Raw genomic sequence first — 55,950 nt, 5'->3', positions numbered from 1 at the left:
TCCATACCGGTATCGACCTTTTGCTTTTTCGCAACACCATTAGCAGATACCCAGACAAAGGTACTGCCGTCAGCATCTTGCTGCACAGCTTCGATGGGCACTTGCATGGCATTATCGATTTTTTCGACGGAGATGTTGATGTCCACATGGAAGCCAGGCTTCAAAGCAGATACATCTCCAGATGGCTTGAGGGTGACTTTGACGCGTGTTTTTTCACCTTGCCCCGACTTGGTGGCAGTAGTGGTCGCGGTTGGAGAGATGCGAGCTACTTCCGCATTCAGCTTTTTCTTTCCGAGCGTCACGCCTTCAATCGTGGCAGATTGACCGATTTTGAGCTTGTTGACATCGGATTCGTTGATATCTGCTTCAATCAACAGATTGTTCAGATTGGCAAGGGTCAAAATTTCTGTTCCCTTGTTGACGTATTGACCGTTATCCGCTGCAACGCCAATGACGGTTCCATCCATAGGTGCTACGACGACGCTTTGGACACGTTCTTTATTCAGCTGTGCTTTTTCTACATTCAGCTTGTTGATTTGGGCTTGCTGAGCAGCAATGTCTTCCTTGCGTGGCCCCTTTTGCTTGAGAGCGAGCTGTTGCTTGGCGACATTTAGCGTAGATAGAGCGCTATCCATTTGTGATTTCAACTTGTCCAGTTCTTGCTGAGTAGAAGCGCCAGAAGTGAATAATTGATTCATTCGATCATATTCTCGCTTTGCCGCATCGTATTCACGCTGGGCTTGGGAGACACGTTCTTGGTCTTGTGCGACTTCTTCGGGCTCGTTGCCGATTTGTGCCTTGGCGAGGTTGGCTTTGGCCAATTCCATTTGCGCTTCCAGCTCGAGGATTCGGCTATCGACATCGGACGTGTCGATTTTCGCAATCACTTGTCCCTTTTTCACCTTGTCGCCTTCCTTGACGACAAACTCGCGTAAGGTTCCTGTGACGTTGGCGTACTGTTTGAGCTTGTCTTCTACGGTGACGAGCCCTGATGTCAAAACCTTGCTTTCCAAAGCTGATTTCGTTGGTGCGCCGATGTTGACAGGCATTCCCATAGCTTGTTGCGATCCCATCATAGAAAACGCAACGCCCCCGATGCCCAGGAGGACTACGACGGAACCGATGATCCACCATCGTTTTTTCATGTTCATTCTCCTTGCTTTGGTAAGAACCATATTATTTCATTGCTCGAAAGGTTTTTACGGTAGTACTGGAAAAAGGTAACATGAAATGCCGAGTGTTCACATTTTGGACATAATTAAGTGCATTTTGATACGTTTTGTCGGAAAGTTCTTTGCCGCCAATTGCCGTGATATCATAGAAAGAGATGAGATGACGTTCCTCGGAGGGGAGCTATGAACAAAACGATTCGTTTTGATTACGCCAACGCTCGAGCCTTTGTCAAACAGCATGAGTGGGAGCAGCTTTCTCCAGCGATCGAAATTGCGCATCAAATGCTTCATTCAAGGACTGGACCAGGCAAGGATTATCTTGGGTGGGTCGATTGGCCGGAACAATACGACCGGGATGAGTATGAGCGAATTCGCCAAGCGTCAGCACGGATTCAATCGAATTCGGATGTGCTTCTGGTGATTGGCATCGGAGGCTCGTATCTAGGGGCAAAAGCGGTGCTTGACATTTTGGGCCACAGCTTCTACAATTTGCTGCCGAAGTCCAAGCGGCGTTTTCCAGAGATTTATTTTGTGGGCAACAATATTAGTCCGATTTATATCTCTCATCTGATGGACGTATTAGAAGGAAAAAATGTGTCCGTCAACGTCATCTCAAAATCGGGCACGACGACAGAGCCAGCTATCGCGTTTCGACTTTTTCGGGAATGGCTGGAAAAGAAATACGGACGTGAAGAGGCCAAAAAACGAATTTACATTACGACCGATAAACAGCGGGGCGCCCTGAAAAAGCTGGCGGATGACGAGGGCTATGAGTGCTTTGTCATTCCGGATGATATCGGTGGGCGGTATTCAGTCCTGACCGCGGTAGGATTGTTGCCGATCGCGGTAAGCGGGGCGAACATGGATGCACTCATGCAAGGGGCTAGGGATGCACGCGAACGTTACATGGTCATGGATTTGCGTGATAATCCGTGCTATCAGTATGCGGCGATTCGCAATGCACTCTATCGAAAAGGCAAGACAGTGGAGCTGTTGGTCAGCTATGAACCGCAGTTTCGCTACTTTGCGGAGTGGTGGAAGCAGCTCTTCGGGGAATCGGAGGGCAAGGATGGCAAAGGAATTTTTCCGGCTTCTGCCGAGTTTTCAACAGACTTGCATTCGTTGGGCCAATACATACAGGACGGTATGAGGCATTTGTTTGAGACCGTTGTGTCTGTGACGAAGCCCGCTGTGGATTTGACTGTTCAGGAGGACCCCGCTGACGTCGACGGATTGAATTTTTTGACCGGAAAACGAATGGGGTATGTCAATAAAAAGGCTTTCGAGGGAACGGTGCTGGCCCATGTGGACGGCGGCGTACCGAATCTGCTTGTGGAAATACCGGAGGCGACAGCTTACTATCTCGGCGGACTGATTTACTTTTTTGAAAAGGCATGCGGAATTAGCGGCTATTTGCTGGGCGTCAATCCGTTTGATCAGCCAGGGGTGGAGGCGTACAAAGCCAATATGTTTGCCTTGCTGGGTAAGCCGGGCTACGAGCGGCAGAAAGCGGAACTGGAGGCTAGATTGCGCGAGAATAAGACGTATTTGACCGTTAAGGAGACAGCCGCCTATTTGGAGCTTCCCGAGACGTTTATTATGGAAAAAATCAAGCAGGGGCGCATCCGTGCTGTCCATGACGGGAATGAGTACATCATCAACAAAGAGCAATTTAATCATCATCTGGAGGAAATTCGCAAGCTTCGGGAGTTCGAGGATGCTGCACGTCATGACCCGATTCCAGAGAGCTACGATGTGAAGGATGAGGATTAACCAGCGGACGTGCTTGTCAGATGGTTGCAAACAGGACTATACTTACAAAGGAATATCATAATGAACAAGCAACTTGGGGAGTCCTTCATGCGGGGCTGAGAGGATGGAAGCAATCGATCATCGACCCATTGCACCTGATCCGGATCATGCCGGCGCAGGGATACGGTTGCCGGCAGACAGCGCTTTTGGCTTATTGTTATCTATGCGTATGTAGCCCACCTTTTCCTGCTATTGGAATTGGTGGGCTTTTTATTATGAGGTGGACATGTGGCTGTAGTGGAGAGAAGAATATTTCCAGTCTAGGCTCCAGGCTCCGTCCTGCTGGGGGCGGGGACTGCCCGCTCCGAAGGGATTCGCGGGGAAACGCAAAAGTGGTAGCCGCTTCGTAGCATGGGCACGTTGCGTTTCTGTTGCCCGCGAATCCCTTCTCCGTTCGGTAGGACTCCACAAGTCGCTACGTCTGGAAATATTCTTCTCTGGCGTAACTGATTGCGTTCTTCATTAATTAAAAATCTTTAGGAATCGGATAACACGAAAAGCTCGTAGAGGAAACAGGAGAAATAAGCGAAGATCTTAGGGACACCGACCGAGACGGAATGCAAAAAGCGAAACACGACTTTAAGCGTCCACCTCTGAAACACATCCTTGAAGATACCACTTTGGACGCGGTTTCGCTTTTTGCATGGAGTCGTGCAGTCAATCCCTCAGGGGGTGACCCTAGAAGCTGAGCGTTTTCTCCTGTTTCCTCCACGCCACAACAGCAACGTACAAGACCTTTTTAGTCAACATGGTGAGGAGAGAAAAAAGATGAGTGATTGTCTGGTAGTGGGTGGAGGAATCATCGGATTGAGCTTGGCATATGAGCTGTCACGGCGCGGGGTGAGCGTTACCTTGGTCGAGCAGGGCGAATGGGGAGGGCAGGCGTCTTCCGCTGCGGCCGGAATGCTTGCTCCTTTGAAGGAATTCACGGCACCTGGACCCATGCTCGATTTGGGCATGGAGTCACTAGCCCTATACCCGGAATGGGCAGCTGAGCTGGAGGAATTGACTGGTGGAGATGTACAGCTAAGCCTGGATGGGTTGCTGACCGTCGCGTTACATGAGGAAGAAGTCCAACAGCTCACAGACAAGTACCGTTGGCAAAAAGAAGCGGGACATGCTGTGCAATGGCTCTCGAATACAGCGCAAGTGAAAGAGGTAGAGCCGCTTCTGACCGATCAAGTGCAAGCGGCCATCTATTCGCCGTACGAAGGACACATCAACAATCGAATGCTTCTTCGCGCCTTGGCTACGGCTTGCCAATTGCAAGGAGTAAAGCTGTTATCTGGCTGTGTGGTGAGCGGCATTGCGGTCAAAGGCGGAAAAGTGATCGGAATCGAGACTTCTACAGGGTCACTGCGTGCCGCACAGACGGTGATTTCCTCGGGAGCGTGGGTTGGAATGATGCTGGAGATGCTTGGTGTTTCCGTGCCGATTCGCCCTGTACGTGGACAGATTGCGGCCGTCTCGTCCGTGGGCATTCCGTTGCGAACGGTGATTTTTGGAACGACAGGCTACATCACTCCGAAAAAGGATGGAAAAATTGTCATTGGTGCGACTGAGGATGAGAGTGGCTTCCAACGGGACGTCACAATGGCGGGGTTAGCCAGTATCCTGCAAGGGACCATGCCGTATGTTCCTGCGCTACACTCTGCTACCTTTCTGGAGGCTTGGGGTGGACTTCGACCTGCGACACAAGATGGCAAGCCACTCTTGGGCCCCGTTCCTGGCTGGGAAGGACTGTCGATTGCAGGTGGACATTTTCGCAATGGTATCCTGCTTTCTCCCGTCACAGCTAAATCGATGGCGGACTTTGTGGAAAAAGGGGAGACGGAGCGCCTTTTGCCATTTTTACCTGCCCGCTTTCTGTAAATTGGGCTAGTCTCGCCTAGATTCCGGTAACCTCCCCATGGGCACTTGTATATGGTAATAAAGAAACACCAGAAGGGGAGGAGTTTCCATGCAGTCTGATTCTCAAAAAAACCTGTATCAGGCTGACATTCAATTTGTCAGCCTGTTAAAGGATATGCGAGAAAATGTGCACAACATCTGCAAGGAGCACGTGGAGAAAAAAGTGCGCATCGAAGCAATTGACGGGCAAGTGTTTGAAGGCGTCATTGTCGATTATGATGATCAGAACGTATACGTAGAAGTTGTAGACGAGGATGCGGAGGAAGAAGATTTCCAGGAGTATGGTTATGAAGACTATGAGGACTACAACCCTTATCAAGTGATGGAGGTAGCTAGTCGTCAACCGTATGGAGGATGGGGACAATATCCTGATTATTACTACCAGTATGTGAGCTACAATCCGTATGCAGGCTATCCTCCCTATGGCGATCTCAGTCCTTATGGCGGCAACAATCCATTCTATCCGCAGGTAAGTCCCTATGGCGATGAGTACAATCCATACAATCAGATCAGTCCTTTTGGCAGTTCCAACAACGCACGGGTTAGCCCGTATAGCAGCAGCAACCGTCCCGCACCCCAAGTCAGCCCATATAGCAGCAGTAATCGTCCCGCGCCCCAAGTCAGTCCGTATAGCGAGCAGAAGCCGCAGGTAAGTCCTTGGGAGCAAAATCTATCGCCATTTCCACCATTCCCGCCGTATCCGCCATTTTTTTGTCCGCCGCCACCACCACCCCCACCGCCATATGTTTTGCCAAAAGTTCAAGGGAGAAGAAGACGCAAAAAATGCCGGAACGGACGTAAAATCATTCCACTGGCGCTCTATACACTCCTGACGATTGTCTTGATTTAATGGTGGGGAATTTACAAGCCTCTCAAGGCCATCACGGCTTAAGAGGCTTGCTGCTTTTTGTAGATGTGAGAGTACAACCTCGTCTTTTGTCACACACTACGAACAAAACGGTGGACGTTTCTCACAGAATAAATAAAGGCAGGGATTGAAGATGAAAGAAATAAACAGCAGCTTGCCAGGCACGCGGGCGACATTTGGCTATTTTCGTGAAGCGCTTCAGCCGCATTTTACATTATCCAACTGGGATTATGAGCAAGGGTACTTCGACCGGGCGCTGGATGATAAAAATACGGTCTTTTTGCGCTTGCCTGTAAAAGTATTGCAAGGCGAGCTCGACAGCCCGGATGCATGGCTGGAACTCGGGCGGCCGTTTGTGATCCGACATGTGTACCAGACTGGGGTAGAGGAAGATATCGGCTACACGGAGGCGCTCGCTTCGGGTTTGATGAATCAGTTTCAGGAGCCGATAGACAAGGACGCGCAGGTTGATTCGAGATGGATTCGAAAAGCAGAGGCGGTTGTCAAAGAGCTGGAGAATCGCCTTGCGTGAGACAGGCCGTTGATAGGCCTGTTTTTTTCTTGTTCATGGCAGGGAAAATATAGGTGGCTAAAGAATGGTAGCACATGGAAAAAGCGAGGTGGAAATATGGCCTGGTACCATGCAGTGGCGAAATGGTATTGGAAAATCCGCAAGCCTCTCACCTTGGGCGTTCGTGTCATTGTAACGGATGAAGAAAAGGGAGTCTTGTTAATTCGGCATACGTATGTCCATGGCTGGTATTTGCCGGGAGGAGGGGTAGAGCGAGGAGAGTCGTTTGGGGATGCTGCTCGCAGGGAGTTGTGGGAGGAGTGCGGAATACGAGCGGACGGACTTACCCTCTGCCATCTTTTTTACAGTGAGCGGGAAGGGAAACGAGACCACATTGCCTTGTATCATGTCGACCTCACACCTGGCCAAGAATTGCATAAGGATGACAAAGAAGTAGCGGAAATGAGCTTTTTCGCATGGGATGAGCTTCCTCGGGAAATATCACCAGCTACAGAGAGACGTTTATCTCAATTTCGCAAGCAGTCTTTTCAGAGTGACCGCTGGTGACACGTGTTATGCAAGTCGATTTTTCCTATGGTATAGTGAGAACAAACAACAGAGCGTATATGACCGCTTGTAAGGATAAAAGTGAGGGCAGACCAGCATGAAGATTGCGACTGTACTGCGAAATGACGATTATACACGAGAAGTGGAACAAGCATTAAAAGAAAAGCTGCATGCAGCCAATAGCCCGTTTACCTTTGTGAAGGGACCAGGTGAGCAACCGGATATGGTGTTGTCCATCGGGGGAGACGGGACACTTTTGGAGGCCGTGCATCAATACGGGATCGAGCCGTCTTATGTAGGGATTCATACGGGACATCTCGGCTTCTATGCGGACTGGCGTCCCGAGGAGCTGGACGAATTCGTTGAGCGTCTGATGAACGATGAGCCTCTGATCGCGGAATACCCGACGGTCCAATGCAGAATCAGCACAAGAGATGGAAAGCAGTACGAAAAGTGGGCGTTGAATGAAATGGTTTTGCGTAACGCGAATCTGTCTACGTTGGTGTCATGCGTCTATATAAATGGCGATGAGCTGGAGACGTTTCGCGGCGACGGCTTGATTGTTTCATCACCGTCAGGAAGTACCGCCTACAACAAGGCGGTGGATGGAGCGATTGTTCACCCGTCCATTGAGGCGATTCAGTTGTCCGAGATCGCTTCGATCAATAACCAAGCATATCGGACGATCAACAGCTCGCTCGTATTGCCGAAGCATCATGAAGTAGAGCTGATCGTCATGAATCCCGAGATTATGATCGGCTTGGATCGCGAACAGGCAGTATGGAGAGATGTGTGTTCCATTCGTTGCCGAGTGGGTCCAGACAAAGTGAAATTCGCCCGCTACAAGCGACTGACATTTTGGGGGCGGGTTCGCAATTCGTTTATATCCGGATAGAGAAAGCGTTGGGGAGGGGAACCAAATGAAAAAAGTAGGAACACTGCAGACCATTTTCCGTCATCCTGTCAAAGGAATGCGAGGGGAAGAGCTTGCATCAAGTACGGTCGATGAATTTGGCTTGTATGGAGACCGTGCCTATTATTTTTTGGATAATGCCCGTCAAGGTAAGTATCTCAGTGCGGATGTTGTGCCCGCTCTTATCGGGTATCATGCCAGCATGAGCGAAGGGACAGGAAAAGAAGCGTACCCGCCGATTCGGATTGAAGCTCGAGATGGCAGTGTACATACGTGGGATGATACTTTTTTTGCCCATGTCGCGGAGACGGCGAAGCGCTCCATTACACCGATGATTAGTAGTCCGCAAGAAGGCGGCGTGAACTGGGAAGACCACATTCTGCTGGTCACGGATGCATCTCTCAGAGAGATCGCGCGGCAGATTGGGGCAGAACAGGTAGATCCACGACGCTTTCGGGGGAATTTGGTCGTTGTTCTGGAGGATGATGAGCCGTTCGCGGAAGACAAATGGCTGGGCAAACAGATCAAAATCAATGATGTGACCTTGCAAGTCAACAAGCACTGCGAACGCTGTGTATATGTCAATATCGACCCAGAAACGTTGGCGATGACTCCTGCCGTATTGAAGGCATGCGTCAAGCGTCACAACAATCACTTCGGTGTCTATGCTTCGGTTGTCACGGCAGGCAGTGTGTCGCAAGGCGATGACGTTTTTTTAGTAGAGATGGGAGTGACGGGGCATGACAGCTAGCCCTTTGGAAAAGGTTCGCAGCTATGTACAACGCTATGATTCGAGCATCGAGCCGATTTTGTTTGAACAGCCGTTGCCTACGTCTGAAGTGGCTGCACAGGCATTAGGTGTCGAGATCGGCCAAATCGCAAAGTCGATCTTGTTTCGGGTAGATGAGAAGTTCGCCTTGTTTGTAGCAGCAGGCGATGTACGTGTCCATCCCAAGCAAGTGAAGGCAGCGTTTGGACAAGGAAAGCCGAAGATGGCTTCGCCGGAAGAGGTAGAAAAAATGACAGGCTTCCGTGTTGGAGCGGTTTGTCCATTTGCCTTGCAGGAAGAAGTGCCTGTATTTGTGGATCTGTCCTTGAAGCGTTTCCCGGTGGTTTATACGGCTGCTGGTATAGCAGAATCGCTTTTACCTGTCTCTTATGAAGCCTTGGTGGAGATGACAGGGGCGAAGGAAATCAATGCAGCTTCGGCAGAAGGGAACCCATTATGAAAAAATATGTAGTCTCCATCGCAGTAACAGCTATGGTTGTAGTCGCTGCTCTTACCGTATTCGGAATGTCTAACCAAACGACTGCAATTGAAAACAGCATCTCCCATTCTGCTTCCTCGTTTAAAGAGATGACAACCGAGACGTACTTGAGTAATTACAACAAACGAAAAGAAGAATTAGCTGTGAAGGGTATTCATACGCTGCCCTTTCAGCTTGAGCTAGAAAAGAAAACGAACTTCTATCGCTTTTATTATCCAAAACAAGAAAACACGGCAAACGAAAAAGCGATATGGGTAAGCGTCATGCTGAGCGGCGATCAAAAAACAATAAACGGTATCATGTATGAAGGGGTTCCTGACGTTCATACAGTGAAAGCGATGATCCAAGCTACCGGACTTACCTGGACTCCGGAGCTGGATCAGTTCATTGCAGTTACCAACGTTGCAAAAACGCCAAAAGAAATGGTAGTTTCCGATGTGAAAGTAACGATCGAAGGAACGTCAGAACAAATAAAAGTAATGGTTGACCCTGTGAAATTAGAAGCTCCGAAAAAATTGTGATTCCTGAATGAAAAAGTGGTTGGCAGGAGGTTATGGCTGCGCAACCACTTTTTGTTTTCTGCTGTCGTTTAGCTGTAAGGAGAGGACTCGCGTTTCTGAACGATTTGGAATAGCTTCACGTAAAGAACCGCGCTCAACAGAGCACATAACAAGATGAACGTGAAAACGCCAATCGGCATGATCCACTCTGAAAGAATGACGGTCACGGGAGCGAGGAAGCGGCCGAGGGAGTACTGCAGGTTAGCGGCACCCATGTACTGTCCTCGTGCATGTTCTGGTGCGTATTTGCTTACGAAGCTCTGCTCGACCGGAGTTCGCATCACTTCCCCTACTGTAAAAATGACCACGCATCCAAACAACAGCCAAGCATTCGTCGTGAATCCCACCAAATACATGCCCACACCAAACAGCGAGGAGGATAAGAGGAAGACATTCCGGTCGCTCCAGTGCTCGAACCATTTGGTAACAGGCAGGGCGCACAGAACAAACAGAAGGCCGCTTATACCCACCATCCATCCGAAAATCTCCGTACTGCTAAGCGAAAGCGACCAGGCATTCCACGAAAGCAGTGTCTGCGCTGGGACGAACTCTTTTACATAGACCGCCAAAAATAAATCGAGCTGCACGATTGCAATCGTAATCAGCATGCCTGCGAGAATATAGATGGCGAAGGCTTTGTCGCTTAGAATGACGGCGTAGCTCTGCCATTGCTCCTTCATAACGGAAGGGAAATGGATGGAGGCGACAGAGCTTTTAACGGACTGTGGCAGTGTCTCTCTCACATTGATCCAGATCGCGATCGAATACAAAAAAGTGACAAGCGCACAAGTCCACAGCAGCTCACTGCGGTATTGAAAGAAAAAGATGGCCCCCAGAGCGGGTCCCAATACGGCGCCAATGTTCATGGCTGTTACAAAGGTAGCGAAGATTTTGCGTCTGTCTTTTTCTGAGGTGAGATCAGCAACCATCGCAGAACTCGCCGGGCTGTATACCGCTTTGCCAAGCCCGATTCCAATAAACGCAAGATAATCGATCCAAGAAGAGAGGGAGAAGGCAAACAGGACAAACATGCCTGCCTGCAAAAACGCTCCTGACAGCATGACATATCGACGACCAAAGCGATCAGCCAAATAGCCGCCAAAAAGATTGCCGATCATACTCATAATCGGTGGCACTGTCATGAGTAACCCGGCAACATTTTTGCCAAAGGTATCACTAAAGTGGAGGGTAAGAAAGGGAAAGTACATCCAAAACAATAGGTTGAAAAGCGTCTCGCCGATCAATCTGGTCTTCAGGTTCAGATCCCATGACAGCCATTGCACAGCAGGTTTACCTCCTGTTTTTTGATTCCCTGGCCAGGTACACCTACTTTAGTGGAAATTTTCAAAAAGATATAGACTTATAATCATCCGTCGGTTACACTAATATCATAAGGGCTAAGGGATTAGACCCTGGCTTAAGATGTGCCACTTTTAAGTATTCGCTTCCTTCATAACAAATAAGCCGACACTTCCTTTTGTAAGGGGTGTCGGCTTTTCGCATGCTGTTACTTGACCATCCATTGATAAAAATGAACGTCGTGCCACTCTCCAAACTTGAATCCCACCTCTTGAAACTTCCCTGCCAAGGTAAAGCCGAACTTCTCGTGCAGCTTCACGCTGGCGTCATTGCCGCCTACGATTCCGCTTACGATCGTGTGGTATTCGAGTTGTCTGGCACGCTCCAGAATTGCACTCATCAAGGTAGTGCCGACACCTTTCCCGCTTTGATCAGGGGCGATATAAATAGACAGTTCAACAGATTTTTGATAGGCGGGCTTCTCACGGAAAACGGACAGGCTGCAATATCCGATTACTTTCCCTTCCGATTCGGCGACGATGATCGGATGTCTGTCACCGTGCTTATGAAACCACACTTCGCGCTGGGCAAGCGTCTGTGGCTCCAAGTCAAATGTCGCAACCAGATTTTCCACCGCGTAGTTGTAAATAGCAAGCATAGCGGGTAGGTCACCCACAACTGCGTCTCTGATCTGTAGCATGATATTCTCTCCTCATGTTGGTTGGTAGGACTTGTTGAACGATTCGAACTAATTCTAGCGTACGGCCTCGTAAACCTGCCGCAGGTTTGTAAAGCCTAGGGATTGTGCTTTCATCAAATACTTCGCCCAGAGCGTACCAGCGGCAACAGCGTCACAGTAAGCGTGATGCCTGCGTGAGATCGGGATATCGTGTGCCGCACAGAGGGCGTCCAGCGAGCCGTTGCCAATCGGATTATTTAACAATCGGATGAGCAGCATCGTATCCAGCATGCGATGGGTAAACGGACGCCGGCTCGTTTTCCAAAGTCCAGATCGTAAAAATTCACGCTCATGGCGAGAATGATGGGCAACGAGCGGACGATCTCCAACGAATTGAAAAAAACGGGACAAAGCCTCTAACAGCTCAGGGGCATCGGCAACCATATCATCGGTAATCCCGGTGAGAGAGCGGATGTGAGGAGGAATCGTCCGACCGGGATTGACCAACGTATAAAAAGAGTCGCCGAGGAGGAGGTGTTCTCCTCTCATGGCGACTGCTCCCATCGATATAATCGCGTCTCCGTGATCGGGATAAAAACCGGTCGTTTCCAGATCGATGACGACAACCTCCAGATCGTGTAGAGGAATATCGGCACTGGAATCGACTGGTTTATTCACTTTTGAGATAGAGCGCAAATAGGCGATGTGCTGTTTGTCATCTGCTATAGGTGACATAGCCCGGCTCATATGCCAAATGCGACCGAATAAGTCCCATTTTGCCACGCAATCTCCTCCTATCCCCCAAAAACGGATGGGAGCTTTTCTGTCATTTTTTGCAGACGGATCGCCAGCTTCATCGACTGTTTTACCATCACTTGGGTGTCAGGAGACAGCTCCCCTAGTTTGATATAGCTATTACTCGTGTATTGCCCATCTTCCCAATGGAGAGGAGCGATCAGTCGCAAACCTTGAATTTGCCGGAAGTATGCGGCTACCTCGTCACAAAAGCTTTTGCTCCAGACTCCTTTTTCACCGAGTTGGTCGAGTCGCTCCAAGGTAGAACTGGCAAAGATGCCATGCGCCAAGGCAAAATGCCGTACGCAATTCACCAGTGGCAAATAAATGCCGTACTTCACATTGATGGCGCCGCGGAAGCGTCCATGGACCTCAGGTAAAACTCTGCCGAAGATTCCGAGTGGCACCCGATAATGCAACGTATTGCTCACCAGTCGATTCAGCAAGAAGACGTTCCCTGCAAGCAATTGACGGAAGCGGTCATGGACGGGAGTAAAAATGGCGGATTCGCCCCATAAGACACGCACGTCACTTGCGAGCAGTAAATAACGGGCGTTCTCCCAGATGGGGTGAGAGACCCATCTGTCTATTTGGTCCAGCCATTGTTCGGTGCTGCCTCGCCATTTGGGGGAGAGGCAAGTCACATTCCCTTGGCAGGGAGGATAGCCAGCTACCTCCAAACCAGCAACGATCGTCGCCCCCAGCAATTGAAAATAGCCATGTATCTTTTCAGTTTCCTGCTCGCCCAGATGATCTGGCAGTTGGTAGACAAGGCCGTTATCCTGATCGCTGATGAGTGCTTGCTCAGATCGGCCTCCACTGCCGAATTGCAGAAAGGCAAAGGGGACGGGAGGGGTGCCCAAGCCTCTTTTGGCAAGATCGTTCACTGCGAGGAGCACCCCTTGTCGAATGAGATTGTCGTGAATCAGATTGACGACGATAGAAAAGGGAGCCAACTCCCCTGCGCGATTCAATGGACGCAACGGAGTAGGGTCCAACAATTCTCGTCGCAACAAGGCCAGCTCGTCAAAGGAGTCAACGTTCCGTATTTTTTCCACTTGTTCAGGTGAGAGAGTGAGAGGTGCTGCTTTGGGTAGGTGCAGCCGGTCGTACGCGTTCAGGCTGGAGTAGTTCGGGATAGCCGTATCCCCCGTGTTCGCTAAGGTCAAGACCAACCACCTCTTCCTCTTCAGTAACTCGCAGGCCAATGGTTACTTTTAATACATACAAAATGATGAAGGCTATTATGAAAACATAGAGCGCGGAGCCAGCCAAGCCCAAGGCCTGAACCCCTAACTGATGCAGACCGCCGCCATAAAACAGCCCAGGACCGCCAACGCCGACCTTTTCGGCAAGCTCCGGGGTAGCGAATAAACCCGTGGACAACGTTCCCCAAATGCCAGCCACCCCATGCACGGAAAAAGCAAAGACAGGATCATCAATCCCCATGCGGTCAAACCAAATGGATGTATAGAATGTGAGAATACCTGACACAGCACCGATCACGACAGCTGCCCACGGATCGACGAAGGCGCAGGATGCTGTAATCGCGACGAGAGCAGCGAGGACGCCGTTGAGCATGCTTGGAATATCTGCTTTTCCCATGACGATCCAGGAGATAGCGAGAGCGGCGACAGCGCCTGCTGCGGTAGCGAGATTGGTAGTAACGGCGATATAGCCGAAAAATCCTGATGTGCTGCCGAGCGTGGAGCCGGCGTTAAAGCCAAACCAGCCGATCCAAAGAAACAGAACACCTAAGACAGAGTAGACCTGATTGTGACCAGGAATCAGATTGGAGCTGCCGTCGCGATTGTATTTTCCAATACGAGGCTTCAAAAGGATAGTGGCGACGAGTGCGACGATGGCACCTTGGAGATGGACAACTGTAGAACCAGCGAAGTCTTGCATTCCGAGCTGTGCCAACCAACCGCCGCCCCATACCCAGTGACCGACGACAGGATAGATGAGGACAGTAAACAGTACGCTGAAAATAAAATAAATGGACAGCTTGGCGCGTTCAGCAAAACCGCCCCAGGCGATCGCGAGTGAAACGGCTGCAAAAGCGAGTTGAAAGAGGAAGAGAATCGAGATAGGAACAGTTGCAGCGGAAAAAGCGGAGAAAGCGTCTTTTTGCATGCCGTCAAAAAAGAATCCGGAAAGTCCGATGAAAGAGTTGCCGTCTCCAAACGTCAGCCCAAAGCCCAACGCCCAAAAGGCAATCGAGCAGATGCCGAAGGTAAGGACCGTTTTGCCTGCGACGTGACCAGCGTTTTTCATGCGAGTAGAACCAGCTTCCAGCAGGGCGAATCCAACCTGCATGAGAATGACCAGAATGGCCGAGACCATGACCCATGTGGCGTCAATGGCAGACGAGAGACTTGCGACAGTAGGTTCCATCCTATCCACCTCTTTTCTGTGTCACATAACCTGACACTACTTTTATTTATGTCAGATTATATGACATGGAAATTCTAGTTGCAATTGTTTTTTTGCAAATAATGAGAAAACACCAATCCTTCCGTCTTAAGCAGAGGAGGATTGGTGTTGTGCGGTTGGTTTTCGTTTTTCAATCAGGAAGCCTGCGAAGCTCATGGCAGCGAGGAATAGTCCACTGACGAGGAAAAGCTGCTCGACTGGCCATTTGCCCATCCAGATTGCACCCAGGCTGCTGGACAATGTACAAAAGAAGGTGAACATGAGCATGTTGATCGCAAAAATTTTGCCTGTACTGTTGCTGGACGCTTTGATTTGAATGGCAGTTACGGTCGGGATACCAATGAGCGGCCCTCCGATCCCTGCCACGGCAGCTCCGAGGAAGGCAATCCAGTGAGCGGTGCCTCCTGTCGTAAGCAACAGGAATCCGACTGCCTGAAACACCCATCCAATCAAAATCACAAACAAATACCGAGTGTAGAACGAGCGAGCCATGTGCAGGCTTCCCAGCAAGTTCCCAATCCCGTAAAAGCCCAACAAGACAGCTAATGTACTTCCGTTTCCTTGCTGCATGCGCTCTGCCATAAACGGGAAGCCCACCGTGTAAGTGACTTGCCAGACGAGAAAGCCCATATTGCTAAAGAGAAGAATCAAGAACAGAACACGATTTTGTTTTAGCTCCTGTAAACCTGAGGCAATATCCCGGGCGTACTGGCTGGGTGTCATTTTCGTAGCAGATACTCGTTGTTGATCGGTCAACGAAATACGGATGGCATAAAGGAACAAGACGGAGATCAAATAGCTGCCTGCGTTGACAAAAAACAAAGTAGACAGCGGCATGATCGAAGCGACCAGTCCTATCGACATTGGCGCAATAATCCGAATCGTTCGGAAAGTTGTATCCAAGATGGCATTTGCTCGCCCTAGCTGCTCTTGGGGAACCACTGATTTGAGTGCAACGGTCCGTGCTGGCTGAAACAGACTGGAGAACAACCCCAACAAGAATTGGGCTGCCAGAAAAAAGGCAAACTCTTCTACACCCATGTAGACCAGGATGCCAACCGTGATCGCGACAACAATTCGCGCAACATCCGCACCTACCATAAGCATGCGTGGGCTGTACCGATCAGCCATAACCCCGCCGACGAGGTAAAACATGAGACCTGCCACCATTTCCGGGATTGCGAGCAGGCTCAGGACCGTACCCGATTTGGTTGCTTGGAGCAAATACCAGAGTAATGCGAAGCTGTAGCAATGATCACCGATGCTTGCCGTCATTTGCGCAAGCCAAAGCTTGAGGAACGAACTGTTTTTCCATAAAGATGAGGATGAATCCACGTTGACCCTCTCCGTCCTGCTGACTGCGATAAAATGAATTTGACCATAGCGTAGCAAGGCGAAGAGGGAAAGTAAAGGACTCATGCTTGTGAGGTTACATTTAATTTACCCGTCCTCAAAACAAAGAGAAAATAGGCGATAAGAAAAGTGAAGGAGGCGAAGATGCTGACCCCCGCGAATCCAAAAATAGAATACAAACTGCCTGCGAAAGAAGAGGCAATAAAAGTCCCTATGTACATGCAAGCGTTGGCCAAGCTCGATATGGTACCTCGCGAGGTGTCGGACAATGATTGCAAGTATCCCATCAGGACAGGCACGAGTACACCGCCGAAGCAGTACATGAAGAAGAGGACAACCTGCAAAAAGCCGACTCCCGGTATGTAAGGCAAAACAAGATAAAGCAGGGCGCTGCCCAGAAATCCAACGGTCAAAATCGTATTTCTCTTCCAACGCTCAAGCAACCAACCACTGAGTAAGCTGCCAACGGTGTTGCCAAGCCCGATAACTAATGTGATCAAGCCAATTTCGGTAACGGATTGCTGATATTGATCGGAAAGCCATACGCCATAGAATGAAAAGACTGCATAGACACCCGTCATGAAAACGAAATAGCCGATAAAGCTGCGTGACGCTTGAGGCAGTCGCAACAGATCCTTGTAACGCGCAAAAATAGCAACTCGGGCGTTGGTTATTCCAATTCCGGCTATGGAGGTAGGAGGCAATAAATCAGGAAGTTTTCGGATTATGAGTATAAAAGCTCCGAGAGAAGCAATTCCTACAGCCAAAAAAGGAAACGACCAATGATAAGCGGACAGAAAACTGCCTATAGGTACACCGATCACTTGGGAAACCGAAAGACCTGCCATGACAATCCCCATAGCTTTTCCGATACGAGCAGAGGGAAACAAAACAGGAATGGCAGCCCACACTTGAGGACCGATAAAGGCAGAACAGATTCCAGCAAGGAAGCGAAAGAAAAGCATTGCGGTGAAACCAGGCGCAAAGGCGCATGCAAGTGTGGAAATTGCAAATCCGAGCATACCGACAGCCATCACATGTTTCCTGTTTTGATTATCTGATAGCGGACCGGCGACTAAAGCGGCCAAAGCAAATCCGAGAGCATAAGTTCCGATCAGCCAGGCTGCCTGGTTAGTAGATACGTGATATAACTCTCGCAAGGTTGGCAGCAGTGGGCTGATAATAAATGTATTTGTCCCGATCAAAAACATGGTGAAGAAAAAAATCATCAAATATAAGCGTTCCATAAAAATCTCTCCTCATAGTTTTGATGTTCTATAGTTAAATAACTTTTTAACTAACGGGCAAAAAAAGGATACCAATCACAAGGTATCTAAAAAGCCAGGCAATATTTGATCAAATGTCTCTTTATAAATCCGCATGTACCGTGTTTGCCCTTCCTTTCTGACTTTGATCAGTCCTGCTTCTCGAAGTGTCCGGAAATGGTAGGAAGCATTCGACTTCGAAGTATCGCAAGTTACGCCCACTTCCGTGCAATTCAGCTCTTTTCCGGAATGGTACAGCATTTTCAAGATAGCTAGTCGTGTCTCATCAGCCAATGCTTTAAAAATCTTGACGCGCTTTTCGGTGAGTTCGAGTTGTTCAATATTCATAAAACTATATTACTAAGGAATCTTTATCCAAGCAACTATTTCATCTGCTTTTTTTATTTCTGATTTTGCAAACCTTGGTTATTATGCTGATACTGCTTGGATGAGCCTTGGTTGTCATCGGTATGCGTATCATCCGCAACCGTACTGCTGGTAAGCCCTGCAACAGCCAAGCCTTTTTGGTTCAAGTTTTTCGCGCTTTTGAATTTGGACATGGTACGACCCCCTGTTCGATAATGGATGCTTCTTTAAGATGTCTTGTTTCGAAAGGGAGTAGTCATCCTCATTTTCCTAGCTGGATGTTGAGGTATACTATAAAAAACGAGCATGCGTCAGGGAGGGTGGGAGCGGATGGCAGGGTGTGTCATGATTGTGGAAGGAAAGACAGACAAGGAACGCTTGCTTCGGGTGCTGGCTGAGCCTGTCACCATTCTTTGTACGTACGGTTCCTACAGCTTGGAAAAGGGGGAGAAGTTGCTCACCCAAACGGAAGCGGCAGATGCAGATGAGATATACATATTTACAGATGAAGATGATAGCGGGAAAAAATTGCGGACGAAATTACGCGAAGATTTTCCGGATGCGATACACTTGCATACGCCGAAAATATACAGAGAGGTTGCTGACACGCCGTTTTCGGTACTGGCGGAAATTCTGGAGCGAGCAGGCTTTGCGGTTACTGTGCCTCATCCTGATCTTGGAGAGCGGTAAGGGGATAAAACACCGTTTCATCGGCTATAACAGTAGTAAATGGAATGGTGGAGGTGCGAGGAAATTGCGTAGTTTGATAACGTTTTTTAATCGAATGAACATTATGGTGTGGCTAGTAGGTATCTTTGTTGCTCACGCCGCGCTCTACCTGGTGCTGGGGACAGCGACGTGGCTGGCTACCTCGCTTTTGGCAACTGCGTTCTACGGCATTATTTTATTGGTAGGCAAATTAATTGCCAGCCGGTATCCAGACAAGGAAGAAAGCAGATGAAAGCCGGCGTGCAAGCAGCCGGCTTTTTACCAACCCAAGAATTGCATGAGCAAAATTAACCCACCCAATACCCAGACGTAAATAGCGAAGCCCTTCATGGAGCCTGTACTGATGATGGTAAGCATCCAGCGAATGGCTACATATCCAGCTAGTCCGGCAAACATGGTGCCCACGAGCATCGGGATCAATAATGCTGTCTCAAGCGGTGTTTCTACGAGCTTGACTGTTTGTAAGACACAAGCACCTAGAATCGCGGGCAAGGATATTAAAAACGAAAAGCGTGCAGCGTCAGCACGGTCGATTCCGCGCAGGAGGGCACCGGCAATCGTCAGCCCTGAGCGGGAAATAGCAGGCAGAATCGCAGCACCTTGCAGTGTTCCGATGATGAGGGCGTCCGTGTAGTTGATTTCCTCGAATTTTCGATTGCCGCGGCGCATGGACTCCACCGCCCAGAGGATCGCGCCTGTCACAAGAAATTCCCACCCGATCGTAATGCCTGTTTGGGAGATTTCTTCAAAATAGTCTTCAAATGCCAGTCCGATCACGGCAGTAGGGATCGTGCCTACGACCAATAGTTTTGTCAGCTTGCTCATCGGATTCATGATGATAAAACGAACCTGTGGCCAAAAGACGATAACGACAGCAATCAGCGTACCGAAATGAAGCATCGTGTCAAATAAAAGTCCGACCTCCTGCATGCCAAACACTTTGCGAAACAGGACGAGATGACCCGTGCTTGATATCGGTAAAAATTCAGTCAAGCCTTGTACAATGCCAAGAAAAATATGTTCAAGCAGCAACAGCATAGGCAAGAGTCACTCCAGTCTTGAAAAAGTAGGGCCAAGCCCGTCTTACTGTCATGTGTATGTCCGTGAATTGAAGACTTGCCTATTTCGTTACGCATCGTTATTTTGTTAGAAAAAAGTTGTGGTATTTTCTTGCTGGGGATGGGTATAGTTAGTGTGCACAATGGTAGAGAGCGAGGAAAAAACACATATGTACAAAAGACAAATGCGTGAAAAGCGTGAGCCCCAAATCATTCAGAACGGCAATTTGGCGGCAGGGATGACGCTTACCATGACGGTAGCGCGAAAAACGGAAATCGGCTATTTTTTAAGCGATGGCAAAGATGAAGTGTTTCTCCATGCCAATGAAGCGCATGAGCGTTTACATATCGATGATGAGGTCGAAGTGTTTTTGTACCATGATCACGAGAACCGACTGGCTGCGACCATGGACATGCCTCATGTCGGCATGGGTGAATACGGCTGGCTGGAAGTAGTGGACATTTCTCCGCGTATGGGTGTATTCCTGGACAATGGCATTAACAAGGATCTGCTCTTGTTCATCGATGACCTGCCTAAGCATAGCGATGAATGGCCGCGTCCCAAGGATCAAATGCTGGTGGCACTGAAGCAAGACAAGCTCGGCAGACTCTTGGCAAAGCCAGTCACTGAAAACGAAATCGTCAAGATCGCAGCAAAGGCAGATCAGAGTATGAAAAACAAGTCTGTCGAAGGTACGGTCTACAAAGTGATTCAAGCAGGCGCATTCCTGTTGACGGAGGACGAGCATATCCTTTTCATTCATCGTGATGAAATGGTAGGGCGTCTGCGCCTCGGACAAACTGTGCGCTGCCGTATCAGCTTTGTGCGTGAGGATGGCCGTCTGAACGGTTCCATGAAAGAGCGCAAGGAAGTACAGTATGGCGAAGATGCGGACAAGCTGCTGCGCTATTTGATCAATCGTGACGGGGCGATGCCTTATACCGATTCAACAGAAGCGGATGTCATCCGTGAAAAATTCCAAATGAGCAAGTCCAGCTTCAAGCGGGCACTCGGCAAGCTGATGAAGGAACGCCGTGTGGAGCAAGTAGACGGCTGGACGAAAATCATTCGAACTGACAAAGACGAATAATCAAAAGAAATCCCTCCTTGCATGAATGAAAGCACAGGAGGGATTTTTGTGTTGTTTCACAGTGTTGTTTGCACAGATTGTTTTTGCTTGCGAGCTTTGTAATACGACAACGAAAATACGAGCCCTAGCAAAATAAAGCCGGCGATATCCGTTTCGATTCCAGGGATAACCGCAAGCACGCCACCCGCAACAGCGAGGATGCGCTCCAAGATGTTTAGCCTGGACATCCAGTAGCCGATTAACCCAGCCCCCACACCGATCATCCCAAGCGTTGAAGTCAGCATAACCCAAATCGATTCCAGCAAAGTGGTATTAATCAGCAGCAAGGCTGGTGAGATGACGAAAATATAGGGAGCCATAAAAGCCGCAATGGATAGCCGTGTTGATTCTACGCCTGTCCGGATTGGCTTTGATTTGGCAATGCCTGATGCGGCGAAGGCAGCAAGCGCAACTGGCGGCGTGATGTCTGCGACAATTCCGAAGTAGAAGGTAAACATGTGAGCCGCGATAGCAGGAACGCCCAATTGAATGAGCGCTGGAGCCGCGATGGTTGAAGTGATAATGTAGTTCGCCGTTGTTGGCGTTCCCATTCCCAAAATAAGCGAAGCGATCATGGTAAAGAACAACGTAAGCAAAAGTTGGCCGCCAGCCAGATCAATCAGACCATTTGCCAGCTTCAACCCAATCCCTGTCAACGTAATCGTGCCGACAATGATTCCGGCACACGCAGTTGCAGCGACGACGCCGAGAGCCATTCTGGCACCAGAGGCAAGCGCTGCAAAAATATCAGCAATAGACATGCGGGTTTCTTTTCGGAAGGCTCCTACGACAATCGTAGAGACGATACCGATAATCGCGGCGCGCTCGGCTGATATGTTCATCATCAAGGCTGTAATAATGATCACGATGGGGAGGAGCAAGTACATTTTTTTCAAAACTTCTTTTTTGTCCGGCAGTTCTTCCTTGGAGAGTCCGCGCAATCCGAGTCGCTTTGCTTCGAAGTGCGTCATAATCCAGATGCCCACGAAAAATAAAATCGCAGGAAGGATCGCTGATTTGGCGATTTCCAAGTAAGGAACGCCGATGAACTCCGCCATTAAAAACGCAGCAGCCCCCATGACAGGCGGCATGATTTGTCCCCCGGTAGAGGACGAGGCTTCCACTGCCGCGGCAAACTCGGAACGATAGCCGAGCCGTTTCATCATCGGGATGGTAAAGGCGCCGGAGGTAACGACATTGGCAACAGAGCTGCCGCTAATCGTCCCTTGCAGGGCGCTGGAAAAAACGGCCACCTTCGCAGGGCCGCCGATTCGTCTACCTGCAATGACCAACGACAAATCGTTAAAATACTCGCCGACCCCTGTTTTTTCGAGAAACGCGCCAAACAGCACAAACAAAAAGATAAAGGTAGAGGAAACAGCGAGCGGAGTACCGAGAATACCCTCCAGTGTGTAGTAGCTGTGCCCGATAATCCGCTCCACATCACTGCCGCGATGCTCCAAAAAGCCTGGCATGTAAGGTCCGAAGTAGGTGTATAAAAGAAAAATAGTGGCGATAAGAGCAATTGGAATTCCGACGACTCGCCGTGCAGCCTCAAGGACAAGCACGACAGCAATGCCGCCGACCACCATATCCATCGTCGTATAGTTACCTGTTCGGGTCACGAGTCCTTCGTAGTCAATGACCCAATAAAGTGATACGAAGACACCTAACAGGGCGAGAATGATATTCACGATTCCGATTTTGTCTTTGTTGCCTTTGGATGTCCCTGCATATAACAGATAGACAAGTGCTAGCCCGAAGGCTAAGTGAATCGGGCGGTGAATCTGGGGAGGCAGCGTGAAGAAAAGCGTGCTGGATAACTGGTACAGGGAGAAGAGGACAAGTAGACCAAAAGAGATCCACTTCATGGGACCCGCGAGCTGGCGTGTAGCTGATTCCTTGTCGTATTGCGCGATCAGCTTATCCATCTCTTGCTGGTTCATATTCGTTGTTGTACTCATCTAGTAACCTCCTAACTCGCTCAGAATGGATCGCTTTTCTGCCTGAATCGTGATGGCTTCTCCCGGCTTTTCGATCAAGCTCAAAGGAATATCCTGTCCAGCGAAAAGCAACGTATGATTAGCCCGTACTTGCCCGATAAAAAGCCGTAGGGCAGGAAAAGAGCGCTGCATATTGCGAATGTGGAATCGTCCATCGGCCAGAACCAGCTCCTCGCCAGGAGCCAATTCATTTTCCATGCCGATACCGTAGTCGTGAAAGCTCATCTCCGACAAAATAATTTGACCGTCTACAATCCGGTATTGCTCCTCGATTGTGGAGCCATGAATGGAATGAGTCCAGCGGATGCCAAATGCTGCTTCATCCTGTATGTTGGCACTCCAAACAACTTGATTCGATTGTGTATTCCGGATAACCAGAGCGGGAATCAACGGAGTGGAGATGCCCGCATAAATGACAATGATGAGAAGAAAGAAGGAGAAAAGGCGGAACAACGTCCGCCCTTTATCCTTTGTTACTCCTTTGATAAAAACCATCTGGTTTACTTCACGCCTTTTTCGTCGAAGTACTTTTGGGCACCCGGGTGAACAGGGATGCTGACACCGTTCTTCACGTTCTCCAGCTTGATTTCCTTGGCTTTGGCGTGGCCGAGCTTGTCGCTGTTCTCAAAGATCGCCTTTGTTACTTTGTACACGAGGTCTTCACTGAGATCGGAGCGAATCAAGAGCATCGATTTGACGGAGACGGTTGTCACTTCTTCTGGAACCGTTTGGTACGTATTGGCAGGGACCGTTGTTTTCACGTAGTAAGGATATTTGGCGATGATTGCATCGATTTTGTCCGCGTCAATTGGAATGATTTTTACACCAGTTGTCGCTGCCAACTCTGTGATTGCTGCGGTAGGCGTACCGGCAGTTTGGAAGGCAGCATCCAATTGACCGTCTTGAATGGCTTTGGCGGAGTCAGCAAAGGAGAGGCGCTGGAGTTTGGTATCTTCAAAGGTCATCCCATATGCTTCCAAAATTTGCTGAGCGTTCACTTCTGTGCCGCTTCCGGGAGCGCCTACAGATACACGCTTATCTTTCAAATCGGCAACGCTTTTAATATTGCTGTCAGCAGAGACGACGATTTGGATGGTTTCATCGTAGAGAGCGCCTAATGCTTGGAAAGAATCAATTTTACCGTCTTGCTGGAACATGTTCGTTCCCTTTGACGCATACTCGGCAATATCGTTTTGCGTGAAAGCGATGTCCGCCTTTTTATCGCGAATGAGGCGAATGTTTTCTGCTGAAGCGCCTGTTGCTTGTGCGGTAGCAGTGATGCCAGCGTTTTTCGTAATATGGTCAGCCATGCCGCCGCCGAGTGGAAAATAAGTGCCGCCTGTACCGCCTGTTGCGATAATTAATTGGGAGGGGTCGGCGCTTCCTCCTGAGTTGGAGCTGCCTCCACCTCCTTGTGCAGAGTTGCCGCCACCACCACATGCCGTCATGAGCGACATGGACAGAAGCAGTGTGAGCGAGAGAAGAAAATGACGTTTCTTCAAGAGAATTCCCCCTAGTCTAAATGTTCTGTTTATATGTCTTTCTTCGGCATTGTAAGGGGAGGTCTATAAAAAACTACAAAAATCTATAGAAAAATATAGTAAACTAAGAAATAAACGTTAACGACTTTTTGAACTACTTCTTATGAGGAAGTGCGGGCAACATTTTATGAGAGAGACCATTTCGATCCTGCTGCTCATGCTCATTGCCGTCCCGATTGCCGGGGAGCTCAAATTTCACCCGTTTCAAGATGATTTTCGCATCAGCTTTGGTACAACAGCTTTTTTCTTTTTTTTATTGTGGCTGCGTCCTTCTTTCTTGGCAGGGATAGTAACCGGGATAATTGTTGTTCTATTTCGAATAGTCTTAGACTTCTTGTATGGAGATGTCTTTTCGTTTCTGCCTTCCCTTCAGATGCACTTCCCCGCATTTTGCTATTATGCAACGTTTGCTTGTCTATTCTCGCTCTTTCGCGTTAATATGCTACATCATCGACCACTTTGGGTGGGGCTGTTGGGGACAGTCGCAGAAATAGCAGCGAATTTAGTAGAGCTATCCTTTCGTGCTGTGTCCTGGGAGGGTGTCTTTCACCTGGGGGTCGTAGGCCCGATTGCCGTCATTGCCTTGATACGCAGTTTTTTTGTCCTTAGTTTTTTCAATATGATTCAGCTGCGTCAGGCGAAATGGATGGAAAAGCAACAGCGCAATCGAAACGAGCAGATGTTGATGCTCATTTCCAATTTGTACGAGGAATCTGTTCATCTAAAAAAGACATTGCATCAGGTTGAGGAAATCACGCGCAACTGCTATGAGCTGTATCGCGAGATGAACGAGGTGGCACATAAAGATGGGACGAACAAGCGATACGCAAAGCGACTGCTGTCCCTTGCCGGACAAGTACATGAAGTGAAAAAGGACAATCAACGCATATATGCAGGCCTCTCCAAGCTGATTTCTGACGAGAATGAACGAGACTATATGCCACTGGGCGAATTGATAGCCATCATTGTTCAGGGGCAACGAAAGTACGCGAGACTGTTGGAGAAGGACATTCAGTTTGAAACGAATGTGGAGGTGCCGTATCTCGCTTGCCACATTTACACGACGCTCTCACTCATCAACAATCTGGTCGGCAACAGTGTCGAAGCCATACACGACCGGGGGATGGTATCGATCGTTGCTTCGATTGACGAGAGTCGGGAGTGGATTCATTTTTGTGTAACCGATGATGGGCCAGGCATTGTGGTGAAGGACAAGGAGCTCTTGTTCATGCCTGGATTTACTACCAAATACGACGTTTCTGGCAGGCCTTCCACGGGGATTGGGCTATCATACGTTAAGGAAGTGACAGACAGTCTCCAAGGAATGATTGATATAGCCGAGGACTCATGCGGACAAACGACACAATTTTGCATTCGCCTGCCAATCGCAACTCTGATTCAGAAAGGGTGACCTCATGCGCTACTTCATCGTGGACGACGATCCTGCGATTCGATTCATGCTCGGTCAAATGATTGAGGATGCTGATTTGGGAGAGGTATGTGGGGAAGCAGAGGATGGCTCACAAATTGACCACGATTTTTTGAATTGGAAGCAAGTAGACATCTTGTTGATTGATCTTTTGATGCCGAATCGTGATGGCATTGAAACAGTGCGCCAACTAAGGCGTTTTACAGGCAAAATTGTCATGATCTCGCAAATCGAAGCAAAGGAGATGATTGCTGAGGCGTATGCGACAGGGATCGAATACTACGTGACCAAACCGGTGAATCGCCTAGAGGTCATTAGTGTTCTGCAAAAGGTACGGGAACGCATATTGCTGCAGCAATCCATCGAGGGTATTCAGCGGTCGCTTTCCGTCTTGTCCGGCAGTATGAACGTGGCGGCAGCTCTTTCAAAAGAAGCATCGTATCCTGAAAAGGGCATCCTGTCTTCCGCACGGTTTCTCTTAACCGAACTGGGGATGATTAGCGAAAAAGGCAGCAAAGATTTACTCGACATGATGGAGTGGCTGTATCGCTGGGAGAAGGAAAGGGATGGAGAAGTGAATCTGCCTCCTTTACGCGATATTTTTTGGGCGATTGCTGACCGCAAGCTGGGGAAGGGAGTGACTGTCCTGATCCAAAAGGAAACGAAGGCCGCTGAGCAGCGGGTTCGCAGAGCCATCTATCAGGCATTAACCCATTTGGCTTCCCTCGGGCTGACCGATTACAGTAATCCCAAATTTGAGAGCTACGCGACCACATTCTTCGATTTTACAGAGGTGCGAAAACGCATGCTGGAGCTGGAGAATCAGATGGAAATGACGATCTCTTCTACTCGTATCAATACCAAAAAGTTTATTTTTGTACTCTATATGGAGTCAAAAAGGCGAATTGGTGTATTTCAGGGCTGACTTTTGGAGTGGGCATCCAAATGTGATAAGATATTTCTATTGGTCATGAGCGAGGGCTTCGATGAAAGCTGGTAAAAGCTTGGGATGTCTTTCGTTTTACATTTGTTTTGGGAGGGAAGTAAGTGAGCGAACTACGTAATCCATGGCAGCTCCTTTACCGAGTCTATCGTCATGTGCAACCTGTTCTGGAGCGAGAGTTTGCGGCCTGGTACAAAAGAGCACAGGCGATTCCCAATCCCGAGCTGAGAAAACAGGCACAAGACAGCATGAATTCTAAAAAGTTTCACTGCCAAGGGGGATGTGTTTATGCAGCACAGGTCATCCCGCATGTAGAGACAATTGTCCCGCTGATTGTCGCTTACCAAACGATCAGTGACTACTTGGATAATCTGTGTGATCGCAGCACGTCACTAGACCCGCAAGACTTCCGTCAGCTTCACGTGTCGATGCAGGATGCACTGACACCAGGTGCGCCCTTGCGAGACTATTATTTGTACCGCGAGGATAAGGATGACGGCGGCTTTTTGGCTGGGCTGGTTCAGACCTGTCAACAGCATGTCGCACAATTGCCAGCCTATGAAAAAATCCAGGCAAAGATACTCGAGTTTTCTTGTTTGTATAGCGATTTGCAAGTATACAAGCACATTGCTCCCCAGTTGCGCGAGGATCACTTGTTGACGTGGTGGGATCAGTACAAAGAACGCTATCACGATTTGCACTGGCAAGAATTTGCGGCTGTCACAGGCTCGACTATTGGGATATTCGCTCTTTTTTGCTTAGCAACTGATCCAGATGTAGGGGAAGAGCAAATTCAAACGGTAAGTGAAGCTTACTTTCCGTGGCTGTGCGGGTTACATATTTTATTAGACTATTTAATTGACCTGGAAGAAGATAAAATGGGTGGAGATTTAAACTTCGTGAGCTATTACGATTCGGAACGGATCGCGACTGAACGCTTGAAGCTTTTCATAAAACAAGCAAAGGCAAGCGTTAAACGCTTGCCAAATCCTGCATTTCACCGTATGATCGTGGACGGGCTAGTCGCGTTTTATCTCGCGGATCGCAAGGTAAACCGGAGCCAGCCACACATTTATACTATTGCTAGACAACTGCTGAAGCAGGCAAAGGGCTTGCCCTCTGTCCTGTTTTATGTGAACAGTTTGCTTGTACGGCGATAACGGAGAAGAGGTTAGCGCATATGCTTGCGCTTGTACGAAAAGCCAAATCCCATCAACGAGAAGGCAACAACGATACAGCCAAGGATACCGAGGGGGCTTTTTTCCCCAATGGCAATGCCAACTCCGATGAGACAGGCGGTTACCAAAAATGCCAAAGCCAGTGTTACCAATTGATAACGATTCATCGGTCTGTAACCTCCTATCTGTCAATGTTCCCATTATACCTTATTTTCCGCGAAAAGCATCCAGGTAAAGATTTCGGAAATCCCGGTAATATATTTGTGCGAAGTGGTGGAGAACGCAGATGGAAAGCATAATACAAATTAGAAAAGGGAATCGAGTGATAGAAGGTCATGTTACCTATGAAGAAGGGGACTTGATCGAAGCCGTATTTCCCAGCCCATTGGATGTCACAGTAGGGGATCAGATCCCTTGTCTATTGACGGCTGATTATGAAACGATCAATACGTTTGAAGCTGTAGTCGTGGCTAAAGACAAAAATCGCTTGTTTTTGTTCCACTCTCCAACAGCTATTGAGTTTCGGGAACAGCGCAGACGCTATCCCCGTTTCGACATGGAGGTAAAGGGCTGGATTCAGTATCCGACGCAGGAGCCAGACTCATTTTTTTCCGTCTATAGTCAAATGGTGTACTTGGTGAATTTGAGTCTGGGAGGCTTGGCATTCCGCTCAGACAAACAGATTCCTGCGGATCAGCAAATTGTCTTTTCCTTTGAATTGTATGGTCGCAATCGCCCGGATGGGGTAGTGAAAACTGACCTAGTTATCATTCATGAACGAATAGAGGGTCCGAACTATTTTTACGGCTGCACGATCAAAGGAATCAATGCTCGTCATTTTCACAATTTGCGAAAGTACATTTTGCATCGTCAAATTGAGGAACGAAGACAAGTGAAAATCGAGTAGGTCTTTTCGTAAATTGGTTCAATGGGGACCAATTTTTTTTTGCCTTTTTGGCTGGTGAGATTGGAGTGGCTGTAGGGGAGGGAAGAAGCGGATTTCCAGTCTACGCTTCGGCCTACGCCCTGCCGGGAGGCGGGGACTGTCCGCTTCCGAACAATTGGCGGGAGCGCTTCAAAAGTAGAGGTTCGAAGAAGGAATTCAAAGGTTGAAGCTGAAAACCCCCGCCAATTATTCTGAAGCTGAGTAGGGCTCCAGAGGCGCTTGGACTGGAAAGCCGCTTCTTCCTACGCGGCTTCAGTCAACATTTGAAAAGGCATAAAAGAGGAAAAAAGACAAAGAAAAACGTAAATACCTCTATGACTAACAAGCAAAAAGATATAAAAAAACTGGAAGCCCACCTCAGCTGTTCGGCTCTGGCACAACTGCTGGAGGGCATCCAAACAGTCTTTTTGCGCAGCGAAAAGAGGAACATAAGCGTGTACTAGAGAAAATTTGTCTAAAATGCTTCCTGATTCCTGCTGGACAAATCGCACAGGGAGGAAAACGTGAGATGTGGAAAAAATGGATGGTGTGTGTGCTTACCTTGATCTTGAGTATTCCGGTTGTGGCCTGCGAAGCGAATCCTGCAATGGAGTCGCAGCCAGCTCAACAGACTCTTCCATATCGGATGGAGGTATTGGCTGATCAATTGGATGTGCCTTGGGCGATGGATATAGCCTCAGATGGCCGGATCTTTTTCACAGAGCGACCAGGAAGAGTGCGAGTGATCCAGTCAGGCAAGCTGCTGCCGGAGCCGCTCATCTCATTTTCTGCCCCGTTCATAAGCGAGGGAGAAGGCGGGCTGTTGGGCCTTGTGCTCGATCCCGATTTTGTAAATAACCACTACTTGTACGTCTACCATACATACAGAGAGGGAGAGGCTACTTTCAATCGGGTTCTGCGACTGCGAGAAGCAAACCATACAGCGCAAATTGACAAGGTGCTCCTCGACAAAATCCCGGGAAGCTCGATCCACAATGGAGGACGGATCAAAATCGGTCCGGACCAGCGTCTCTATATTACGACAGGCGATGCGAATGAGCCGATGCTTTCGCAGGATCGGGCAAGTCTCGCTGGAAAAATTTTGCGCATCAATCTAGATGGAACCATTCCTGCCGACAATCCTTTTTCCGGCTCACCTGTATACAGCTACGGTCATCGCAATCCGCAAGGCATCGCATGGTATCCGGATACAGGGATACTCTACAGCTCGGAGCACGGCCAGACTGCACATGATGAGATCAATCGGATCGAGCCGGGCGCAAATTACGGCTGGCCGGTCATTTCAGGTGAACAGCAAAAAGAGGGGATGAAAACCCCCCTCCTGCAAAGCGGTGATACGACGTGGGCTCCTTCTGGCATGACGTTTGTATCCAAAGGGCCGTGGAAAGGACAAATGCTCGTAGCGAACCTCAGGGGCAAGCAGTTGCAGAAAATTAGCTTGGACCCTACAAAGCCCGATACAGTATTGGAGGCTGCCGCATTGTTCCCAGACGAGTTTGGACGACTGCGTGATGTCGTCGAAGGAAAAGACGGCACACTCTATTTGTTGACCAACAACCGCGATGGTCGTGGAAATCCGAGAGAAGGGGACGATAAAATTATCCGACTCGTTCCGATCCAGCCGTAGCGGTAGCAACAGCCACGTCTTTTATTCGATTCCCCCAAATCCAGCGGTGCAAGAGGACAGCGCCTCCGCCAATCGCAGCGATTAACATTCCGACCCATAAAAAAGCGGTGTTTGGACCCCAGATGGTCATAATGACGCCACCGAGCAACGGAGCAATAATGAAAGTGGCGCTCGTCAATGAATCGATAATTCCCCTCACGCGGCCCAGTGCTTGCGGGGGGCTTTCTTTTTGTACCAGATAATTCGCGCCGACCGTAGTAAGACCTGTTCCTAGCCCAGCCAATATCGCGGGAATCAGCAGCCAATACATGCCATCACCCGGCTGGAATAGTCCAATCCACGAAAAACTAATTCCGATGAGCAAGACGCCACCGCCCAGCACCCACCCATAGGAGCGAATCTCTTTTAAGCGATGTAGCCAGGTGACGGTGACAAGTGCACCTAATCCAATGACACTGACCGTAAACCCGAGCATTTCCGGATTGTCGGGCAGCTTCTCGCGGAAGATCACGGGAAACTGTGTATCCGCCAATTGAATCGCTAACGAGGTAACGGTTGCGAAAATCGTGCTGAACAACAGGACACGGTTTTGCAAAAAGATCCGCCAGCCCTCTTGCCAGGCTTGACGGTAAGGGAGGGGCTGCTCTTTTGCAAATGGACGAGACAATGTATTCTCCACTTTACGAATCGTGAACAGAAATCCAGTAGAGAGAAGGAAGGTCGAAGCATTAATCATCAGACAAATGGCGGGTGCAAAAACGGCCGCTACCAACCCTCCCGCAAGTGGACCGATCAATTTCCCCATCTGGTATACGGCTCCATTCAAGGCAGAGGCTTGCAACAATTGATTCTCAGGTACGATTTGACGTGTCAAGGTCTGCTGCGCTGGATCATTGAAGACAGAGGCACCTGAACGCAGAGCAATAACCACCAGGAACCAGAACGGAGTAGGCATGGCAAGCAGGAGCAGAGTGAGAGCAGCCTGAATGATATTCATGGTCATGATCATCCGAACCTTGTTCACGCGGTCTGCAAGCACCCCGGCAAACTGCCCGAGCAAAATGCTTGGAGCTGCATAGGCAACGGGCAGGAGGGCCATCGTCATCGGATCAACCTTCCATACAAACCCCAACAGGATGGATACCGCGATAAAATCAAACCAATCGCCAAGCGTAGACAGTCCGTAAGAGATGAACAGCGTGCGAAACGTTCTATTTTCTTTTAACAAAAAAATCCCTCCATCGATCTGTTATCTCGATGATAAAAGGGATTTGTCAGAGGAATATCAGATAGGGGTAGAGATGATAGCACGAATCTTTTTCTGCAAATAGTCGAACTGGTACTCTTCGGATAATTCCGTCCACATTTTCTGGTATTTGCGCTCCCATTCTGCATCGAAGCCGAAGTGCTTCAAGAACAACAAAATACTTTGTACAGCATAAATCAGGTGAGGGACGAACTTGGTGGCACGGACGACTTCGATGCCTTCGTCGACCACGCGGCGCGCTTTGGCAATCTCCTGTCGATGGTACAAACAAAGCCCGCGAGCAATGGTGAAGCTGCCGAGCTCACGCTGCATGGGGAGTGTCCGCAAGATGTCATTTGAGCGATGAATTACTTCCTCCGCCTCATCCACCTGACCCATTAGGAGATACAGGAAGGCTTCTTCCGCTTGAAGAAAGAGATGATAGCCGTTTGAATTTACTTTTTCGACAACCTCTCTTGCGGGTAACAACTGTTTTTTTGCTCGCTCCCATTGCTTCGCATGGGTGTATACGCCAACTGCATTGATTTTCATCTCATCCTGAAAAGTAGCAGGCATGCTTTCCAGATTTCTCATGGCCCATTCAAGCACGTCTATTGTTTTTTGTGAGTCCAATTGTGTCATATGGTACAAATGGAACCAATAAAACAGTTTGTCTGACTTAGGTGTAGCTTGATCCTCGATAAACCAGCTGAAGTCACCGACAACAAACCGCAAATAGGTAGCGTAAAAAGAATCCATCTGGAAGCCAAGCACTTGCTGATTCGCATAAAGCGTCTGCAAAGCGGCCCCCATACCCATGCCGTGGTAAGTGGTTAGCATCTTCTGGATGTTCTCGGAGAAATCGCTGTTCAATACCGTTGGACTAGGCGATTGCTGCTCTTTTAGCGTAAGCCGATAACCGACTCCTCGGACCGTATCAATCGTGAGCAGATGCGACCACTTTTGCAATTTTTTCCGCAAGCGGTAAATGTGATCGTCGATCGTACGGTCTGTCGGTTCTTCCATTGGCCAGACACGATCCAGCAGATCACTCCGTGAAAAGGCCCGGTTTTTCCATGTGTACAGAAAGTGAAACAAGGCGTATTCCTTTGGCAAAAGGACTATCGTTTCCCCAGCATAATGGATTTGATACGCATCATCCGACCATGTTATCAATCCCATTTGAAAGACTCCTCGTTTATATTGAACTTCTTCATCTTATTGTAAAGGGTGCCGCGGGATACGCCGAGTAGCTCGGCTGCTGCTTTTTTGTTGCCGTATGTGCGCTCCAACGCTGCCAGAATGCGCTCTTTTTCGTTCGCAGGTGGAGAAGTGTACGCAATCGACGGACGTATGATTGACGGCGGTGTCGGAGTTGGCTGCGCATACGTTCCCCCGATCTGCGTGAGCACAGAGACGTGTGTGGGTTCTGTGTGACTGCGAATGACAGACGGCAGATGCTCAGGCAAAATAACGCCGTTTTCTTGCAGGATCGACAGACGTTCAATGACGTTGCGAAGCTGTCGGATGTTCCCTGGCCAACTGTACTCGAACAACGCTTGCATGACCTCTGGAGAGATGCGTGGTACAGAGTGGTCATGGGCAACCGAATACTCATGAATGAAAATTTGCACGAGCTCTGGCAAATCCTCACGTCGTTCGCGCAGTGGCGGGATTTCCAGAGAAAAGACGTTCAGCCGATAATACAAGTCCTCGCGAAAACGACCGTCTGCAACCATTTGCTCCAGCTGTCTGTTTGTCGCCGCTACGATCCGTGTGTTAACGGTAATCGGCTCTGTTCCTCCTACACGGTAAAACTGCCGTTCCTGCAAGGCGCGAAGCAGCTTGACCTGTAATTCTAGCGGTAGCTCCCCAATTTCATCGAGAAAAAGTGTCCCACCATGCGCCAGCTCCAGCTTGCCAGGCTTGCCTTTTTTTTCGGCCCCGGTAAAAGCACCGCCTTGATAGCCAAACAGCTCACTTTCGAACAGAGCAGCAGGAATGGCACCACAGTTGATCGCAATAAAAGGCTTCTCATGTCGGCGACTTGCCTGATGAATCGCTTGGGCAAACAGCTCTTTCCCGACGCCGCTTTCACCATAAATCAGCACAGTCGCATCCGTCTGCGCGACTTTTTTTGCGGAACCAATAGCGGATTGTATGGAGGCGGAATGCCCCTTGATCGCGTAAAACGGATCGTCCGCTGCCTGAAACCGACTCATCTCTTGCTGCAAATTGTGGAGATGGGCCGTCGTATGTGCTAATTCTTCATTGAGACGAACCAGCTCCGTAATATCCTGTTCTATGGAAATCGCGCCGATAATCTCACCCTCGCGGCGAATCGGTGCTGCATTAATGAGTACATGACTGTCTGGACGAGGAATGTGATAGACACGTTGAACAGATGTTCCTTGGCGCAGCGCATCGAGCAGGCGGATCGATTCACTAGCGAAGTGCTCATCGAGGGAAGTTCCGACGACTTGGGCGCGATCGATTTCATAAATCGTTTCTGCTGCCCGATTCCAGTGTTGGACGACATTGCGTGAGTCCACGATGGTGACAGCCTCACTCATCGTATCCATCAAAGTACTGAGCAGTGCGGACTGGTTTTGGGTCAACACGACAAAGGCAGTCATGAGCTGGTATGGCTCGACCATTCCCGTCGCAGTCCCGGATTCATCCGCAATGACAAGTGTCGGCAGATCGGAAACGCTTGGTCCAGCGAGAATATGGCTGATGGATTGTTCGAGCGTGGTTGTAGGAGAAACGATGAAGACTCTGCCCTTTCGTTCCTTATCAACCCATTCACCTACGGTTTCACCTGTGCGTATTTTGACAATATCAGGTGGTATCGGAATCGCAAAGGAAGCGAGTGTACTATCCAGCGAAAATAACGGTTTCAAATCGTCACCTCTTATCCAAACTAACAGGAAAAGGTCTCGGCCCTGTTGTACATCTAATCAAAAGTGTACAAGAATAGACACGCTATGTACATATGTGTTGAAAATGTCGTTTAGACATCACGATAGCGCTTACGAGAACAAGTTGGCACGATTCATGCTAGTAGAAGTGGACAGAGTACGTTGAGGAGGAGACAGTCAACGATGGAACAAGCTATGAAGGATTTCTTTCTATTTTTATCCAAAAACAAAACCTTGAATTCTGCCGCGAAAAAGTGGGGTCTGCGCTTTGGAGCGAGCCGCTTTGTATCCGGTCAAACCATTGCAGAGGCAATCAGCGCCGTACGCAAGCTGAACCAGCAAGGCCTCGTGTGCACGCTGGATCATCTGGGCGAATTCGTGTTCAGTGTAGAGGAAGCAAACGAGTCTGCTGACTATTGCATCAAAACGCTGGAAGCGATTCACCAATCCGGTGTCGATTGCAATCTTTCGTTGAAAATGACTTCGCTCGGTCTGGACATCAGCCGTGAGCTTTGCATGAACAACATGAGACGCATTTTGGATTCGGCTAAGAAAAATGGAAACATTTTCGTTCGTATCGACATGGAGGACTACGCACACAATCTCGTGACCATGGAGATTTTGAACGAATTACTGCAAGAGTACGACAACGTAGGAACCGTTATTCAGGCGTATCTCTACAAAGCAGCGGACGACATCGACAGCCTGAAGGACAAAAAAGTGAACTTCCGTCTCGTAAAAGGAGCTTATAAAGAGTCTCCTGAAGTCGCTTACCCGAACAAGCCAGATGTGGATGAGAACTACAAAAAAATCATCAAGCAGCATCTGTTGAACGGCGGGTACGCTGCTGTGGCAACCCATGACGACAACATCATTGATTTTGTGAAAAAGCTGGAAAAGGAACACAACATCCCGCGTACACAGTTTGAATTCCAAATGTTGTATGGTATTCGCACGCAGTCCCAAATTGACTTGGCTCGCGAAGGCTATAAAATGCGTGTTTATGTACCATATGGAAACGACTGGTACGGCTATTTCATGCGCCGTCTGGCAGAAAGTCCGGCAAACGTAAAATTTGTTCTCAAAGGGATGTTTACGAAATAAGTTTTGCGAAGTATACTTGACACCTTCGGAGGATTCTCCGGAGGTTTTTATTTTATCTGGAAAGGTGAGAGTCTTGTGAATCGTTCGATTATTTCGCTTACTCCCCCGTATTCTTTTGACCGGTTGCTTCGGCGTCTTGAGACACATCCAGATACGCAGATACGTGTAAATAAAGAAAAAAATAGCCTAGAGCGCGTCTTTCGTATCGGCTTACGGCCTGTTCTGGTCCATATGCAATTTGTGGGCAGCTTGGAAGAACCCGCATTGCGCTACGAGACACAGGCGAATTTGTCTACGACAGACCAGCAGCTGCTAGAAAAAATGATCCGCCGTACTTTTAGTGCCGATTTGGATCTATCCGTTATTTACGAGCAGATGAGGGAGGAAAAGGAACTCGCCATCCTGACCGAGCGGTTTCGCGGTCTTCGTCTTATGCTGGATGCCGATTTGTTTCAATGCATGGTCAAGACGATTATCGGGCAGCAGATTAATCTGACCTTTGCAGCCAATTTGACCGAGAGGCTGGTTACACTGGCAGGTGAACCAGTAGAAAACCAAAACGGCGAGGGCATCATCGCTTTTCCGACACCTGATGCGGTAGCGAGATTGACAGTGGAGGATTTGCGTTCTCTGCAATTTAGTCAGCGAAAAGCAGAGTATATGATCGATTTCGCCCGTGCCATTGTGAATGAAACGGTAGATTTGGAAAGACTATGGACAATGAAGGACGAGGAAATCATTACTTGCCTCACTTCGCTGCGAGGAATTGGACGGTGGACAGTAGAGTGCCTGCTCATGTTTGGGATGGGGCGTCTAGATCTGTTGCCGGCTGCTGACATCGGATTGCGAAATGGAATTGTTCTCCTTTATGGTATGGAATCGAAACCAAATGAAAACGATATTCGCAAGCTAGGGGAAAAGTGGGCTCCATGGCGCAGTATCTACTGTTTGTATGTATGGGAAGCAGTGGGGGCGATCAAGAGAAAAGAAGTATTTGAACTGTAAAAACTTTCATTTTTAACAAAAGTTCAATAATTTTAAAAAATTAAAGGTTGAATAGTGAGTAAATTTTAAGTTATACTAATGAAAATTTTATTTTATTAAATAATATTGAGAGGATTCATATGAAAGAACTTTCCACGAAAGAAACAATAACAATTGGTTTGATGCTGTTTGCCCTATTCTTTGGAGCAGGGAACATGATTTTTCCGCCAGCGCTAGGACAAGCTGCAGGAGATAATGTTTGGATCGCGATGATCGGCTTTTTGATTACTGGTGTAGGTCTGCCTTTACTGGGAATCATTGCGGTAGGCTTGGCTGGAGGTAATTTGCAAACGATGGCGTCAAGAGTCCATCCGATATTTGCAGTCGTGTTCACCTTTGTTGTTTATCTGTCAATCGGACCATTCATGGCGATTCCGCGGACAGGTACAGTAACCTTTGAGATGGGCGTGTTGCCATATTTGCCTGAATCCATGAAAGGCAGTTGGGTACCCCTTTTTGTTACAACCATCGTCTATTTTGCCATCACGTTCTGGTTGAGTCTGAACCCGAGCAAGCTGGTGGATCGAATCGGTAAAATTTTGACACCTGCTCTCTTGATCATCATTGGTCTGATGTTTGCCAAATCACTCATTTCTCCTATGGGTGAGGTGGGACAGCCGACAGGCGCCTATCAGGATACAGCGTTTTTCAAAGGCTTTGTCGAAGGCTATCTGACGCTGGATGCTTTGGCTGCGATGGTGTTTGGTCTCGTAGTAACAACGGCCGTTCGGGATAGAGGCATCACTGATCGCAAAAAAGTGATGTGGTCCACAATCAAAGCCGCTTTCCTCGCTGCAATTGGACTCGGACTCGTATACCTTGCCCTCAGCTATTTGGGAGCGACCAGTGTATCGTTTGCGAAGTCGGAAAACGGCGGACAAATTTTGACGGGGGTCGTGCATCAACTGTTCGGTCCGTTAGGCTCGCTCTTGCTGGGAGCAGCGGTTACGCTTGCTTGCCTCACCACTTCTGTTGGGCTCGTCACAGCGTGCAGTCAGTTTTTCTCGAGTCGTATTCCTGGCATCTCCTACAAGAAAATGGCTGTGATCCTGTGTGTGTTCAGCGCTGCGGTAGCAAACGTAGGCTTGACGCAGCTGATTACCTTCTCCGTGCCTGTCTTGATGGCGATTTATCCGCTGGCGATTGTACTGATGCTGCTGACGTTTTGTGATCGATTGTTCAATGGACATCGTGCCGTATACGTAGGCGCGATCACGGCAACAGCTGTCATCAGTTTGTTGGATGGAGCGTCCCAGCTGGGATTGTCTATCGACTCGCTGACACCAATCTTGGAACAATTGCCACTGTACAAAGTAGGAATTGGATGGCTGGTGCCAGCCTTTGCAGGCGCACTGGTAGGGTTGTTGTGGGCTAGCCTCACACGCAGTGTCCCGATTGTAAGAGAAACGAAATAAAAAATAAGTGCGAGTGGGCTGTGGGTCCACTCGCTTTTTTCATTGTCGCAAACCATTTTGTCCTGCTTTTACCAGCTGGATAGGACTTCTATCCGTCCACAACACGGGTGAACTGTGTTACCATGGAAAAACGTAAATTGTCTGAACGGCATGCTACCTTTTATGTCGTTTTGAAAGAAGGGAGGTTATTGGCTATGTCCACGATGAAAGTCTTGGTTGCCGATGACGATCCAAACGTACGCGAAATTATTCGCCTTTATTTTGAAAAACAACAAATCGAGCTCATCGCAGCAGCAGATGGACGAGAAGCTCTTGAGATGATGGAAAAGGAACAGCCGGATGTGGTCATTCTCGATGTCATGATGCCGCAGGTGGACGGCTTTGAAGCATGCCGGGAAATCCGCAAGAAGTGGGATACGCCGATTATTATGCTGACGGCAAAGGATGAGGAGTTTGACCGTGTTCTCGGGTTGGAGCTCGGAGCGGATGATTACGTGACGAAGCCGTTTAGTCCACGCGAGATCGTTGCTCGTATCCGCGCGATTATGCGCAGACTGCAGCCAAAGCCAAAAGTGGAAGATGAAGCAGTGCTCCGTACCTTTGTTTTTGATCAATTGACGATCGATCTGGATAAACGGGAAGTGATCGTTGCCGGGGAAAAAGTGAGCTTTCGCCCGAAGGAGTTTGACTTGCTTGTTCAACTCGTCAAATCGCCGGGAAGTGTATGGTCGCGGGAGCAATTGCTGGAACAAGTGTGGGGCTTTGATTATTTTGGTGATGTTCGAACGATCGATGTTCATATTAAAAAGATCAGACAGCGTTTAGACAAGCTCCCTTATGAGTGCATTCAAACAGTTTGGGGGATCGGCTACAAGTTTGGGGTGGATAACTGATGCTAGGCTTGTCGAAAAGTATCTACCGCAGACTGCTGGTCAGCTTTTTGGCTACCGTTTTGGTGGGGCTGGGGATTACGGGTATCGTTCTCTCCTTTTTTACGAGAGAGTACATCTACAACGCCAAAGAAGAAGAGCTTTTACGGATGGCGAAAAAAGTGAATGCCGCAATCCATAACAGCGATGACGTAAACAAACGGCTCTTGGACAAGCTGGCGATGCTGGACGAGTCATTTGATACCCGCATCTGGTTATTTGATACGGAAGGAAAAATTGTCGCGACTTCGATGAAGGATGAGATGCTTACAGGCAAGTCTGTGGCAGTTTCTATCGCGGATAACGTGCTGAACGGAAAAAGCGCGGTAACCGAGCTGCAAATCGAAGGTCTGGATGACCCGATGTTGTCAGTCTCCGTCCCGTGGGGCGAGGGCGAAAACGTCTATGGCGGAATTATTTTGCATGCGCCGATTGAAGGAATTGAGAAAACCTTTGGTCAAATGCGTGAGTCGATTTTGTGGGCGACCTTGTTTGGGGTTCTTCTTTCTACGATCATGGTTTCGTATTTGTCATGGTCAATCTCCCGCCCATTGCGAACCATTGAGAGAACAGCGGCTGAAATTGGTCGCGGGAATTATGCAGAGCGCGTCCAGGTCGATACGTCTGACGAGATCAGCGACTTGGCGCAAACGATCAATACGATGGCACAGAAGCTGGAGAAGGTAGAGCAGGAGCGTCATCATCTGGAGCAAGTGCGCAATGATTTTTTGGCGAATGTCTCCCATGAATTGCGTACACCTCTTACCGCGATCCAAGGTTTTCTCGAGGCGTTGCAAGACGGCTTGGTAGAGGAAGAAGAGGCGCGACAAAAGTATTACGCTGTGATGTATACCGAAACGATGCAAGTGAATCGCTTGGTGGATGACCTAATGGACTTGATGAAGCTGGAGAACAACGAAGTAAATCTGGCCAAGTTCCCCGTCGATGTGGCAGATGTCATGAATCGGGTTGCTTTTTCCTTCCATCAAGAAGCAGAGGAAAAAGGGCTTCGCATGGGAGTAGAGGTAGAGGACGAGCTGCCAAGAATTTATGCCGACAAGGACAGGATCGCGCAAATTCTGAAAAATCTGGTGAAGAATGCACTCAAGTTTACGGCTACAGGTGAAATTCGCATGCGTGCTTCGCTGGAAGAGGAATACGTACAGATTCAAGTGATCGATACAGGGATGGGGATTGCAGCAGATGACCTGGACCGCATCTGGGAACGTTTTTTCAAAGTGGATCGGGGACGTTCCAAGAACAATAAAGGGACAGGGCTTGGACTCGCCATTGTAAAAGAGCTGGTAGAGCTGCACGATGGCAAATACAGAGTAGAGAGCACGCCTGGGAAGGGCAGCACTTTTACGATATGGCTTCCGAGGATTAAGCCGGAGAACTAAATCATGATCCGATCAAAATGATCATGGTCATACTTTTTTCATATTTTGATCATCGTTTTTTCCCACTTTCCTTACAGAATGGTTATCTTTGCCCGTTACGATATAGGTGTGACAGCGAGAAGGTCACGAAGCCAAGGAATGAAAGAAAGGGGAATGAACATGAACAAAAAATGGTTCTCCATTGCCACTGTCGCATTACTCCTGTCTGGCAGCTTGGTTGCCTGCTCTGACACAACAGGTACACCTGAACCGGCTACACAACCAGAGGGCACGACAAGCGAAACCGCACCGGGGTCCTCCACTTCTGATAGCGGACAATCGACCGATAGCTCGGTTTCGCAAGATCAGTCTACAACGGACGCTTCTACGGACAGCTCTGATGCATCGACGGGCACAGGATCGTCTACGGAAGCACCTGCGACAGATGCCAATTCTAATGCAGGTACCAGCACTGGATCGCCTGGTGCTGCGGGAACCGAAAGCAGCGGTTCCACTGAACAGTCTACAACGACTGACGCCAGCAAGAAGTAATCATTCACGAACTGGAAACACGTTCGTTTGAACTCCTCTACTTCCCTCCCGTTTTATATACCTTGATGACGGCTATAGGCCGTCTTTTTTTTGTTCTATTTCATGGTATCATTATCCAAAATCATACATATCGGGAGGGAGAAGCATGATCACATATCCAACGTTGAAAAAGGGCGCTACTATCGGTGTAACTGCGCCATCATCAGGTGTACCCGAGTATTTGCATGAACTAATCAGGCTGGCATGCAGTCGTATGGAGAGCAGGGGATATTCCATCGTTTGCAAAGATACTGTCTGGACACAGGAAAAAGCCAAGTCAGCTCCCGCCACAAACCGCGCAACCGAATTCAACTCCCTGATGCAAGATGAGAACGTCGATATCATCATCCCTCCCTGGGGTGGCGAGCTGCTGATTGAGATTTTAGACAAGCTTGATTTTCATGCCATGCAACCAAAATGGGTGTTAGGCTATTCAGATGTGAGTGTGCTGTTGCTCGCGATTACATTAAAAACAGGGATGGCTACGGCCCATGGGACGAATCTGGTAGATTTGCGCGGAGCAGATATGGATGAGACGACGGCCATGTGGGAAACGGTTCTGTCAACGCAAAGGGGCGAGTCGGTCTTGCAGTACTCTTCCCCGATGTATCAAAAGGAATGGCAGCATGCGAATCCTTCGCCGCATATCTTTCACCTGACGGAACCGACTGTATGGAAAACCACACAGACTACACCCCACGTAAATATGCAGGGACGGCTACTTGGCGGCTGTATCGATATCATTCGGCATGTGATCGGAACACCGTATGGGGATGTGCAAACATTTCAAAAAGAACAGATCGGGAATGAGGCGATCATCTGGTATTTGGAAAACTGTGAGCTTTCTGCGACTGATCTGCGCAGGTCATTGGTACAAATGAAGCTGGCCGGATGGTTCGATCATTGCGCGGGGATCATGTTTGGTCGCAGTCCAGCGAATCAGGCGGTCGAGGGCTATACCGTGGAAGACGTCTATCAGGAGCTGGCTGCTGAGCTGCAAGTCCCTGTCCTATACGATGTAGATTGTGGGCATATGCCGCCACAGATCACGTTTATTAATGGAGCGTTTGCTGAAGTGGAGCTGTCTTTTGGAAAAGGAAGCGTCCGCCAATATTTTCGTCCATAAGTATAAAAAAACGAGGGCTTCCCAATGAATGGGAAAGTCCTCGTAGCATGTAAGCATACATAATTTTTAGCCTTGCTTCTCGTTGTAATGGGGTAGAGGATGTTCCTCCGTCGATTCACGTGTACGCAGAGTGGACAAGGCGACACCGAGGAAAATAAATGCACCGCCTGCGAAAAAGCCGACACTCAAATGCTCATGTAGCAACAGCCAGCCTAAAAATGCACCGACTATGGGCTGAACAAAAAAGAACCCGGCCCCACTCCCTGCGGGCATCAGCTCGAAGCCTTTATTCCACAAATAAAAAGCACCTGCGGTAGAAATCATCCCGATATAGAGGACGCCTGCCCAGATGTCCCAACCAAATTGCCAGGAGACAGGCGTGACAGACAGCTCCCAGAACATGAGCGGACTCGTAAAGATAATGCCAAACAATGCTACGTAGGTAGTGACGAGCAGAGACGAATAGCGCTGCGTTGCTTTTTTGCTGAGAACGGTATACAATCCCCAGCTAATCGCTGCTACGAACAAAATCAGGTTGCCTGCCAGGGAAGACTGGGCGTCAGCTTGATCTGGAACACCGATGACGATGATGACACCAATCGTCGCTAACAAAATACCCGCTGCCTGCTTCAGATGGATGCGCTCCTTTAATAGCCAGACCGCAAAAATGGCAATAAAGGCAGGAGATGCGGAGGTAATCAATGCACCCATGTGGGCAGTAGACAGCTTGGTACCAAGAAATTGCGCAGCGATTGAGATTGTGACCCCGACGAAGGCGATGGCCATCAGCAGAGGATAATCTTTTTTCGCGACACGCTCCTTACGAGCAACGGTAAATGCTCCCAACACGACGAGAGCAATGCAAAAGCGCAAAATCAATAGCGTAAACGGTGGAATCACTTCCAACACGACCTTGCTGACGACATAAACACCGCCCCAGATCGCTGCGGCGAGAGTCAGGCAGACAGCACCTAAAAACATTTGCTTCCATTGTGATTGTGACATAACAAGTCCCTCCCGGAATCATGAATCAATCATTCGAGCGTTATTCCGTAGCCGGGAGGCAGTAAGAAAACCGCTTCCTCACCGACTAGGAGAGGAGGGTGGGCACATCATTTTCAAAAAGACGGTTCATGTATTTCTCACCTCCTTAATTAGTAGGGGGTAGCCACTTGGCTAGCAGCAGCACCGGTTGTGTCAGACGACCGACTGGTGCCTCCACCTGACGGTACTGCTCATAGCCAAGCCGCCCCCAGAAAAGAAGAGCGGGTTCATTATGCGCAATGACACCGTGATGAACATGCTGACTGCCATGTTGGATGCAGTAAGCTTCAATGACTGCCACTGCCTCTCTTCCAAAGCCCTGCTGCTGATAATCGGCATGCAGAAGCAAGAGACTAATCCAGCTTTTTGGATCCTTTTCACTGGAGAGGATGATATGGATGACTCCAATGATCGTACCTTCTCGAGTAATGGCGAACCAATGCCCAAAAGGAATTCCGATGGTGGCGTCATATTCGGCTTCCAGTTCAGTAAGACTTACTGTGCTCGTGCCGTTGCGAAGCTGATTGTACTCTGGATTACTGTTGTAGGTGGCGAGTAAGTCGGGCAAGTCCTCGCGCAGCAATTCGCGAATAATGAGCCGCTCACCTGTCAGAATGAGACTCATTGAGGTCCTCCGTACTTTCGGATTAGTCCAATCTGCCCGCCGTGGTAGCCCATATGATAGATCAGTCGACCAAGTGCCTGACGGGGAGTCAGCGTGGCGATCGGTGCTTCACAGGGGATGTCCCACGCGTCTTTAGGCAGGGCAGCCAGAGAATCCAGCAAGTGATGGTAGGCAGCATCTTTGAAGGCAAGCAAGGCAGACAAGTCGGTAAAGTTTCCTTCATCCTTTACAGGCCCAATTGTCGTGAGGGTGATTTCGGACGGTATTGCTCTGCCGAAAAACATCATACAGAATCGATATTCGACTTCCGCGATGTGATGAATCAAAAATCCGATGGAATTGGAGCCCGGAGCCAGCTTCCAGCCAAGCTCGGCTTCTTCCAAATGGACGAGTGCATCCTGATACCGGGAGCGAGCTGTTTGCAAGGTCGGCAATAGTTCTTGTTCGAACATCCAATCTTCCTTTCTGGTGTTTCTTTTTATTATAGGAAAAAGATCAGGAAAGAACAGCATGATCATTCGGAAAATTTTGAATGAATGTTCACTCAGCTGTCTGAATTCGTTATACTGAAGAAAAACAAGGAGTGAGAACGATGGCTCATCGCTATCATCTAACTGTGCGTTCTACTGATATTGACGTAATCGGACATGTGAACAATGCCAAGTATTTAGAGTACATGGAGTGGGCGCGTTTTGAGTGGATATGGGAGCAAGGATTTACGCTGGATGAATTGAGGCGACGGGCCATCATGCCGGTAGTGGTCAATATTAACATTAACTACCGCAAAGAGTTGAAGATGCGTGAAGAGGTAACAGCGATTACTACGGTGGTCAAGGTGGGTGAAAAAAGCTTCGTCATCCGCCAGGAGCTGTACAACACTGCAGATGTATTAGTGGCGGACGCCGATGTGACAATGGTCATGATCGATGCGAACACACGCCAATCTATTTCTTTGCCAGCTGAGTTGAAAGAGGCATTGCTTGTGGAATTGCCTAAAAGCTAAAGGCTTCAGGATGATTTGCGAATGAAGTCGAGGCGGAAATTATTCCATTCAAGAGCACGCAGCGCCAATGTCTCCAAGATACGCTCATGGCGATCTTGACCTTCCTTTAACTCAGCAACATCTTGCTTCAACATGGCGACATCCTGCTTGAGTACGGCAACATCCTGCTTGAGTACGGCAACATCCTGCTTCAGTTCGGCGACATCCTGTTTGAGCACGGCAACATCCTGCTTCAGTTCGGCAACGTCGGCTTTTAACTGGTGAACTTCCATAGTCAAAGCGTCCATCTTGGCATCCAATTCGTCCTGCCGATCCATAAGAGCATGAACAACCAGACGCAACTCATTCACACCTTCTATCAAAATATCCAGTTTTTCGTTAGACATGTTTCCACCTCCTTTTTCCGTTACAATGATCATAACAAAAGACAGAGTCATATGCACAATGAAACAGCAAGAAAAAGGAAGGGGAAGCAACTAAGCCATGTCCAAATTTACCACAATCCTATTTGATCTCGACGACACTCTCTTCGATTTTTCAGCTTGCTGGGAGAAAGGGATGCAGCAGACGATTGCGACCCATGCACTTACAGCAGAACTAGACCAAGAGAAATTCCTTGAGGCTCTGCGGCGCCACGGAGATGATTTGTGGGTCGATGTGATTGCCAAACGCTACGATTTTACGCAATACAGAAGGTTGCGTTTTCAGCGAGCCATGGCTGATTGCAACCGACAGATTGAAGTGGAGCAGGTCGACGATTTTCAACGCGCCTATCAGGCCGCATGTATGGATGCAGTCCAGCCAGATGCCACTGTTCAGTCCACCATTGCGAGATTGGCAGAAGAGCATACACTCGGGATTGTCACCAATGGTCCTGTCGATATGGCTTTTATCAAGCTGGAGCGGTTGGGATTGTCTGCGTATTTTCCGCAGGAGCGAGTGTTTCTCTCCGAAATCATCGGACATCATAAGCCTGATCTGCGCATTTATGAACATGTTCGCGAAAAACTCGGTGTTGATAGCAAGCAGGTGCTGTTCGTTGGAGATACGTGGGAGGCAGATGTAGCAGGGGCGATGGACGCAGGCTTTTCAGCTGTTTGGATCAATCCACGAGGGAAAAAGCCTACTTCCGAGCATCAGCCACTCGCTGTCATTGAACGACTGGATCAGCTTCTCGCAATCTTGTAGAAAAAGCAGCCCATTGCCCCATAGCCGCATACTTGCTGGCTGTTTTCGGTGGCGATCGAGCTGCTTTTTTTCTAGGTGTTTTCTTGCTTCTTTTGTTCCTCGCGTTTTGCGTACTGCTTTCTCATGAAAAGGATGAGCGTAACGATAATCAACCCAATTAAAATTCCGACAGCTCCCGGTGTAAGATCTCCCCAAAAGATTTTATACAGCAAAATCCCTGTCAGGATAACGGCAAACTCCAGATACCTACTAGCCATGCGAATCTTCCCCCATTTACATGAGCCTGATTATCGTTGGTATCTACTAACCTGATCTTTCATTTTTTCATGCTGACTCTTCCTGTATTTTGTGATGAAAAAGATGAGATTGAGGACAATCAGGCCAATTGTGATCGACATACTTCCGTTGGTCACACTTTTACCTATAGCGATGTTGAAAAGCAGCATCCCGGATAGAAGCACGGCAAAAACGAGATTAAGCATCATGAGACTCTTCCCCCATAAAAATTCGTTCAAGCGAAGGTACTTCAACGTTCACGCCATAAATATCCACACGTGCCTGAACAAGAGCACGAACGAGGGTTGCCACTTTTTGATCGTCATCGACCTGAATCGAGAGACGCCCGTCTTCCCAAATCGTATTGCGCCCGAGGGACTCAATAAAGGTGCGTAGGTTTCCAGAATCCTCCGCAGCAAAAGCCGAGTGACGCACATGCACAGATCGCCATGCCAGATGGGCAGCTTGCAGCTCATTGAGAGTGCCGAGTGAACTGATTTTCCCGCTTTTCATGATGGCGATGCGGGTACAGATTTTCTCGACTTCATTCAAATTGTGCGAGGTCATGAAGATCGTTTTTCCTTGTTGATGGAGCTTGCGCAGTAAATTTTGAATATGCAAGGCTGATTCGACGTCCACGCCAGAAGTAGGCTCATCGAGGAAGATGAGCTCTGGGTCTCCGACTAATGCTTGGGCAATGCCCAGCTTCTTTTTCATCCCGAAGGAAAAGGTTTTGGCTTTGCGGGATGCATGCTCCTCGAGCTCAACGGCTGTCAGGATACGCATGCATTCTTCTTTTGTTAGTGTGACGCCTTTTACCCGAGCGAAATAGTGCAGATGCTCCGCAGGAGACAAATGGTCGTAGAAGGTGGAGTAATCCGGCAGTACGCCAATTCGCTTTTTCCATCCTTCCTTATTGGCATCCTCCCCAAACATGCGAATGGTGCCCGCTGTCGGAATCAGAATGCCTGTGAGCATATTGATAAAGGTCGATTTTCCTGCGCCGTTTCGACCGAGGAATCCGAAAATCTCCCCGCTGTGCACAGTAAGACTGACGTCATTCACGACCGTGCGATTGCCAAAGCGCTTGTTCAACTGTATGGTCTCGATCATTGCCATTAACAATCCCTCCGTCGGAATAAGTACATAGAAGCGATCAGGAATGCTGCAGCATAGAGCCAAATGAAGCCGGTCCAGACGCCGCTTTTTTCCATAAATGAAAAGGGTGTCAAATATTTAATCCATGGTGCTGCCGGGTGGCTGGAGAAGGTGCTCCACAGTCCAAGACCTGGCATGATCAGTGCGATCACAATTCCCAAAAACATCGTGTAGCTGGGGCGAGGTATGACGAGCGAGAGCAGCAGTGCCAGCGAGATGCAATAGATAAGCAGCGATACGCAGAGGTAAAAGGTCTTGGCGTCAAACGTTTGTACGGTGGCGAAAACTACGCCAAACGTAATAATCATGCAGGTTAGCCAGAAGAACGCGACTCCGAGAAATTTCCCCAAAATGATCCGATTGCGTGAAGTTCGGGTGACGAGAAAGCGAATCGTCCTGCCCGCTAGCTCACGATTTATGACATCATGAGACAGGCTGAATACAAACAAGGGCCCGAACAGCATGATGAGTGCAAAGATACCAAGCGCATGTCCCTGCGCCAGCTCCTTTTGCGGGAGAAAGCTTGCTGCCTGATTGACGAGGTCAGAAACCAAATACGAGATGCCGACGATAAAGGCAACGGTAATTAACGATTTGATACTTTTAAACAACCGAAAAAATTCGTGTTGGCAAATAGCCCACATAGGTGAATCCGCTCCTTTCTCCTTCATCATAAAGGCCAGACCTTTCCCCTACTAAAACACTACCTTACCATTTCCTTATCTTTTTTATCGGCGTCGTTTCTCATGGTAGAATGAATGACAGCAAGGGAGGGAACGGACATGGAGAAAGAAGCAAGAATCTTGCTGGTAGATGATGAAGAAGCGATTTTGCAGATGCTCCAAACAGTGCTGAAAAAGGAAGGCTTTGTCCAGATCGATACATGTACGACAGCAGCAGAGGCGATTCGTCTCGTGGAGGAGAAGACATACGACTTGTTGATTCTGGATGTCATGCTGCCTGATAAAAATGGATTTGAGCTGTGCGGAGCAGTACGCCAGCGAACGAAGGCACCGATCTTTTTTCTGACAGCAAAGGGCACGGATTTTGATAAATTAAGCGGATTTGCTTATGGAGCGGATGATTACATTACGAAGCCGTTTCATCCACTAGAGGTCGTTGCCAGGATGAAGGCTCATCTGCGCAGAACCTTGGGGGGATCTGCTCCAGCCCAGGAAGAAAAGCGCTTTGATTTTGGACGTTTTCAAGTAAATGTGGAGGCAGCCGAGCTGTTCGTGAATGGAGAGCGAGTGGACTGCCCGGCGCAAGTATTTTCATTGCTCGTGTTTTTCTGCCAGAATCGGAACCGGGTATTTACGAAAGAACAAATTTACGATCACGTATGGAAAGACGAGTACGGGATGTTTGATGAAAATACAGTCATGGTGCACATTCACAAGCTGCGTCAGCGCATAGAAGAAAATCCGGGACAGCCAAAGCTCCTGGTCACGGTGAGAGGGCTGGGCTACAAGCTGGTTAGTCCGGCAAGACAGTCATGAATTTGCGGAACAAGCTGATCTTTCAATATGTCCGGCAACTGTTCGGGTTTCTCCTCGTCTTGCTGCTATTTCTGATTATCGCGATGCTGGGGTTAGGCTGGCGCATAATGAACGAGCAGTTGTCCACCGATTTGTCCAGGCTGGAAGCGTCTGATTTGACATTGAAGGTGGATTACGAGGGGGAGCGCATTCACGTCGATCCGGAAATCGAGAAGAGCGTGGCGAGACATCAAGGCTGGTTGCAGATTATCGACAAGCACGGAAAAATCCTGTACAACTATCGGACACCTGCTGACGTTCCCAGTCAATTTGGGCCAGGAGAGTGGATTAGTTATGTAGAAGATCGTGATGCTTCTCCCTATCACATCACGCACTGGGTTATAAATCAATTTGACGAAAACATGATCATCCTCTATGGAACACCGGCTCCAGAAAAAGAGATGATGCAGCGCCTGATCGCAGCAAAAACGGGAACGAGCAAGGAGACATGGGACGAGTTGAACAAAAGCTTTTCCCAAGAAGAGGCATGGTACGTGGTATACGATCGTACGGGGAAGCTCATCCTTCAATGGAATCGCCCGAACGCTTCTGCCCAGTTAGACATGACGGAAGCTCTTCAGAACGGCGAGACAGCAAAAAATGTTCCTGTCCGCACCACGAGCCGATATGACACGAAGAGTGACATGACGTACATAGTGGGCACTCCGAATCCAACCTATCAGTCTGGTGTCCAAGAAACGTCTGAGGATGCCTTGGTCAAGGAAACGTTCCTTCACATTGGTATTCTTTTGATCCTGGCTGTTCTATTCGCAGGCAGCAGGTATGCGTGGCGGGTAGGCAAGCCGCTCTTGCACATGGTGAATTGGCTGGAAAGACTGGCCCAAGGCCGCTATGAAGAGCCCATCGGGAAAAAAGGGAAACCAATCGGAAGGAATTGGCGAGGGAAAGAAAAGAAGTCATTTCGTGTGTTCAAGGATGTGTTTGACGCGCTCCGGCATTTGAGTGAAACTTTGCGTTCCAATGAAAAGCTTCAGCAAGAGATCGAGCAGACGCGAGAGGAATGGATTACCGGGCTCTCCCATGATCTCAAGACACCGCTGAGCTCGATTTACGGTTATGCTACCTTTTTGGAGTCCGAACAGTATGAGTGGGACAGAAAAGAAGTCAGCGAATTTGGGAAAACGATACGGGAAAAGTCAGACTACATGAACGGGCTGATTGAGGATTTGAATTTGACCTATCGACTCAAGAACCAAGCTTTGCCGATGGTCAAACAACCTGTCGCGATCGTAGAAACCATACGCAGGATTGTGGTGGATATGGTGAACGATCCGAGCTCGTCTTTGCATGACATCGAATTTTCGGCGAATGTCCAATCGATAACGGCCGAGGTTGATCCAATCTGGTTTCGCCGCATCATCGTCAACATTTTGACAAACGCGATCAAATATACCCCGGCAGGTACACATGTGCTCGTAGAGGTACAGTCGATTGCAGCCGATCAGTTTGTGGTCAAAATTGCGGACAATGGTCCGGGCATGGATGAGACGACACTGGCCAATCTGTTCGAAAGATACTACCGAGGTGGGCATACAGGAGAGAATACCAGTGGAACGGGACTGGGCATGGCGATAGCCAAGCAGCTCGTCTTGGCTCACGGGGGTGAGATTACGGTGGACAGCAAGCTGGGTAGCGGAACTGTTGTCGTGATGACCTTTCCTGCGGTTACCAGCTAGTTGGTTTCCTAATAAAAGCCAAGGGATTCGCGCTGTCCCTTGGCTTTTTTCTGCTATGGTCTCGACATGAACGTTTGTATGACTTTGCCATCCTCTTGACGCTCTTGATAGTGATTGGCTGTGTAGTCGCGGATGCTGGCACGCCAAAAGCCGATGGCAGGAACGTTGTTTTCCAATTGAAAGACTTCCCAGGCACCCGGGAACATTTTGAAGATTTGATGGGAGACCGCTTTTCCGATCCCCAGTCGACGGTGGCGCTTCATGATAAAAAATTCAGCAATGGAGTGAAGTGTTGGAAAATCTGAATCAGTGCCTGTGAGCATGCGGACGAGGACAAACCCGGCCAGCTTACCATTTACCTTGATGAAAAAGGGATGGCGTTCTGGCTCGATCCAATACTTGTCAAAGTAGTCATAGCCAAACAAGCCGTCATCATCTACTTCGAAAGGCTCAAACTCAGTGAAGTCGTACGTATACAGCTCCAACAGTTGCTTGAGAGCGTGTTTCTGTTCAAAAGGAACCCGTTCTATCGAGAATGCTTGATTCACTGAGAAAACCTCCTTTTTCCATGAGAGATACGAGTATCGTACTCTATTTTTTAGGTTGTGGAAACCTATGGTAGACACTTCTTTACAGAAGCTCACACAATCGTCCATTTCGCCCGAGACGGTTGACTAAACGGATGTATATTGATCGCTATTTAAAGTATGGTGAGGCTGCGATACCTGAAGACAATGGAGTGATGATAAAATTATTGAAGCGTCTAAAATTGCGTATACTCAATTAATAAATAGGGGGGAAAGGATGGACTGCATCCTGTGAGCGTTTTTGGAGAAGAGATTAAGATATTTATGAAGAATGGAAACTTGGATTCGGCATATCGTTTACACCAATATAAGCTCTCAGATTTTTTGATTAGGAGGAGTTCGTATATTTACAATTAACTTTAAATTATTTGATAATTTTGATGAATTGAAGGTAATTACAGCTAACGATTTTGATAGAGAGTATAGAGATATTGAGGGCATAATTGAGTTGGATTTCCACGGGCATAAGTATGGTTACTATTTTGAAGACCATCCTTTTGGTGAAGAGCGTTTAGTAAGATGGTTTACTGATTTATTAACTATTGCCCTCAAGCTTCAGAAAAAGGATTACTTGGCATATAAAATTCCTGAAAGTTCATGTGATTGGCTTGAGTTTAAGGCAACTAATGACGAGCTCAGAGTAAGCTTAGTAGAGAGTTTTGAAGGTGGTAGTATTCTCGAACTGTTTATTGCTGAACCAAGTAAAGAATTTAATAATTCTGCTTGGAGTGAAGTGCTAGTATCAAAACAACAGGTGATTCATGAAGTTTTGAGTAAGGCTAGAAAGTTGAAGTGCTTTATTGAAGTCTTAAATCCTCAAATATTAAATAGTAAAACCATTAAAGAACTAACTAGTTTGATTGATAAACTTTCTTCTCATGTAACTTAATCTAGAACCGCAAAGCCCCAAACCAGTTAATCAACAACTCGTCTGGGGTTTCTTTTTTTGCTTGAATTGTTATTCTTATCTCAATAACAGCCTCGAGAATGTAAAAACTGCGAGATGAACGACTAATCACTCAACAAAAATGTCACAGAATAGGATGGCGATGTAAAGTGAAGCTACTTGATCATTTCTTTTCTAAAGATGACCTGGAGGAAATATCCGTATTAAAAGAACTATGTAAAGGGATTAGTGTAAATGGTAGTCCATTTATATGTTTTGAGGTATTAGAAGATATCTTTCAGGAACGATATAAGCTTAGTCAACTATCAAGAGAAAGATTATTAAGAATTGCAGAGCAGTTACAGGGATATAATGATTTCTGGAAGGATGTTGAATGGTACAATAATCAGAAAATGCACGAGTTATTACCTAAGTTTAAAAAAATAATCATGCAAGAAATAGCTAGTAGATATGAACGGAATTGTTTAGAAGGAAATGATCCCAACGAGCCTAATTAGTGAGTAGAGGGGAATGCCCAATGCAATGGTGGCTTAATATAACTTGGATCATTACTGTATTCGTTAACCTATCAGGTCTTATCTGGTTTGTACTCGGTTCGACTGCAAGCTTTCAACGTGATCTAGACCTGATATCAACAGTACTACTTGTATATCTAGGTATACCAACCATAATTTTAGGTGGCTTGTCTTTTTATCTACTGTATAAAAAGTGGAGCCCAACAAAATGGTGGGAAGCCATTGGTGTCTCACTTTTAATGATCGCAATGCTTTTCATGACACCTCAGTTTTATAAAAATGTAGATACGAGTGGGTGGTTAACAGATAAGGTACAGACTGATTCGATACAGCAAACATCAGATCATCGATTTGAATACTGTATTGAACTTATTAATTTGTTTCAGAAAAATAGTACAGCTCGTTTATATTTAAAAAATATCAATACCCTCGAGGAAGTAAGAATTCCGTTAGAGCTACCTACAAAAGAAGTGGTAGGAATTACTTGGAGTAGTGTAAATTACTTTATTAAGCTAGAACCAACTGCTGATTCAAACATATACCTCCTAACCACAACTGAGGGCCTTCCTTTGGCAACTGAGAAATATGAAATTAATGTACAAGAGGGAACGGCGGTAAGAATAAAGTAAAAATGCGTCTACACAAAAATACCCTATAGAAAGACTTTTTCAAAGTCCACTCTACAGGGTACACTTTTTCCCTTTTAATGAATCGCTTTCTTCTTAAACTGCCCGCCGCGCACATCGTGAATATTGCCGACGGCCAAGAAGGCATTCTCGTCAACTTCTTCCACGATCAGCTTCAGCTTGGCTTCTTCCAATCGAGTAATGATGCAGAAAATCACTTTCTTGTCGTCTCCAGTATAGCCGCCTTCCCCATTCAAATAGGTAACGCCACGGCCCAGACGAGCAACAATCGCATCTCCCAAATCCTTGTGATTGTCGCTAATGATCCATACCGCTTTAGACTCCTGGAAGCCTTCGATGGTCAGATCGATCATTTTGAAGGCAATGTAGTAGGCGATCAGCGAGTACATCGCGCGATCCCAACCGAATACAAATCCGGCACTGCTCAAAATGAATAAGTTCATGAACATTACGATCTCACCAACGGAGAACGGGGATTTCTTGTTAAGCAGTACAGCAACGATCTCTGTACCGTCCAGAGAGCCTCCATAGCGAAGAACAAGTCCAACGCCAATCCCGAGCAGGATACCCCCAAATACAGCTGCAAGCAGGGGATCATCCGTTAGCCCTGGGACAGGGTGAAGGAGTGTCGTTCCAATTGACATGATCGTAACCCCAAAGAGGGTCGAGAGTGCAAACGTTTTTCCGATTTGCTTGTACCCTATGATCAAGAAGGGCAAGTTAAGCACAAACAGGAAAACGCCAAGAGGGATTCCAGACAGATGCGAGGTAATAATCGAGATACCTACGATTCCACCGTCGATAATATTGTTCGGTACGAGAAAAATCTCGAGTGCTACCGAGAACAGGGAAGCACCAATCAGGATACCGAAGACCCTCTTGAGCAATTTTCCAATGGGTAATTTCTGATGAGTCGATTTTGCAAGTGGTTGTTCCATCGTTCCTCTCCCCATTGTGAAATTTTTTACTTACTTAGTTATTATAGCATTCATTCTTATGTGATTACTGCACAATTACACTTTTTAGCAAAAAATATTCCATTCAGACTTGTTCAGACTCATTAATACTCTTGAAATCTCGTTCGGGCGTGAATGTTGAGGACAGCGAGTGTTCTGTATTGACTGGTTATACAGAAATTGCTATTTTCAAACTGTTAGGAAAATAGTTGGGGGGGAAGTTTCATGGGTTTCTTGAAAGCGGAGATAGAAGTATCATCATCTATAGAGCTGGTTTGGTGGGCATGGACACGAAAGGAACGGCTTGTTCAGTGGTTTGCGCCTGATGCAACGATTGAGCCGTTTTTGGGCGGAGCGTATGAATTGTACTTCAATCCAGCCAATCGCGACCAGATGGGGACGAAAGGGTGCATCATTACCCATTTTGAACCGAAGGAGCGCCTGGGCTTTACATGGAAGGGACCGGACGAATTCGCAGATACCATGAATCACGAGGATGCCTTGACTTACGTGCTTGTTACCTTGTCAGAAGCAGAGGGGAAAACGCAAGTATTGGTCGAGCATTTCGGTTGGAAAGAGGGAGAGGAGTGGGAAAAGGCTCGGGGCTGGCACGAAATGGCTTGGTCTCATGTATTGGGGAGCCTGAAATCTTCACTTGAATCCGGCAAAGGAGATTTGTGCTGCTCTCCACAAGCTGCTCATCAAGGGTAGATTTTGGGGATTTGTCCATCATGGCGAGCCAATGTGATGATTACATATACAGACTATGAGAGACAATCAGATAATAGACGTGATCTTTGCACTTACTCGTTTTGATCGGAAAAGAGGAACCATGGATGACAGCATCGATACTATTGTTTATTTTGGCGGGATTGGCGGAAATCGGCGGGGGATATTTGGTATGGCTTTGGCTAAAGGAGTCCAAGCCATACTGGTACGGTATCGTCGGGGCGCTGATCCTGGTGTTGTACGGAATCATTCCTACGCTTCAAAGCTTCCCTTCCTTCGGGCGGGTATATGCCGCCTATGGAGGGGTTTTTATCGTTCTTGCTGTTTTTTGGGGATGGCTGGTGGATAAAAAGACACCCGATTTGTATGACTGGGCAGGTGCTATCATCTGCCTGATCGGAGTGAGCGTCATCTTATGGGCGCCGCGCCAATAACTTTGGAGTGGAGGCTGAAATGAAAAGCTTCGAGGAATTGTACTGCGAAAAGGATTCAGCGATCGAAGAAATAAAAAAATGGAAATTTGGGAGATGAGCTAGAAGGTTGTGTAAAGGAAAAAAGAGCGGCCCACGAAGGACCGCTCTTTTGCTTTTAGTGTTTTGTTGCTGCAGCTTCAGCTTGCGCGCTGTGATGATCCAAGTACTCATCTGGACCGATAATTCCCGCAGCACGATCTTGTTTTTCCAGTTCAAGTGCTTTCGGAACGGAGAGCCAGTAAGCAAAAGCAATCCCGATAATACCTGCACCCAATTTACCGATCATGACCGGCAAGATAATGTTTGGTTGGAAGTTAGCCGAGAAGGACAAGTGGTCACCCAGCAAGAAAGCTGCACAAACCCCGAAGGAAATGTTGATAACCTTGTCTTTTGGCGGCATGGAACGAATAAGACGGAACATAGCCAGGATGTTCGCGCTAGTTGCGAGCAAACCTGCACTACCAGAAGGGCTCATGCCCAGTTTATTACCCAA

The 55,950-nt window shown here is 48.2% G+C and carries 62 protein-coding genes, 1 pseudogene and 1 riboswitch (2 of these 64 cut by a window edge); of the genes and pseudogenes, 34 read left to right on the top strand and 29 right to left on the bottom strand.

Annotation, left to right across the window (positions count from 1 at the left end):
* Positions 1-1,145, bottom strand: partial view of an efflux RND transporter periplasmic adaptor subunit gene (locus tag EL268_RS25610; protein ID WP_106654147.1) — the 5' portion only. Its footprint begins 133 nt before the window's first position; only the first 1,145 of its 1,278 coding nucleotides appear in the window; the start codon lies at positions 1,143-1,145; the stop codon falls past the left edge of the window.
* 210 nt (positions 1,146-1,355) lie between these two features.
* On the opposite strand from EL268_RS25610, the pseudogene EL268_RS25605 reads away from it, so the two are divergent.
* The 10 genes and pseudogenes from EL268_RS25605 to EL268_RS25565 all read left to right on the top strand — a co-directional run.
* Positions 1,356-2,705, top strand: a pseudogene (locus tag EL268_RS25605) (glucose-6-phosphate isomerase); the annotation flags it as partial.
* On the top strand, positions 2,700-2,945 hold the full coding sequence (locus tag EL268_RS33880; RefSeq protein ID WP_307724180.1) for an excisionase family DNA-binding protein: 246 nt from the start codon (positions 2,700-2,702) through the stop codon (positions 2,943-2,945). The pseudogene EL268_RS25605 and the gene EL268_RS33880, both read left to right, overlap by 6 nt.
* A 64-nt stretch (positions 2,946-3,009) precedes the next feature.
* Positions 3,010-3,126: riboswitch (TPP riboswitch) on the top strand.
* A gap of 626 nt (positions 3,127-3,752) precedes the next feature.
* Entirely contained in the window at positions 3,753-4,856 is a 1,104-nt protein-coding gene (gene thiO, locus EL268_RS25600; RefSeq protein WP_106654149.1) for a glycine oxidase ThiO, read from the top strand.
* 88 nt (positions 4,857-4,944) lie between these two features.
* Positions 4,945-5,745 (top strand): hypothetical protein, encoded by an 801-nt coding sequence (locus EL268_RS25595; RefSeq protein ID WP_106654150.1) that lies wholly within the window; start codon positions 4,945-4,947, stop codon positions 5,743-5,745.
* A gap of 151 nt (positions 5,746-5,896) precedes the next feature.
* A complete protein-coding gene (locus EL268_RS25590; RefSeq protein ID WP_106654151.1) occupies positions 5,897-6,295 on the top strand; it encodes a YugN-like family protein in 399 nt (132 codons plus the stop codon).
* A gap of 96 nt (positions 6,296-6,391) precedes the next feature.
* Positions 6,392-6,841: an NUDIX domain-containing protein gene (locus EL268_RS25585; RefSeq protein ID WP_106654152.1), complete on the top strand. Its 450-nt coding sequence runs from the start codon at positions 6,392-6,394 to the stop codon at positions 6,839-6,841.
* Positions 6,842-6,938: 97 nt separating this feature from the next.
* Positions 6,939-7,736, top strand: a complete 798-nt coding sequence (locus tag EL268_RS25580) for an NAD kinase (protein WP_088910792.1) — start codon at positions 6,939-6,941, stop codon at positions 7,734-7,736.
* A 25-nt stretch (positions 7,737-7,761) separates the two neighbouring features.
* The gene (locus EL268_RS25575; RefSeq protein WP_106654153.1) at positions 7,762-8,505 is read left to right on the top strand and encodes an MOSC domain-containing protein; all 744 of its coding nucleotides are present in this window, start codon (positions 7,762-7,764) and stop codon (positions 8,503-8,505) included.
* On the top strand, positions 8,495-8,983 hold the full coding sequence (locus tag EL268_RS25570) for a YbaK/EbsC family protein (RefSeq protein WP_106654154.1): 489 nt from the start codon (positions 8,495-8,497) through the stop codon (positions 8,981-8,983). The genes EL268_RS25575 and EL268_RS25570 overlap by 11 nt, the downstream gene beginning before the upstream one ends.
* A complete protein-coding gene (locus EL268_RS25565) occupies positions 8,980-9,543 on the top strand; it encodes a hypothetical protein (RefSeq protein ID WP_106654155.1) in 564 nt (187 codons plus the stop codon). The genes EL268_RS25570 and EL268_RS25565 overlap by 4 nt, the downstream gene beginning before the upstream one ends.
* Before the next feature lie 68 nt (positions 9,544-9,611).
* Here the strand turns inward: EL268_RS25565 and EL268_RS25560 are convergent, their stop codons facing one another.
* The 9 genes from EL268_RS25560 to EL268_RS32980 all read right to left on the bottom strand — a co-directional run bounded on the left by EL268_RS25560 (position 9,612) and on the right by EL268_RS32980 (position 17,969).
* Positions 9,612-10,865, bottom strand: a complete 1,254-nt coding sequence (locus EL268_RS25560) for an MDR family MFS transporter (protein WP_106654156.1) — start codon at positions 10,863-10,865, stop codon at positions 9,612-9,614.
* Positions 10,866-11,089: 224 nt separating this feature from the next.
* Positions 11,090-11,581 carry a GNAT family N-acetyltransferase gene (locus EL268_RS25555; protein ID WP_106654157.1) on the bottom strand — a complete coding sequence of 164 codons (492 nt, stop codon included), beginning with the start codon at positions 11,579-11,581 and terminating at the stop codon, positions 11,090-11,092.
* 54 nt (positions 11,582-11,635) lie between these two features.
* The gene (locus EL268_RS25550; protein ID WP_106654158.1) at positions 11,636-12,343 is read right to left on the bottom strand and encodes a 3'-5' exonuclease; all 708 of its coding nucleotides are present in this window, start codon (positions 12,341-12,343) and stop codon (positions 11,636-11,638) included.
* An 11-nt stretch (positions 12,344-12,354) separates the two neighbouring features.
* On the bottom strand, positions 12,355-13,368 hold the full coding sequence (locus tag EL268_RS25545) for a DUF294 nucleotidyltransferase-like domain-containing protein (RefSeq protein WP_174769439.1): 1,014 nt from the start codon (positions 13,366-13,368) through the stop codon (positions 12,355-12,357).
* A 49-nt stretch (positions 13,369-13,417) separates the two neighbouring features.
* The gene (locus tag EL268_RS25540) at positions 13,418-14,752 is read right to left on the bottom strand and encodes an ammonium transporter (protein WP_106654159.1); all 1,335 of its coding nucleotides are present in this window, start codon (positions 14,750-14,752) and stop codon (positions 13,418-13,420) included.
* Between the two features lie 126 nt (positions 14,753-14,878).
* A complete protein-coding gene (locus EL268_RS25535; RefSeq protein WP_106654160.1) occupies positions 14,879-16,126 on the bottom strand; it encodes an MFS transporter in 1,248 nt (415 codons plus the stop codon).
* Between the two features lie 80 nt (positions 16,127-16,206).
* Complete coding sequence (locus EL268_RS25530; RefSeq protein ID WP_106654161.1) at positions 16,207-17,391, bottom strand: MFS transporter; 1,185 nt, start codon at positions 17,389-17,391, stop codon at positions 16,207-16,209.
* A gap of 75 nt (positions 17,392-17,466) precedes the next feature.
* Positions 17,467-17,757: an ArsR/SmtB family transcription factor gene (locus EL268_RS25525; protein ID WP_106654162.1), complete on the bottom strand. Its 291-nt coding sequence runs from the start codon at positions 17,755-17,757 to the stop codon at positions 17,467-17,469.
* A gap of 53 nt (positions 17,758-17,810) precedes the next feature.
* A complete protein-coding gene (locus EL268_RS32980) occupies positions 17,811-17,969 on the bottom strand; it encodes a hypothetical protein (protein WP_164724523.1) in 159 nt (52 codons plus the stop codon).
* Positions 17,970-18,105: 136 nt separating this feature from the next.
* On the opposite strand from EL268_RS32980, the gene EL268_RS25520 reads away from it, so the two are divergent.
* A complete protein-coding gene (locus tag EL268_RS25520; RefSeq protein WP_106654163.1) occupies positions 18,106-18,465 on the top strand; it encodes a toprim domain-containing protein in 360 nt (119 codons plus the stop codon).
* A 64-nt stretch (positions 18,466-18,529) separates the two neighbouring features.
* Complete coding sequence (locus EL268_RS25515) at positions 18,530-18,736, top strand: hypothetical protein (RefSeq protein WP_106654164.1); 207 nt, start codon at positions 18,530-18,532, stop codon at positions 18,734-18,736.
* A 26-nt stretch (positions 18,737-18,762) separates the two neighbouring features.
* Here EL268_RS25515 and EL268_RS25510 read toward each other — a convergent pair whose 3' ends face one another.
* The gene (locus EL268_RS25510) at positions 18,763-19,542 is read right to left on the bottom strand and encodes an undecaprenyl-diphosphate phosphatase (RefSeq protein WP_164724522.1); all 780 of its coding nucleotides are present in this window, start codon (positions 19,540-19,542) and stop codon (positions 18,763-18,765) included.
* A 190-nt stretch (positions 19,543-19,732) separates the two neighbouring features.
* Between EL268_RS25510 and EL268_RS25505 the strand changes: the two genes are divergently transcribed.
* Positions 19,733-20,653: a CvfB family protein gene (locus EL268_RS25505; RefSeq protein WP_106654166.1), complete on the top strand. Its 921-nt coding sequence runs from the start codon at positions 19,733-19,735 to the stop codon at positions 20,651-20,653.
* Positions 20,654-20,709: 56 nt separating this feature from the next.
* Here the strand turns inward: EL268_RS25505 and EL268_RS25500 are convergent, their stop codons facing one another.
* The 3 genes from EL268_RS25500 to EL268_RS25490 are packed head-to-tail and all read right to left on the bottom strand — an operon-like array spanning position 20,710 to position 24,197.
* A complete protein-coding gene (locus tag EL268_RS25500; protein WP_106654167.1) occupies positions 20,710-22,656 on the bottom strand; it encodes a TRAP transporter permease in 1,947 nt (648 codons plus the stop codon).
* Positions 22,657-23,190 (bottom strand): DUF1850 domain-containing protein, encoded by a 534-nt coding sequence (locus EL268_RS25495; RefSeq protein WP_106654168.1) that lies wholly within the window; start codon positions 23,188-23,190, stop codon positions 22,657-22,659. It lies immediately after the preceding gene.
* 5 nt (positions 23,191-23,195) lie between these two features.
* Positions 23,196-24,197 (bottom strand): TAXI family TRAP transporter solute-binding subunit, encoded by a 1,002-nt coding sequence (locus tag EL268_RS25490; RefSeq protein WP_106654169.1) that lies wholly within the window; start codon positions 24,195-24,197, stop codon positions 23,196-23,198.
* A gap of 166 nt (positions 24,198-24,363) precedes the next feature.
* On the opposite strand from EL268_RS25490, the gene EL268_RS25485 reads away from it, so the two are divergent.
* From EL268_RS25485 to EL268_RS25475, 3 genes are all read left to right on the top strand, one after another.
* Positions 24,364-25,647: a sensor histidine kinase gene (locus EL268_RS25485; RefSeq protein ID WP_106654170.1), complete on the top strand. Its 1,284-nt coding sequence runs from the start codon at positions 24,364-24,366 to the stop codon at positions 25,645-25,647.
* 4 nt (positions 25,648-25,651) lie between these two features.
* On the top strand, positions 25,652-26,590 hold the full coding sequence (locus tag EL268_RS25480) for a response regulator (RefSeq protein WP_106654171.1): 939 nt from the start codon (positions 25,652-25,654) through the stop codon (positions 26,588-26,590).
* A 122-nt stretch (positions 26,591-26,712) separates the two neighbouring features.
* Entirely contained in the window at positions 26,713-27,768 is a 1,056-nt protein-coding gene (locus EL268_RS25475) for a tetraprenyl-beta-curcumene synthase family protein (RefSeq protein ID WP_047073536.1), read from the top strand.
* 11 nt (positions 27,769-27,779) lie between these two features.
* Here EL268_RS25475 and EL268_RS32975 read toward each other — a convergent pair whose 3' ends face one another.
* Complete coding sequence (locus EL268_RS32975; protein ID WP_007722723.1) at positions 27,780-27,953, bottom strand: YlaF family protein; 174 nt, start codon at positions 27,951-27,953, stop codon at positions 27,780-27,782.
* A gap of 119 nt (positions 27,954-28,072) precedes the next feature.
* Here EL268_RS32975 and EL268_RS25470 point away from each other — a divergent pair, with 119 nt between their 5' ends.
* Together EL268_RS25470 and EL268_RS25465 are read left to right on the top strand one after the other, a co-directional pair.
* On the top strand, positions 28,073-28,693 hold the full coding sequence (locus tag EL268_RS25470; protein ID WP_106654172.1) for a PilZ domain-containing protein: 621 nt from the start codon (positions 28,073-28,075) through the stop codon (positions 28,691-28,693).
* Between the two features lie 547 nt (positions 28,694-29,240).
* Positions 29,241-30,359, top strand: a complete 1,119-nt coding sequence (locus tag EL268_RS25465) for a PQQ-dependent sugar dehydrogenase (protein WP_106654173.1) — start codon at positions 29,241-29,243, stop codon at positions 30,357-30,359.
* Here the strand turns inward: EL268_RS25465 and EL268_RS25460 are convergent.
* Genes EL268_RS25460 through EL268_RS25450 form a run of 3 tightly spaced genes read right to left on the bottom strand, consistent with a single transcriptional unit; the run spans position 30,331 to position 34,508 of the window.
* Positions 30,331-31,587, bottom strand: a complete 1,257-nt coding sequence (locus EL268_RS25460; RefSeq protein WP_106654174.1) for an MFS transporter — start codon at positions 31,585-31,587, stop codon at positions 30,331-30,333. The two genes, EL268_RS25465 and EL268_RS25460, sit on opposite strands and share 29 nt — an antisense overlap.
* Positions 31,588-31,644: 57 nt before the next feature.
* Positions 31,645-32,787: a winged helix-turn-helix domain-containing protein gene (locus tag EL268_RS25455; protein ID WP_106654175.1), complete on the bottom strand. Its 1,143-nt coding sequence runs from the start codon at positions 32,785-32,787 to the stop codon at positions 31,645-31,647.
* Positions 32,778-34,508 carry a sigma-54 interaction domain-containing protein gene (locus EL268_RS25450; protein WP_106654176.1) on the bottom strand — a complete coding sequence of 577 codons (1,731 nt, stop codon included), beginning with the start codon at positions 34,506-34,508 and terminating at the stop codon, positions 32,778-32,780. Before EL268_RS25450 ends, EL268_RS25455 begins: the two co-directional genes overlap by 10 nt.
* A 201-nt stretch (positions 34,509-34,709) precedes the next feature.
* Here EL268_RS25450 and EL268_RS25445 point away from each other — a divergent pair, with 201 nt between their 5' ends.
* The 7 genes from EL268_RS25445 (at position 34,710) to EL268_RS25415 (ending at position 42,114) form a co-directional block, all read left to right on the top strand.
* Positions 34,710-35,630: a proline dehydrogenase family protein gene (locus EL268_RS25445; protein WP_106654177.1), complete on the top strand. Its 921-nt coding sequence runs from the start codon at positions 34,710-34,712 to the stop codon at positions 35,628-35,630.
* 75 nt (positions 35,631-35,705) lie between these two features.
* Positions 35,706-36,635, top strand: coding sequence for a DNA-3-methyladenine glycosylase family protein (locus tag EL268_RS25440; protein ID WP_106654178.1), 930 nt, complete (start codon positions 35,706-35,708; stop codon positions 36,633-36,635).
* A gap of 119 nt (positions 36,636-36,754) precedes the next feature.
* Positions 36,755-38,089: a branched-chain amino acid transport system II carrier protein gene (brnQ, locus tag EL268_RS25435; RefSeq protein WP_106654179.1), complete on the top strand. Its 1,335-nt coding sequence runs from the start codon at positions 36,755-36,757 to the stop codon at positions 38,087-38,089.
* 194 nt (positions 38,090-38,283) lie between these two features.
* The gene (locus tag EL268_RS25430) at positions 38,284-38,982 is read left to right on the top strand and encodes a response regulator transcription factor (protein WP_106654180.1); all 699 of its coding nucleotides are present in this window, start codon (positions 38,284-38,286) and stop codon (positions 38,980-38,982) included.
* Positions 38,982-40,418, top strand: coding sequence for a sensor histidine kinase (locus EL268_RS25425; RefSeq protein WP_106654181.1), 1,437 nt, complete (start codon positions 38,982-38,984; stop codon positions 40,416-40,418). Before EL268_RS25430 ends, EL268_RS25425 begins: the two co-directional genes overlap by 1 nt.
* Before the next feature lie 159 nt (positions 40,419-40,577).
* Complete coding sequence (locus tag EL268_RS25420; protein ID WP_106654182.1) at positions 40,578-40,949, top strand: hypothetical protein; 372 nt, start codon at positions 40,578-40,580, stop codon at positions 40,947-40,949.
* Between the two features lie 145 nt (positions 40,950-41,094).
* A complete protein-coding gene (locus tag EL268_RS25415; RefSeq protein ID WP_106654183.1) occupies positions 41,095-42,114 on the top strand; it encodes a S66 family peptidase in 1,020 nt (339 codons plus the stop codon).
* A gap of 66 nt (positions 42,115-42,180) precedes the next feature.
* Here EL268_RS25415 and EL268_RS25410 read toward each other — a convergent pair whose 3' ends face one another.
* The 3 genes from EL268_RS25410 to EL268_RS25400 all read right to left on the bottom strand — a co-directional run bounded on the left by EL268_RS25410 (position 42,181) and on the right by EL268_RS25400 (position 44,235).
* A complete protein-coding gene (locus tag EL268_RS25410) occupies positions 42,181-43,119 on the bottom strand; it encodes a DMT family transporter (RefSeq protein ID WP_106654184.1) in 939 nt (312 codons plus the stop codon).
* Positions 43,120-43,264: 145 nt separating this feature from the next.
* On the bottom strand, positions 43,265-43,783 hold the full coding sequence (locus tag EL268_RS25405; protein WP_106654185.1) for a GNAT family N-acetyltransferase: 519 nt from the start codon (positions 43,781-43,783) through the stop codon (positions 43,265-43,267).
* Positions 43,780-44,235 carry a DinB family protein gene (locus EL268_RS25400; protein ID WP_106654186.1) on the bottom strand — a complete coding sequence of 152 codons (456 nt, stop codon included), beginning with the start codon at positions 44,233-44,235 and terminating at the stop codon, positions 43,780-43,782. The genes EL268_RS25405 and EL268_RS25400 overlap by 4 nt, the downstream gene beginning before the upstream one ends.
* Positions 44,236-44,375: 140 nt before the next feature.
* Here EL268_RS25400 and EL268_RS25395 point away from each other — a divergent pair, with 140 nt between their 5' ends.
* Complete coding sequence (locus EL268_RS25395; RefSeq protein WP_106654187.1) at positions 44,376-44,786, top strand: acyl-CoA thioesterase; 411 nt, start codon at positions 44,376-44,378, stop codon at positions 44,784-44,786.
* Between the two features lie 5 nt (positions 44,787-44,791).
* Here the strand turns inward: EL268_RS25395 and EL268_RS25390 are convergent, their stop codons facing one another.
* Complete coding sequence (locus tag EL268_RS25390; protein ID WP_106654188.1) at positions 44,792-45,172, bottom strand: hypothetical protein; 381 nt, start codon at positions 45,170-45,172, stop codon at positions 44,792-44,794.
* Between the two features lie 97 nt (positions 45,173-45,269).
* Here EL268_RS25390 and EL268_RS25385 point away from each other — a divergent pair, with 97 nt between their 5' ends.
* A complete protein-coding gene (locus EL268_RS25385) occupies positions 45,270-45,974 on the top strand; it encodes an HAD family hydrolase (protein ID WP_106654189.1) in 705 nt (234 codons plus the stop codon).
* A gap of 71 nt (positions 45,975-46,045) precedes the next feature.
* On the opposite strand, the gene EL268_RS25380 is transcribed toward EL268_RS25385, so the two are convergent.
* The 4 genes from EL268_RS25380 to EL268_RS25365 are packed head-to-tail and all read right to left on the bottom strand — an operon-like array spanning position 46,046 to position 48,082.
* Positions 46,046-46,231: a hypothetical protein gene (locus tag EL268_RS25380; RefSeq protein ID WP_106654190.1), complete on the bottom strand. Its 186-nt coding sequence runs from the start codon at positions 46,229-46,231 to the stop codon at positions 46,046-46,048.
* A gap of 30 nt (positions 46,232-46,261) precedes the next feature.
* On the bottom strand, positions 46,262-46,459 hold the full coding sequence (locus tag EL268_RS25375; RefSeq protein WP_106654191.1) for a hypothetical protein: 198 nt from the start codon (positions 46,457-46,459) through the stop codon (positions 46,262-46,264).
* Positions 46,449-47,369 (bottom strand): ABC transporter ATP-binding protein, encoded by a 921-nt coding sequence (locus EL268_RS25370; RefSeq protein ID WP_106654192.1) that lies wholly within the window; start codon positions 47,367-47,369, stop codon positions 46,449-46,451. The genes EL268_RS25375 and EL268_RS25370 overlap by 11 nt, the downstream gene beginning before the upstream one ends.
* Complete coding sequence (locus tag EL268_RS25365) at positions 47,369-48,082, bottom strand: ABC transporter permease (protein ID WP_106654193.1); 714 nt, start codon at positions 48,080-48,082, stop codon at positions 47,369-47,371. Before EL268_RS25365 ends, EL268_RS25370 begins: the two co-directional genes overlap by 1 nt.
* 108 nt (positions 48,083-48,190) lie before the next feature.
* Between EL268_RS25365 and EL268_RS25360 the strand changes: the two genes are divergently transcribed.
* Positions 48,191-48,907, top strand: coding sequence for a response regulator transcription factor (locus EL268_RS25360; RefSeq protein ID WP_106654194.1), 717 nt, complete (start codon positions 48,191-48,193; stop codon positions 48,905-48,907).
* The gene (locus tag EL268_RS25355; RefSeq protein ID WP_106654195.1) at positions 48,904-50,643 is read left to right on the top strand and encodes a sensor histidine kinase; all 1,740 of its coding nucleotides are present in this window, start codon (positions 48,904-48,906) and stop codon (positions 50,641-50,643) included. The genes EL268_RS25360 and EL268_RS25355 overlap by 4 nt, the downstream gene beginning before the upstream one ends.
* A 53-nt stretch (positions 50,644-50,696) precedes the next feature.
* Here EL268_RS25355 and EL268_RS25350 read toward each other — a convergent pair whose 3' ends face one another.
* Positions 50,697-51,191: a GNAT family N-acetyltransferase gene (locus tag EL268_RS25350; RefSeq protein ID WP_106654196.1), complete on the bottom strand. Its 495-nt coding sequence runs from the start codon at positions 51,189-51,191 to the stop codon at positions 50,697-50,699.
* A gap of 424 nt (positions 51,192-51,615) precedes the next feature.
* On the opposite strand from EL268_RS25350, the gene EL268_RS25345 reads away from it, so the two are divergent.
* The 3 genes from EL268_RS25345 to EL268_RS25335 all read left to right on the top strand — a co-directional run bounded on the left by EL268_RS25345 (position 51,616) and on the right by EL268_RS25335 (position 53,281).
* Complete coding sequence (locus tag EL268_RS25345) at positions 51,616-52,119, top strand: hypothetical protein (protein WP_106654197.1); 504 nt, start codon at positions 51,616-51,618, stop codon at positions 52,117-52,119.
* Positions 52,120-52,286: 167 nt separating this feature from the next.
* Positions 52,287-52,634 (top strand): hypothetical protein, encoded by a 348-nt coding sequence (locus EL268_RS25340; protein WP_106654198.1) that lies wholly within the window; start codon positions 52,287-52,289, stop codon positions 52,632-52,634.
* Positions 52,635-52,654: 20 nt separating this feature from the next.
* Entirely contained in the window at positions 52,655-53,281 is a 627-nt protein-coding gene (locus tag EL268_RS25335) for a hypothetical protein (RefSeq protein WP_106654199.1), read from the top strand.
* 74 nt (positions 53,282-53,355) lie between these two features.
* Here EL268_RS25335 and EL268_RS25330 read toward each other — a convergent pair whose 3' ends face one another.
* Positions 53,356-54,237, bottom strand: coding sequence for a YitT family protein (locus EL268_RS25330; protein WP_106654200.1), 882 nt, complete (start codon positions 54,235-54,237; stop codon positions 53,356-53,358).
* A gap of 243 nt (positions 54,238-54,480) precedes the next feature.
* Here EL268_RS25330 and EL268_RS25325 point away from each other — a divergent pair, with 243 nt between their 5' ends.
* Together EL268_RS25325 and EL268_RS25320 are read left to right on the top strand one after the other, a co-directional pair.
* The gene (locus EL268_RS25325) at positions 54,481-54,966 is read left to right on the top strand and encodes an SRPBCC family protein (RefSeq protein WP_106654201.1); all 486 of its coding nucleotides are present in this window, start codon (positions 54,481-54,483) and stop codon (positions 54,964-54,966) included.
* Positions 54,967-55,091: 125 nt separating this feature from the next.
* Positions 55,092-55,418 (top strand): YnfA family protein, encoded by a 327-nt coding sequence (locus EL268_RS25320; RefSeq protein WP_106654202.1) that lies wholly within the window; start codon positions 55,092-55,094, stop codon positions 55,416-55,418.
* 154 nt (positions 55,419-55,572) lie between these two features.
* On the opposite strand, the gene eutH is transcribed toward EL268_RS25320, so the two are convergent.
* Positions 55,573-55,950, bottom strand: the 3' end of a protein-coding gene (gene eutH, locus EL268_RS25310; protein ID WP_106654203.1) for an ethanolamine utilization protein EutH. It continues 894 nt past the right edge of the window; the window shows 378 of its 1,272 coding nt (coding positions 895-1,272); the start codon falls outside the window, past its right edge; its stop codon occupies positions 55,573-55,575.

This window comes from Brevibacillus brevis (genome assembly GCF_900637055.1).
GTDB lineage: Bacteria > Bacillota > Bacilli > Brevibacillales > Brevibacillaceae > Brevibacillus > Brevibacillus brevis.
This window is presented reverse-complemented; position numbering and strand designations above follow the sequence as displayed.

What these genes read in the sequence shown, in the direction of transcription:
- thiO (WP_106654149.1), top strand. Translation starts at nt 3,753, where the DNA reads ATGAGTGATTGTCTGGTAGTGGGTGGAGGAATCATCGGATTGAGCTTG.
- EL268_RS25595 (WP_106654150.1), top strand. Translation starts at nt 4,945, where the DNA reads ATGCAGTCTGATTCTCAAAAAAACCTGTATCAGGCTGACATTCAATTT.
- EL268_RS25590 (WP_106654151.1), top strand. Translation starts at nt 5,897, where the DNA reads ATGAAAGAAATAAACAGCAGCTTGCCAGGCACGCGGGCGACATTTGGC.
- EL268_RS25585 (WP_106654152.1), top strand. Translation starts at nt 6,392, where the DNA reads ATGGCCTGGTACCATGCAGTGGCGAAATGGTATTGGAAAATCCGCAAG.
- EL268_RS25580 (WP_088910792.1), top strand. Translation starts at nt 6,939, where the DNA reads ATGAAGATTGCGACTGTACTGCGAAATGACGATTATACACGAGAAGTG.
- EL268_RS25575 (WP_106654153.1), top strand. Translation starts at nt 7,762, where the DNA reads ATGAAAAAAGTAGGAACACTGCAGACCATTTTCCGTCATCCTGTCAAA.
- EL268_RS25570 (WP_106654154.1), top strand. Translation starts at nt 8,495, where the DNA reads ATGACAGCTAGCCCTTTGGAAAAGGTTCGCAGCTATGTACAACGCTAT.
- EL268_RS25565 (WP_106654155.1), top strand. Translation starts at nt 8,980, where the DNA reads ATGAAAAAATATGTAGTCTCCATCGCAGTAACAGCTATGGTTGTAGTC.
- EL268_RS25555 (WP_106654157.1), bottom strand. Translation starts at nt 11,581, where the DNA reads ATGCTACAGATCAGAGACGCAGTTGTGGGTGACCTACCCGCTATGCTT.
- EL268_RS25540 (WP_106654159.1), bottom strand. Translation starts at nt 14,752, where the DNA reads ATGGAACCTACTGTCGCAAGTCTCTCGTCTGCCATTGACGCCACATGG.
- EL268_RS25530 (WP_106654161.1), bottom strand. Translation starts at nt 17,391, where the DNA reads ATGGAACGCTTATATTTGATGATTTTTTTCTTCACCATGTTTTTGATC.
- EL268_RS25525 (WP_106654162.1), bottom strand. Translation starts at nt 17,757, where the DNA reads ATGAATATTGAACAACTCGAACTCACCGAAAAGCGCGTCAAGATTTTT.
- EL268_RS32980 (WP_164724523.1), bottom strand. Translation starts at nt 17,969, where the DNA reads ATGTCCAAATTCAAAAGCGCGAAAAACTTGAACCAAAAAGGCTTGGCT.
- EL268_RS25520 (WP_106654163.1), top strand. Translation starts at nt 18,106, where the DNA reads ATGGCAGGGTGTGTCATGATTGTGGAAGGAAAGACAGACAAGGAACGC.
- EL268_RS25510 (WP_164724522.1), bottom strand. Translation starts at nt 19,542, where the DNA reads ATGCTGTTGCTGCTTGAACATATTTTTCTTGGCATTGTACAAGGCTTG.
- EL268_RS25505 (WP_106654166.1), top strand. Translation starts at nt 19,733, where the DNA reads ATGTACAAAAGACAAATGCGTGAAAAGCGTGAGCCCCAAATCATTCAG.
- EL268_RS25500 (WP_106654167.1), bottom strand. Translation starts at nt 22,656, where the DNA reads ATGAGTACAACAACGAATATGAACCAGCAAGAGATGGATAAGCTGATC.
- EL268_RS25495 (WP_106654168.1), bottom strand. Translation starts at nt 23,190, where the DNA reads ATGGTTTTTATCAAAGGAGTAACAAAGGATAAAGGGCGGACGTTGTTC.
- EL268_RS25485 (WP_106654170.1), top strand. Translation starts at nt 24,364, where the DNA reads ATGAGAGAGACCATTTCGATCCTGCTGCTCATGCTCATTGCCGTCCCG.
- EL268_RS25480 (WP_106654171.1), top strand. Translation starts at nt 25,652, where the DNA reads ATGCGCTACTTCATCGTGGACGACGATCCTGCGATTCGATTCATGCTC.
- EL268_RS32975 (WP_007722723.1), bottom strand. Translation starts at nt 27,953, where the DNA reads ATGAATCGTTATCAATTGGTAACACTGGCTTTGGCATTTTTGGTAACC.
- EL268_RS25470 (WP_106654172.1), top strand. Translation starts at nt 28,073, where the DNA reads ATGGAAAGCATAATACAAATTAGAAAAGGGAATCGAGTGATAGAAGGT.
- EL268_RS25465 (WP_106654173.1), top strand. Translation starts at nt 29,241, where the DNA reads ATGTGGAAAAAATGGATGGTGTGTGTGCTTACCTTGATCTTGAGTATT.
- EL268_RS25455 (WP_106654175.1), bottom strand. Translation starts at nt 32,787, where the DNA reads ATGGGATTGATAACATGGTCGGATGATGCGTATCAAATCCATTATGCT.
- EL268_RS25445 (WP_106654177.1), top strand. Translation starts at nt 34,710, where the DNA reads ATGGAACAAGCTATGAAGGATTTCTTTCTATTTTTATCCAAAAACAAA.
- brnQ (WP_106654179.1), top strand. Translation starts at nt 36,755, where the DNA reads ATGAAAGAACTTTCCACGAAAGAAACAATAACAATTGGTTTGATGCTG.
- EL268_RS25430 (WP_106654180.1), top strand. Translation starts at nt 38,284, where the DNA reads ATGTCCACGATGAAAGTCTTGGTTGCCGATGACGATCCAAACGTACGC.
- EL268_RS25425 (WP_106654181.1), top strand. Translation starts at nt 38,982, where the DNA reads ATGCTAGGCTTGTCGAAAAGTATCTACCGCAGACTGCTGGTCAGCTTT.
- EL268_RS25420 (WP_106654182.1), top strand. Translation starts at nt 40,578, where the DNA reads ATGAACAAAAAATGGTTCTCCATTGCCACTGTCGCATTACTCCTGTCT.
- EL268_RS25415 (WP_106654183.1), top strand. Translation starts at nt 41,095, where the DNA reads ATGATCACATATCCAACGTTGAAAAAGGGCGCTACTATCGGTGTAACT.
- EL268_RS25410 (WP_106654184.1), bottom strand. Translation starts at nt 43,119, where the DNA reads ATGTCACAATCACAATGGAAGCAAATGTTTTTAGGTGCTGTCTGCCTG.
- EL268_RS25405 (WP_106654185.1), bottom strand. Translation starts at nt 43,783, where the DNA reads ATGAGTCTCATTCTGACAGGTGAGCGGCTCATTATTCGCGAATTGCTG.
- EL268_RS25400 (WP_106654186.1), bottom strand. Translation starts at nt 44,235, where the DNA reads ATGTTCGAACAAGAACTATTGCCGACCTTGCAAACAGCTCGCTCCCGG.
- EL268_RS25395 (WP_106654187.1), top strand. Translation starts at nt 44,376, where the DNA reads ATGGCTCATCGCTATCATCTAACTGTGCGTTCTACTGATATTGACGTA.
- EL268_RS25390 (WP_106654188.1), bottom strand. Translation starts at nt 45,172, where the DNA reads ATGTCTAACGAAAAACTGGATATTTTGATAGAAGGTGTGAATGAGTTG.
- EL268_RS25385 (WP_106654189.1), top strand. Translation starts at nt 45,270, where the DNA reads ATGTCCAAATTTACCACAATCCTATTTGATCTCGACGACACTCTCTTC.
- EL268_RS25380 (WP_106654190.1), bottom strand. Translation starts at nt 46,231, where the DNA reads ATGGCTAGTAGGTATCTGGAGTTTGCCGTTATCCTGACAGGGATTTTG.
- EL268_RS25375 (WP_106654191.1), bottom strand. Translation starts at nt 46,459, where the DNA reads ATGATGCTTAATCTCGTTTTTGCCGTGCTTCTATCCGGGATGCTGCTT.
- EL268_RS25370 (WP_106654192.1), bottom strand. Translation starts at nt 47,369, where the DNA reads ATGGCAATGATCGAGACCATACAGTTGAACAAGCGCTTTGGCAATCGC.
- EL268_RS25365 (WP_106654193.1), bottom strand. Translation starts at nt 48,082, where the DNA reads ATGATGAAGGAGAAAGGAGCGGATTCACCTATGTGGGCTATTTGCCAA.
- EL268_RS25360 (WP_106654194.1), top strand. Translation starts at nt 48,191, where the DNA reads ATGGAGAAAGAAGCAAGAATCTTGCTGGTAGATGATGAAGAAGCGATT.
- EL268_RS25355 (WP_106654195.1), top strand. Translation starts at nt 48,904, where the DNA reads ATGAATTTGCGGAACAAGCTGATCTTTCAATATGTCCGGCAACTGTTC.
- EL268_RS25335 (WP_106654199.1), top strand. Translation starts at nt 52,655, where the DNA reads ATGCAATGGTGGCTTAATATAACTTGGATCATTACTGTATTCGTTAAC.
- EL268_RS25330 (WP_106654200.1), bottom strand. Translation starts at nt 54,237, where the DNA reads ATGGAACAACCACTTGCAAAATCGACTCATCAGAAATTACCCATTGGA.
- EL268_RS25325 (WP_106654201.1), top strand. Translation starts at nt 54,481, where the DNA reads ATGGGTTTCTTGAAAGCGGAGATAGAAGTATCATCATCTATAGAGCTG.
- EL268_RS25320 (WP_106654202.1), top strand. Translation starts at nt 55,092, where the DNA reads ATGACAGCATCGATACTATTGTTTATTTTGGCGGGATTGGCGGAAATC.